Below are 53996 nucleotides of genomic sequence, written 5' to 3' on the forward strand. Positions count from 1 at the left end.
GATGATCTTCGCGGTCTCTTCAGCGGCCGCACCGTTGCGATCGACGCAAAACACCTGCGCGCCCTCGCGCGCAAAGGTGAACGCGGTGGCCTTGCCGTTGCCCCAGCCCGGCCCGATCGAGCCGGCGCCCACCACCATCGCAACCTTGCCCTTGAGCCGGTCCATCGCGTGTCTCCCTTATTTCTCTTGTTCTTCGCACATGCTCATCTTCGTGACGTTAGCACCGATCGGATGCCCGACAATCTCCGATAACGTCTGGCACTTACCGTCATGGCAAAGCCGCCATTCGCCAGCCGCGCCGGAATTGCCCAGCACGACCTCCGGCATCGGCGCGCGCGCAGGCCTCCACTGAAACCAGCCGTCGACGAGCCGCGCCTCGGGCGGCGGCTCCATGCCGGGTCCGGTGCCCTTCACCCGCGCCTGCACCAGTTCGAGCCCCGCCGGGGTGACGCGCCAGTCTTCCTGCCAATCGACCTTCGCGATCGAATGTGTCCACACCAGCGTGAAGGCGGACAGCGCCAGCGCCTTCACGCCTGAGGCTGTGGCGAAGCAGAGGCTCACATCGCCTCGACCGGCGCCGGCGGACGCTGCCGCCACTGCCACAGTACGATCGCCGCGGAGAGCAGGAAGCCCGCGGTATCACTGAACGGGAAGTCGCCGAGCAGGCAGAGCGCTGCACCGAGCGCGACCAAACGTTCGAGGAACGTCAGGCGCGTGAACAGGAAGCCGATCGCGACCATGCCGAACAGCGCGATCGCCACCAGCGCCTTGAAGGTCGCCAGCGCCACCGCGCCGTAGAAGCCGAGCCTGGCCGCCATGGGATCGCCGGCCTGCAGCATCAGCGCCGGCGAATAGACGAAGACGAACGGGATGACGTAGCCGGCGAGCGCGATGCGCATCGCCTCCCAGCCGATCTTGTCGGGATTCTCCTTCGCGATCGGTGCCGCGGCTAACGCCGCAAGCGCCACCGGCGGCGAGAGGTCGGCCATGATGCCGTAGTAGAACGCGAACATGTGGCTCGCGATCAGGGGAACGCCGAGTTTCGCCAGCGCGGGCGCCGCGAGCGCTGCCGTAATGATGTAGGTCGGGATGGTCGGGATGCCGGTGCCGAGCAGGATCGACAGCAGCATGGTCATGATCAGCGCCAGGAACAGGCTCTTCTCGCCGAGGCCGATCACCCAGCCGCCGAAGATGGTGCCGACGCCGGTCTGCGACATCATGCCGATGATGACGCCGACGATGGCGCAGGCCATGCCGACGGTGATGGCGGATTTCGCGCTTTCAGCCAGCGCATCGCGGCAGGCGCGCAGGGCGGAAAATCCGCCGCGCACGAACGCAGTGATCACGATCAACGCGACGACGACGCCTGCGACCGGCACGATCTGAAGGCCGTCACGCGACAGCGCGGCAACAACGAGCGCGAGCCCGATCCAGAAGATGCTGCGGATCGCCATCGAAGACGCGCCCGTCGTGATGGCGGTGCCAAGGATCAGCCCCACTGTGAGCGCAAGGCCCATGCTACCGGCATAGAGCGGCGTAAAGCCTTCGAACAGCATGTAGACGAGGGCTGCGAGCGGCAGCACGAGGTACCAACCCTTCACCAGCGCCTTCCAGGCGCTCGGGGTCTCCGATTTCTTCATGCCGGTGAGGCCGTGCTTGCCGGCTTCCAGATGCACCATCCAGAAGGCGGAGGCGAAATAGAGCATCGCGGGAATCGCCGCCGCTTTCACGATCTCCGAATATTGGACGCCGAGCGTCTCCGCCATGATGAAGGCGACCGCGCCCATTACCGGCGGCATGATCTGCCCGCCCATCGAGGCTGTCGCCTCGACGCCGGCCGCGAACGCGCGGCGATAGCCGAACCTGATCATCAGCGGAATCGTGAACTGGCCGACGGTGACGACGTTGGCGACGCCGGAGCCGGAGATCGTGCCCATCATGCCCGAGGCGAACACCGCGACCTTGGCAGGTCCCCCGCGGGTACGGCCGAACAGGCCGAGCGAGACGTCGGTGAAGAGCTGGATCATGCCGGCGCGCTCCAGGAACGAGCCGAACAGGATGAACAGGAAGATGTAGGTCGCCGAGACGTAGATCGGCACGCCGTAAAAACCTTCGGTGCCGAACGACAGATGCGTGACGATCTGGTCGAAATCATAGCCGCGATGGTTGAGCGGCGACGGCAGATATTGCCCGAAGAACCAATAGACGAGACAGGCGCCGCACATCAGCGGTAGCGCCGGCCCCATCAGGCGTCGCGTGCCCTCGAAAATCAGCACCGCAAGCAGCGTGCCGACGGCGAGATCGAGGCGGGTCGGATCGCCGTCGCGCGCAATCAAGTCCGCATAAAAAATCCACTGGTAGAGGCCGCAGAAGAAACCCGCGCCGCCGATCACCCAGCCGAGCGCGCGTCCGGCGGCGCTCTTCGCGGTGAAGTTTGCGATCAGGCCGAAGGTGAGAAGAACGAGGAAACCGACATGGACGCCGCGCACCACCTGGCTCGGGAGATAATTGAAGGCGGCGACATAGAGCTGGAACGTGGCGAACGCGATGCCGATCCAATAGGCGAGTGTGCCCCACCAGCCAGGGCCAAAGCCTTCCGGGAAACCGTGCTCGAAATTGTCGAACTCGACCTTGATGGGCGCCGCGGTGCCCTCTGCCTGCAACATCGATATGTCCCCGCCCCCGATCGGGCGTTCCTACAGCATTCGCGCTGCATCCTGAATACGTTATGCCCGGGCTTGTCCCGGGCATCCACGATCTTTCTCGCCTGGCCTTAGAACGTGGACGGCCGGGACATCTGCGCGAAGACGCGCTTCGCGCTTTGCCCCGGCCATGACGTCCGATAATGAGGGCCGACCTTACTTGATCAGCCCTTTTTCCTTGTAATAGCGGATCGCGCCGGGATGCAGCGGAACCGGGCTGCCGCTGGCCGCCGTCTCGAGCTTGATCTCCTTGCCGGCCGCATGCGCATTGGCGAGCTCGGGCAACGACTCGTAGACCAGTTTTGTCATCTGATAGGCGAGATCGTCCGACACCGCCGAGCTGGTGACGAGATAGTTGACCACGGCCGCGGTCGGCACGTCCTTGTCCTGCCCGGTGTAGGTGTTGGCGGGAATGGTCGCCGCGATGAAGGGCAGGCCGATCTTGTCGACGGTCTCCTTCGGCACCGACACCACCGTGATCGGGCTCGAGGTCGAGAGATCCTTCAGCGAGGCCACGCCGAGGCCGGCCGATTGCAGCGTCGCGCCGAGCTGGCGGTTCTTCATGAGATCGACGGATTCGGCAAACGGCAGATACTCGACCTTGCCGAGATCCTTGTAGCTCATGCCGGCCGCCGCCAGGATCGCGCGCGAATTGAGCTCCGTGCCCGATTTCGGCGCGCCAACCGACAGGCTCTTGCCCTTGAGGTCCGCCAGCGTCTTGATGCCGCTCTCGGCAGTCGCGACGATCTGGATGTAGTTCGGATAGATCGCGCCGATGGTCCTGAGCTTGTCGAGCTTGGTCTTGAAGCCCGCCTCCTCCTCGCCGTCCCAGGCGGCTTTCAGCGAGTCGCCGAGCGTGAACGCCAGCTCGCCGCGGCCCTGCTGGAGCAGGATCAGGTTCTCGACCGACGCCTTGGTGGCCTGCACCTGCGTCTTCACGTTCGGAATCTTGTCGCCGTAGATCTTCCCGATCGCAACCCCGAGCGGGTAGTAGACGCCGGAGGTACCCCCGGTCAGCACGTTGATGAAGGATTGCGCCTGCGCGCAAGGTGCCGACGCCGCCAGAGCAAGAGCCGCGGCCACGCCGAAAATCGTTCGTTTCATGATCTTTCCACTCCCCAAACCGGCCGGGAAGTTGGCCGGATGAGGGGAGCGGGTCAACCTATCCAAAAGTCAAAACAGGACTGCGGTAAATGGCTGTCCTGGCTTGATTTTTGGGGAACCGGGCAGGTGCGGCGAGGTGGCGCAGCCAGGCGCGCTTACGTGGGATCAATCACTCACGCAGCAGGCTCGGTGCAACCTCTCCCGCGTACGGGAGAGATCGGCGCGATGCGCCGGGTGAGGGCTTTCTCCTCTGGGACTATCCCATTGCGGATACACCCTCTCCCCAACCTCCCCCGCAAGCGGGGTCGCAAGCGGGGAGGGAGCGCACCGTCACTGGCAAGCCTTCACTGGCAAGCCCTTACTGGCAAACCCTCATTGGAAGGTCATGTCCAGGCACTTGGAGATGTCGGAGCCGAGGCCGGAGGAGATGATGATGCAGCCGCGGACCTTCTGCGCGCTGACGTCGGCAGCCCAGACCGAGTAGCCGCCGGGGCCGAAGAACGAATTGGTGTTCGGCGGCTCGGTCTCGGTCGCGTCGAAATCGTAATGGCCGTCGGTCTCGAAGACGCGCGGCTTCTTGGTGCAGCCGCCGTCGGTCTGGACGTTGATGACTTCCTTGTTGTCGCGGGTCAGCGCCAGCGAGACCTGGCAGCGGAAATATTCCGAGGTCTTGGTATTGAAGAGGTAGGTGTAGGACTTGCAGGTCGCAGTGTTGAGCTTGCCCGGGGCCAGGCCGCGGCTGCACGAAATCCGCTGGTTGTGGCTGAGCTGGTAGTCATCGGCCCGGGCGGCCGGCGCCAGCGCCGTCAGCAGCAGCGCGGCGGCCCAGCAGGCTTTAACGACATGGTGCATCCGAATCATCCCTACCCAATATTTTGTCGAATTGCGTTCTAGACGGAAAGCGGAACATAGTCGCGCGGGGACGATGGGAAAATCACAAACTGCTGGGCAAGACGTGATGCGCTGCGGCACTTACGCAGGTTGACCTGTAAATGCCGTTCGTGATTTGTTCAAGACGGGCAACCCCAATGGCGGGGAGGATGGATGATGATATTTTCAAAGAAGACATTTGCACTTGTTTCGGCTGCACTCGTAGCAGTGCTCGGTACGTTCGCGGCTCCCACATCGGCGCAGACCGCGGCCACGCCGTGGGAGCTGAAGCCCGACACGGGCTATGCTTATGACAAGGAAGGCAAGACCTTCTCCTACAAGATGGGCACCAGCAATGCCGGCGAACTTCTGAAGGGTGCCAAGAAGGTGCCGAAGGGCACGCTGTTCTTCATCGGCCACAACGGCCAGCTCTATATGCGCAGCGGCCCTTATCTGGAAGGCGACGGCAAGTTCAAGTTCGGGGCGGATCAGTAGGGGCGGCGCGTTACCTACTCGGTGTCGTCACCCGCGAAAGCGGGTGATCCAGTATTCCAGAGGCCGTGATGGGATACGGCGAAGCCGCGGCGTACTGGATGCCCCGGTCGAGCCGGGGCATGACATCGACCTGTTCTGACGCCAGCTAAAACGCCCCCGCCAGCTCCCGCGCGCCGGCATTGTTGCTGTTGCTGTCCATCCGCGTATCCGTCACCGCCAGCAGCTTCGCCACCGTGTTGTGGCGGATCGCGACCGGGTTGCGCTCGTAGCCGCCGCGCTGGAAGAAGTTCGAGGTCGGCACCTGCTCGCGCATCGCCTGCGGCATCGTCACCATGTCGAGGCCGGTGCCGTCGCCGGTGAGGTTCATCATCTCGAGCTCGGCGGCAGTGAGCGGACGGCTGTACCCCTTGGTGCGCGCGAACAGCACCGAGGTGAGCAGCTTGTGGGTCTGCAGCATCGGCCCGATATCGATGTCGAGCACCATGGCATGCATGGCCCAGCCTTGCGCGGTGTTGCCGATCTTCTCGTGCTCCGACCAGGAGTCGGGCACCGACTTGGCATGCGCCACCATTTTCTTCAGAACCGTGAGCTTGTGCTCGAGCGACTGGCGCGCCGGTCCCGAGGTCCGCGCTACCTTGTCGGAGAGCGCGCGGATGAGTTCATGGCCCTGCTCGGCCAGCAGCTCGACGCTGTTTGTGGTCAGCAACTGGTTGTATCCCATCGCGGTCGAGATCGCGCGCTTGCCGCCATGCTCGATGCCCGCCTGCACGTCGTAATTGCCGGTGCCGCCGGTTTCGAACGCATAGACCCGCACCGCCTGCTCGCGCGTCAGCCCCGAGGCCAGCGCGTAGCGTGCATAGACGCGCTTGAACTCGACTTCGCTGGACGGCCGTTGCGGCGTGAACTGGTAGAGCTCCTGCGCCGCGCGCAAGAGATCGGCGACCACGGGTATCGGCTTTCTGGTGGGACGGTCCGGGGTTTCCTCCGGCTCCGGATTCACCGGTCGCTTCGGCCCGTTATAGAGCGGCGGATGCTCCAGCACGTAGTCCTCTAGCGTGACCTGCTGTCCGCTGCGCCGCTTGGCGTTGCGGCCACGACGCTTCTCGGAGATCTGGCTCCAATAGGCGCCAGCCTCCTCATCGAAGGCGCCGCGTGCCGCCTGATATTCCTGCAGCTTGCGGCGATATTCGAGCACCGCCGGCGACGCTCCACCCTGCGCAAAGAACTGCGACAAGAGCTGGCCTCTGGCATTGCTGACGGCCGGCGGCAGCGCGTCGGATTCGCCACCGCGCGCGGCGGGCGCGAGCAGGACGAACGCGAGTGGAACCAGCCTCACGGCATTTCGAATCGATCGATGCATGCCGCCTTCTTAGCAGCTAGCCGGTAACCGTCACGTTAACGCGCCGTTTACCTCTTTTTTCGTCTCTTGCATCACTTCCAGGCGAATACCGGCTGTTCCAGCTCGGTGACGCGGGTGTGCCGTCCCGCCAGTACTTCGCGGAACTGGTAGATCAGCGCCGCCGTCGGTGCGTGGATCAGGCTCGTCTGATGATGGAAGCGGATTACACGGCGCGTGCTCTCGGGGATCGCGACGAAATCGAAGGCGTCGTCGCGCTCGATCGTCGCGAGAGCGATGCGGTGAACCGAAGCCACCTCGTCCGGATTTGGTTTGATCGCAGCACTGTCGGCGGCCCAGACCACGACGGGCGTGATCAAATAGCCGGAGCGGGTCGGATAATCGTCGAGCGTGCCGAGTACCTCTGCACTGGTGAGACGGAGGCCAAGCTCCTCGTCGAGTTCGCGTAGCGCCGCTTCGACCGGCGTCTCGCCGGCATCGCAGCGTCCGCCGGGCAAGGCCCATTGGCCGCGATGAGCGCGCAGATGCGATGCACGCAGCGTGAGCAGCAACGCCGTGTCATCGCTCTCGCTGGCCGCGGTCAGCGCAACCACCACTGCGGCACACTTCAACGCCGCCGGCGCTTCGTCCTCCGGCAGGCGCGTGAAGGCCGCGCAAGCGGCCGCGATATTCCGTCGTGTGGCATCGTCGAACGGTTTCATGATGCTTGACTACACCACGTTCGGCCCCGATGAAATGAGATCGCAAGGCCCGCGCAGGAATGGACGACGACATGACCAACAAGACGGCCGCAAGGCTCAAGTCAGACGGCTGGACCATCCTGGAAACCACGGGCTTCATGCACCTGATCGGTCCCCTGTGGGAGCGCAAGGTCGACGGCCAATACGAATTCGCACTTGCGACCGAGGACAAGCACCACAACCGCCGCGGCATGGTCCAGGGCGGCGTGATGATGACGTTCGCGGACCGCACCTGCGGCATGACCGCCCGCTACGTCTCCGGCAAGGAGTTCATGGCGACGGTACAACTCGACACCCTTTTCGTCGAAGCCGGCCAGATCGGCGACATCCTGATTTCCCGCCCACGCGTGGTGCGCTCGACGCGCAGCCTCGTCTTCATGAGCACCGAGGTGACGGTGGATAGCCGTTGCGTGGTGATGGCAAATGGCGTGTTCAAGATTTTGAAGGGGCCGGGGTAGATCGATTGATCAGGCCGCCACCGCTGCCCAACTTCGTCATTGCGAGCGCAGCGAAGCAATCCAGATTCTTTCTGCGGATGCATCTCTGGATTGCTTCGCTGCGCTCGCAATGACGGAGCTAGGTGGATATGCTGTTGGCCAATGAAGCACTGAGGAGCCAGCCCATGCAATACCGCCAGCTCGGCCGCAGCGGCCTCAAAGTGTCGCCGATCTGCCTGGGCACCATGATGTTCGGCGGGCCGACCGATGAAGCTGCCTCAAAGCGCATCATCGCGAAAGCACACGAGGCCGGGATCAATTTCATCGACACCGCGGACGCCTATTCGAAGGGTGCATCCGAAGAGGTCGTGGGGCGCGCGATCGGCAACAACCGCCATGCCTGGGTGCTTGCGACAAAGCTCGCCAACCCCATGGGCACCGATCCAAACCGTGTCGGCCTGTCGCGGCGCTGGGTGTTGCAGGCAGCTGATGAAAGCCTGAAGCGGCTCGGCACCGATCACATCGACATCTACTATCTGCACAAGGAAGACCATGCGACGCCGCTGGAAGAGACGGTGCGCGCGATGGGTGACCTGATCCGCGCAGGCAAGGTGCGCTATTTCGGCGTCTCGAACTACCGCGCCTGGCGTGTCGCCGAAATCTGCAACATCTGCGACCGGCTCGGCATCGACCGGCCCGCGGTGAGCCAGCCCTATTACAACGCCATGAACCGCATGCCAGAGGTCGAGCACTTCCCGGCCTGTTCCTATTACGGCCTCGGCATCGTGCCCTACAGCCCACTGGCGCGCGGCGTGCTGACCGGCAAATACAAGCCCGATGCAACTCCCGACAAGGAGACGCGCGCGGGCCGTAACGACACCCGCATGATGCAAACGGAATGGCGGCCGGAATCGCTTCAGCTCGCGCAGAAGATCAAGACCCATGCCGAGAAGAAGGGCATCACCGCCGGCCAGTTCGCGGTCGCCTGGGTGCTGAACTCCGCCTTCGTCTCCTCGATCGTCGCCGGCCCCCGCACCGAGGAGCAATGGGACGGGTACATCAGCGCGCTCGACTACCGCTTCACTGCGGATGATGAGGCGCTGATCGACCGTCTGGTGACGCCGGGCCATCCCTCGACGCCGGGCTACAACGACCCCGCCTATCCGATCGAGGGCCGCCGCGCGCGGACGGCTTGAATCGCGGAGACGACGATGGCGCTTGACGATCGCTACGGCCTGCCGCTCTCCACCACCTCGCATGAAGCGGCAAGCGCTTATCGCGAGGGCATCGATCTCATGCTGGCGGGCTGGACCGGCACGGCGGAAGCGCTGGAGCACGCGATTGCGGCCGATCCGGACTTCGCGCTTCCCCATATCGCCCGCGCCCGCGTCCATGCCTTCTACCAGCAGGGCGATCTCGCGCGAAGCCGGGCTGCGCTCGCGCGCGGGCTCGTTGCGAAACACGGCACGGAACGCGAGCGTTCGCATGTCGAGACGCTGGCGCTGGCAATCGAGGGCCGGCTGCCCGAGGCGATCGCGGCGACGATGAAGCACGTCGAGGCGTGGCCGCGCGACGCATTGGTGCTGTCGCTGCCGCTCGGCGCGTTCGGCCTGTTCGCGTTCTCCGGCATGGCCGATCACGACCGCGCGCGGCAAGAGCTGTGCGAGCGCGTCGCCCATCACTTTGGCGAGGACTGGTGGTTCCTCACGATGTACGGCTGGGCGATGACCGAGAACGGCGACATCGCGCGCGGCCGCGGCGTTACCGAGCGCGGCTTCGACCTGCGCCTGCAGAATGCCCATGCCGCGCACGCCGTGCTGCATGCGATGTTCGAGGACGGTTCGATCGCGGCGGCCGATCGGCTCGTCGACGACTGGCTCCCCTCTTACGACCGCGCCGGAATTTTGCACGGCCATATCCGCTGGCATCAGGCGCTCGGCGCGCTGGAGCATGGCGATGCCGCGCGGGCGCTTGCGATCTATGCCGATGTGCTGCAGCCGCAGGCCACACAGGCGCCGCCGCTCAACGTCGTCACCGACGCCGCGTCCCTGCTTTGGCGCCTGTCCGCTTACGGCCACGCGGTGCCGAGAGCGCTGTGGGTCGAAGGCGATGACAACGCGCAAAAACTATTTCCGAAATCGAGCCTGCCCTTCGCCGACATCCACATGGCGCTGTTCGCGGCTGCGACGCAAAATCGCGAGGCGCTCGCCGCGCGTCTTGCCGTGATCGAGGAGCGGCTCACTGAAGGCAAGCTGCCGGCGGGTCCCGTGGTGCCGGCGGTCTGCCGCGCCCTGGCAGCCTTCGCGGACGAGAATTACGCGGCATGCGTGCAAATGCTCGCGCCGGTTCTCAGCGAGGTCGTGCGCCTTGGCGGCAGCCATGCCCAGCGCGAGCTGATCGAGGACACCTTTATTGTCGCTCTGATGCGCAGCGGCGAGCTGCCCCGCGCCCGCGCCCTGCTCAATGCCCGCCTGCACCGCCGCCCATCCTTGCGCGATGCGCGCTGGCAGGCGGCGATGGTAGCCTTGCCACGAAAAAAACACCCGGCTGACGGAAAGTGCCAGCTGGGAATGGGTTGGCGACAGGGCAAATCGCCGTTGGGGTGACGCGGTGGTATTCCAGGCGGGTTCGGCAGAACAAACGGGATCGCAACCAATTTGCGGTTCGCTGGTTATTGGACGGAACTTTTCCGTGGTTCCCAGGCATGTGAGCCTTCCGATGCGCCTCTGCCGCCCAGTGCTCGCTGCCGCCCTTCTCGCCTTGGCAAGCCCTTGTCTTGCCGAATCTTTCGCGCCGATCGCCGTCAAGAACCCGCTCGGACAGCAGACCGCTTTTATCGACCTGTTGGCGCTGATGTCAGGCCACTGCAAGACGTTGAAGGTCGCCGGCCGCACCTTCGCCTGCAAGACGGTGGCCTACGCCCATGGCGGCAGCGGCCGGGTCAATTTCGCGGTCGCAGTCGACGATCCCTCCGATGGCAACCACGTCGTGTCGTTCTCCGGCGAGAACGGCAAGCGCGCCGACGACAATTCCTACGAGCTGCCGATCGACCGCATGCTGCTCAACTCCAAGGACCGTCCCAAGGTCGACGGGCTGCCGGTGCCGGCCGAGCAGACCTCCACCGGAGTTTGCCGGCAGACCGGAAATTTCGCCGCCAAGAAGGTGACAGACGTGACCTGCTCGGCCACCGACAGCGAAGGCCGTCGCTACGAACTGCTGTTCGTCTCCGACGGCACGCCGGTGAGCGTGCGTCGCATCAGGCAGTCGGCGCCGTCGATCCAGGATCCGTTCAAGTAGCGGCGCGCTCCGGCTTTCGTCAGGGCGATCCGCATCCGTGAGGATGTGGGCGCGTAGCCCGGATGGAGCATAACGCAGTCCGGGAAAGTCTCGTAGCGAGCAGCGGGCTCGGATTACGCTGCAGCGAAATCCAGGCTACGGATCTTCCGTCGCAAAACGAGGGAAGATCGACATTGCGCGTTGTCTTCTTCGCCTCGCATAGTCGGTGCAGCAAGCAAGTCCGAAAGCAATCCTGATGCCTCACCCCCTCCCCGCCCTCATCGTCGTCGACGTCCAGCGTGCGTTCGACGAATGGGAAGCAGCGGGCAAGCGGCGCAACAATCCGGATGCGGTGGGGCGCATTGCCGATCTCCTGAAGGCGTTCAGAACGGGCGGCGCGCCGATATTCCACATCCGTCATGAGGGCACCAGGCCGACATCGTCGTTTCTTCCCCAAAACTCCGGCTACGCCGTCAAGGACGAGGCGCGCGAGCAGCCGGGCGAGACGGTGATCGTCAAGCGCGTCAACAGCGCCTTCATCGGCACCGATCTGGAAAAGCGCTTGCGCGCAGGCGGCATCGGCACGCTCGTTATCTGCGGCGCCACCACCAATCATTGCGTCGAGACGACGACGCGGATGGCCGGCAATCTCGGCTTCGACGCGCATCTGGTGCGCGATGCGACCTGGACCTTCGAGCGGGTCGGGCCGGATGGCGACAAGCATTCCGCCGAGGAGATCCATGCGATGACGCTGTCGAATCTCAACGGCGAATTCGCACGCATCGTCACCACCGATGACGTGGTTGCGTCATTCGCGGCAGACTGATGGCAGAGTTGCGATCTACGCCGGTGATGCGACAATAAATCTCACGAAACGCACACAGTCGCGCGAATCATACATCCATGAACTGCGTCGATGAACTGCGTCGTTTCGACGCCCGCACTGGCTGGAACGCGCAGCCTGCCCATCTGTTGTCACACGACATTCAACTGGAGTGATGACATGAAGTATCTCTTTGTCGCGATGGCCGTCGGTGCCGCGGCGCTTGCCGGCGGGACGGCGGCAAACGCGGCCAACAATTCAAGTGCGAAGCAGAACGCGCAAGGCCAATCGACCGATATCAGCGCGCAGCACAGGCACCACTATGGCCATCGCCAGCATTGGCGTCCTCACCACTATCGTGGCTATCATCGTCCGCACTACCGCAGCTACGGCTATTACCCGCGGCATCACGGCTATTACGGCGGAGGACCGTACGGAGCTTACGGCCGCGGCGGTCCCGGCGTGACGTTCAGCTTCGGCGGCAGCCGCTGGTAAGACGCAGACCCGTAAGACGAAGGGCCCGCGGGATGCGGGCCTTTTTCTTGCTCGTCAGCTATCCCCGCAAGATCATACGCGCCGTCTCCAGACCGCTCGCCAGCGCCGCTTCGACTGTGCCCATATCGGCTCCGCGATAGAGCGCCTCGCCGGAGAACAGCACCGCGCTGTCAGCGCGCGCGAGGATTGTTTGCGCCTCGCGCGTTCGCGGCGTCGCCCAGGAATAGGCGCCGCAAGCGTAGGGATCGTGCGCCCAGTTGGTCGCAGCGGCCGCCACGAGCTCACGCGCAATCTCTCCGCGCGGCTGCTTGAAAATAGCCGCCAGCGAATCGAGCCCGGCATCGACCAGCGCTTGCGGGTCGGGGTGCGACAGCGCTGCCGTGCGCGGGCCGCCGAACCAGCCGGTAAGCACGGGATGCCCGTTCGGATATTGCGTCCACCACACCGGGATGGCCTGGTCGGACAAAAGGAAGGTCATGTTCGCGAGCTCCTGCTTGCGCTCGCGCCACCATGGCCGTGAGAAGCGCAGCAGGATTTTGATCACGTTGCCGAAGCCGATCTCGTCGGCAGCCGCGGCTTTCCCGCGTGCGCTCTCCGGAAGCGCGATGTCGCGCAACAACGGCAACGGAACAGTGAGGATCACACGATCGCAGCCCTGCACGTCGCCGCCGGCGCAGCGGACCGCCATCTTGCCGCCGGCCTCCTCGATCGCCAACACCACGCAACCGAAGCGAAAAATCACGCCAAGCCTGCGGCACTCCGCCGCCAGGAAGTCAATCAGCGCACCATAGCCGCCATCGATGCGCGCCTGCGGAGAGTGCCCGCCGTGCATCCACTCCTCGCGCAGCGCCAGCGTGGAGGCGCGCTCGGGGTCGGCCGCGTCGTAGCCTTCGACCATTCGCTCGATCGAATGGCGCAGCCGCGCGTAATCATCCCCGGCAAAATGCCGGCGCAGGAATTCGGCGACGGTGAGATCGTCCCTCAAGTCTCGCAGCACGGCTTGCAGCTCAGCCTCATGCGGATCGTGGCGATCCTCACGCATGATGTCTGCGCCGTCAAAGCTCCACCGCTCGCCTTCGATCTCCTGAAGGGATAGCCCGGCCTCACGCAGCAACGCGCGCGTGACCGGCGCCTCGCCGTGGACGAATTCGGCGCCGCCATCGGCGGGGTATTCGAACTCTGAAATCGACAGCGGATGGATGCGGCCGCCGCAGCGCTCGCGCGCCTCCAGGATCGTCACTGTCGTGCCCGCGCGGACAAGCTCACGCGCCGCCATCAGGCCGGCCGCGCCCGCGCCGACAATGACGATGTGCTCTGATTGTCCCGGCATGTAGCTGCTTTACGTGCCCGTCGCCTGTGGGTCGTTCTGGATGAGATAGCGCAGCAGCAGCACGCCGCCGCCGAGCGGCCGCGCGCTTTCCAGCGTCATCGCGGTCAGTGGCGCGCGCTGCTCGCTGTCCGCGTCGGTTGAATCGAACACGAAGGGTGCGCCCTTCGCGCCATCGATCGCAGGGCTCAGGATCAGATTGAATTCGTCGATAAGGCCGGCGCGCAGGAATGCGCCATTGGCGACGCCGCCGCCCTCGACCAGCAAGCGCTTCACGCCCAGCTCGCGATTGAGAAGGTCCAGCGTCAGCGCGAGGTCGATCTCGGACTTGCCGGCAAAGATATAGGACACGCCCTCGCCGCGGAGCCCGGCGAGATGGGAATCGGAGACGCTCTCGGTCAGCACCACGACGACCGGATCGCCGCCGATATCGGAGCGGCCCCAGCCGATCTTGCCCTGCGCATCGAGCACGACGCCATAGGTTTTCGCGTCCCGTCGCGCGAACCAGTTTTCGCGCGGAAGTTTCGCGTCCGTCGTCGTGGGATAGGGCTTGCCCTTGGCGAACTCCGAGCCGGTGACGCGGCCGATCACCCAGGCATCGCCGCCGAGCTCGTCATGGATCTTCTCGAACCAGTCTGTGCCCGCCCCCTTCGGGCGCCAGCGGCTTGGATGGGTGCGGCCGTCCAGACTCGAATGCATCAGACAGATGACGTAAGGCTTCATGCGTATCTCCGGGCCGCGCTCAGGCTGCCGGCTCATTGCCCTTCTCATTCCCTGTGGCCCGATCGTTCACGATCACCGCGAGGGATTGAGCTTTGGCGGCGCGACGAGTTTTAGTGTGTTGGTGTCGCGATGGTTGAACGGCGCGCCGCGCACGAACAACTCGGTCTGGATCAGATAGGTCCAGCTGCCGTCGCCGTTGAAGGTGATGTCGCAGCGGTAGGCATCAGTGCGGAACGCTTGTTCCAGAAAGTCGGTCGAGCAAATCCCGTAAGCGGTGTCGCCGCGCTTCGCTGTAACGGAGATCTCTTTGTCGTCCGGCCCGGCCTTGCCCGACGCCAGCAGCACCTGCCCGCGCGGGATCGCCAGCGTCTGCATGATCAGCCCGGTCGCGGGCTCCCACAACCAGTAGCCGACCTGGTGATGGAAGGTGATGTCTTCCTCGGGCGTGTTAATGTGGATGTGATAGCGCAGCCCGTAAAGCAGCTGCGGCCCGTTAGCCTGCGGATCGATCGGGTCCATCCGGATATGCTCGATGAAGGTCCGCCGCTCCGGCCCCTCCGCCTTCGGATTGATGTCGATACCCTTGTCAGCCTGCCAGACGCCGGCGAGACGGCGGAGCGGACCGAGATTGGCAAGACCGTCGGGCGAGACGTCCGCGGGCTCGGTGAAGATGTCGGCGGGAAGGGGCAGCATGGATGTCCTCGCGTCGTTGCGAGGCAGGAATAGCATGAGAGCGCGGGCGTGGCTCGTGCTCAAGCCTCACAATCGCGAATGGACACAAGCGCCACGCGCAGACGATACATGACGCGAAGCGGAGCCGAACCTCCTGAGTTCGGCTCCGCCGCCAGGACGTCTAGTAACGGTGGTCGCGGACCTCAGGTTGATTCCGGTGATCCCGGACGATGCCGACGCTTCCCAAGATTTTGTGTTCGGCGCGCCCGTTGCGCCGCCGGCAGCTGGTATTTGCGCGCCGGCGCTGACGCCACTGAAGTTTCCGGTGTGAACGCCCCCTCAAGCAGCTTCCGACGTTGATCTCGCACGCTGCTCGAGCACGCCGATCGTCGAGACCAAATTGTCGCGCCGGGCGCGAAGGTTCAGTGCGAGAAGCGGATATTCCGGCTGATGCACGTCGAACACGCGCGCTCGGGCTTCTTCCTCGAGAATGTCGGTGTTGATGAGTCGAACGCGCCACCACAAATCGGCGATCAACCCATCGAGCCGGAGTTCGCCGGCAGCACCAGAACGGGACACATCTTGCATCGCTTGCCTCAACTTGAAACGGCCTCTCTACCAAGGCCGGACTTTGGTCCTGACTGAGCAAGCAGAGTGCCAGCAATGGGCGGGCACGATCTGGTTCCGGAATTAAGCTCGGGGCTGCGCATGACGAACTGCTGAACGGACGCTCTTGTCGATCCTCAGCGTTGGCGGCGGAACGGTCGATGACCCTCGAAACGTCTCGGCTTAGCGTTTCGTCTTGGGAAGCACCATCCTGCCCTGTGTAGCAATGCCACCCCACTTGGCAGACCAGCTGACTTCCGGGGCGGAGGATTGCTTGATACCCTTCTGATCCCACGCCCCCTGCAGCGCAAACAGGGCGCCTTGGGGATCGACACATCGCACGATCCAGCAACCATCGGGCAACTCGATTGGTTCCTGGAGAACCCGACCCCCGCCAGCATTGATCCGCCGGGCCGCCGCGCCGACGTCCTCGACATTGAAGTAATGGAGCCAACACGCCTGCGATACGCTCGGAAGCTTGGTGAGCATGCCTCCGATCGTCTGCCCGGCCGCCGAAAACAACTCGTACACGCTTGCCGGGCCGGCGTCGGCGGAGGCCCGTTGCCAGCCGAGAAGCTCGCCGTAAAACGGAAAGACCTTGCTTCGGTCTTCGGCCAGCAACTCGTGCCAGCCGACGCGCCTGGGCTGGTCCGGCCCGCTCGGTTGCGATTGGCCATATGTCAGCCCGGTGACCAGCGCAAAGGTCGCTCCTTGCGGATCGGCGACCACTGCAATGCGGCCGATGTTGCTGTCGGTCGGCAATACCAGGATCGCGCCTCCAAGCCGGCGGATCTGCGCGGTCCTCGCATCCATGTCATCGACGGCGACGTAGCCGAGCCATCTCGGCGTAGCTCCCATTCGCACCCCCTCTTCGGGGAGATCCATAAGCCCGACGACCGGAGTTTCGCCCGCAGTCAGCAACGAGTAAGCCAATTCCGCGCTCGACGCATCTTTCACGGCCCAGCCGACGACCTCCGCGTAAAAAGCAGCCGCCGACGGCATGTCCGTCGTCAGAAGCTCGTACCAAACGAAGCGTCCGGGTAGATCGACCAAGCTAGCCTCCCCGTTCGAGCGGGCAGACCATTGCGCACTGCATCATGCGCCGCAGCCCGGTGTCATCGACAGGAACTTGCCGCGATGTCGTTCATGAAGATGAATGCGATCTGAACGAGCGCCACTACATTTCGTGTTCACGTGAATCTTGCCCGCATTGATTGCTCGGCGTAGCATCATTGCAGAAGATCGTTCTTCCAACCATGGAGGATGCGGCCATGCGACGAACGAAGCAAGCTTCGAAAAAGAGGCGAATGACCAAAGCCGCAGTCCCGGCGCTCGGATTCGCCGGACTGACTTTTTCGCTGGCGGGAAGCGCGATGGCGTCCGCGGTGCCGCCAAGCGAGCCTCAACAAAGACCGAACTTCGCGCCCGGCCAGTTCACCACGCTCAACGAGGAAGAACTCGCGGACGTCAACCTCGCCACCTTCCATCTCGCCACCGATGAGAGAAGCTTAAGCGGAGTGCTGCTCGCGCGCGGATGCGGTGGCTGTCGTGGCTGCGGCGGTTGCCGTGGCTGTGCGGCCAGAGGTTGCGGTGGCTGCAGAGGTTGCGCAGGCTGCAGAGCCTGTCGCTGCGGCGTCGGATGCGGTGGCTGCGGCGTTGGCGTGATCGGCGTACCAGTGGCATGCACAGGGTGCTGTGCGTCATGGGGCCGCTGCCGCTGGTGCTAGAAGGCAGCACTCCCTGACTGTGTGTCGACGGGTCGCGATTTCATTGGCCGGGCTCGCAAACGACCCGGCCAATTTGCTGTTTTTGTTACAGCGTTCGCTGCGCCCGGCTGGTCAGCTTGCCGATGGCGAGCGAGTGTGTTCCAACTTATCCGAAGAAGAAGGCCGGTGGTCGAGCTCGGTGCACAAGTCGGGCCAGGCCAAGCGTTCGTCGCGCGCCGGCAATCGGGATGACGGGAACAGGATCGGCGTGCTGACCCGATGACAGTCAAGCGAAAGAGCAGCGCTACGAAGCAAACCCGCAAGGACATCTTGCGATTCGCACCGAACTTCACCGCCTATCTGCTTCCTCCCAATGTGGTCTGTCTCTATTCCGAGAACCGCAAGTTCTTCCTGCACGGCGATCTGTATTGCGCCGTGGCGAGCGCGATTGGAAAAAACGGCAAGACTGCGCCGGAAATCATCCGCCTGCTTTCGAAGAGTTTTCCCGTTGCCGAGATCGAGGAAGCCATCAGGCGGCTGCTGGAGCGCAAGTCCGTCATCAGCGGAGCATCGCACGCATTTGCAGGCGCCGTTAATGGATATTGGGCAAGCCTCGGCCTGCCTCCCGAGGTCGCCGAAGAGAATCTGCGCAATTGGCCTGTGCGGGTGGAATCGATCGATGTCAAAGGCGCGAGCGAACTGAGCGCGGCGTTGAGCAAGCTCGGGGTTCGAATCGCCAAGCGGTCGCCCCGGCTTATCATCACGCTTGTGAACGATTACCTCGAGCGGCGGCTCGCCGAGTTGAACGGCGAACGCGTGACCGCCGGGACGCCCTGGCTGCTGGTCCAGCCGTCCGGCGTGTTTCCGCTGGTGGGACCTGTGTTCATGCCGGGCGAGAGCGCCTGCTGGACCTGCCTGCACGATCGCATGATCCGCAATCGCGAGATCAAGGGGTTTCTCGACCGCGGAGTGGCGCAAGCGGTCGCAATATCGCCCCTGGTCAGCGACACCGTAGGACAAACCGGGATCCACTTCGCTGCGGTTGAAATCGCGAAGGCGATCGCCTCCGGATTTCGCACTGATCTCAGCGATCATATCGCGAGCTTCGACCTGACCGGGGCTGCGATCGTCAAGCACTACGTCGCGAAACGCCCGCAATGCTCGACCTGCGGCAGCAAGAAGCTCAGGAATCCACGACGGGCAGCAGTGCCGATCGAGATTGCCGAGGGCAGAAAGCTCGTCATGACCAGCGGCGGATACCGCACCGTGACGTCGCGAGCCACCGTGGCGCGGTACCGCAAACACGTCAGTCCGCTGACCGGCGTGGTGTCGCGGCTCGAGCGGATCGAGGCCGATCTGCCGATGAACACCAATTTTTTCGCCCATCACAATTTCTCTGCGCCGGCCTGGAACGTCGACCAGCTCAGGTCCGGCCTGAGCGGCGGCAGCTTCGGCAAGGGCTCCACGGCCGAGCAGGGCGAGGCCAGCGCGCTGATGGAAGCGATCGAGCGCTACTCGGGCATTTTCCAGGGCGACGAGATCAGGACAAAGCGCCGCTTTGCCGATTTCGCTCCGGGTGACGCTCTTCTTCCCAACGACGTCCAGTTCTTCAGCGACATGCAGTTTCAAGACAGGCATGCCCCGCAGCCGGACGATTCACATCCGGTTCCAGAACCGTTCGATCCCTCGACCAGGACCGAATGGTCGCCGGTCTGGTCGTTACGCGACAAGCGTTTCAAATATCTTCCGACGGGCCTTTTGTATTTCTTCTATGGCGGCTTCCACACGGATTCCAACGGATGCGCGGCCGGCAACACCCGCGAGGAGGCCATCGTTCAAGGCTTCCTCGAACTGGTCGAACGCGATGCCTACGCGATCTGGTGGTACAACCGCGTCCGGCGCGCCGAAGTGGACCTTACGCAATTCGAGGATTCCTATGTGCGGGATCTCCAGAGCCAGTTTGCCGACGCGGGGCGACGGCTCTGGGTGCTCGACATCACCAGCGATCTCGGCATTCCCTCCTACGTTGCGATCATGCACTGGATGCAGAACGGACACGAGAATATCGAGTTCGGGTCGGGCTCGCATTTCGACCGCCGCATCGCCTTGCTGCGTTCGCTCACCGAGCTGACCCAGTTCATGTCGATTGGCATGATGAGCGGCGGAAGCGGCGAGAAACCGTCGCTTGACGGTGTCACGCCGCTGCGGCTGGACGATTATCCGTTCCTGATCCCGAGCGACAATCCGATCATCCCGCCGGCACCTGACCTCGAGGTTCACGCCAATACGCGCCACCAGGTCAATGCCTGCGTCGAGATTGCCGCCGGCGCAGGATACGATTTCCTCGTGCTCGACCAGACGCGACCCGACGTCGAGGTCCCCGTCGTCAGGGTGCTCGTTCCGGGCTTGCGGCATTTCTATCGCCGCTTCGGGTCCGGCCGGCTTTACGATGTCCCGGTGAAGCTTGGGCTGCTGGATCGCCCGCGACTGGAAAGCGAACTGACTCCGTTCCTGCCACACACCTGAAGGCTGGCCTCGTTGCACGTTCCCCGGAAAAAGCCGACGAGGAAGATCACACCGATCATCGCCGCCCGACTGAACGGCCGTTTCTCCCTTCAAATGCAGGCCGACGGAAGCATTGCCGCTGTCTCGGGCGATTATTCGGTCGGTCTGGGACAATTCAACGCCGCGGCGATCGCTCGCGCGGGGCATCTCGCCTCCGGCCTGCCGCTCGCCTCCCTTGCCGGCAAGAGCGTCCTCTCGGGACAAGTTCATGTTCTGGTGCGGCGACTGGCGCAGCATGGGCTGCTCGACTATCGCCTGTTCTCTCCCCGTGACGCGCAAGATTTGGTGGTCATCGAGCCACAGGTCGCCGAATACTGGCCGCAACGCGCGAAGCTATCGAGCAGCGATACGATCGTGTTGTCGCGCTTTGCCTATCTGCGCCGGCGCGGCAACGAGATGGTGCTGGAATCGCCGCGCGCCGGCGCGCTGTTCCGGATTTGCGATCCCGTCGTCGCCGCCACGCTGGCTGCCCTGTCGCAGCCGCAGAAGATCAGCAAGCTTCGCAAGCAGGTGCCTTCCCTGAACCTCGATCTGCTCGGACTGCTGCTCGACAGCGAGATGCTGATCAAGCTCGATACGAAGGACAGAGACGGCCTTCGAGCGAACGAAGGCAACCGCAATCTCGTTCTCTGGGACTTCCACGATCTCGTGTTTCACACGCGGAGCACGGAGGGCCGGCATACCGATCCGGTCGGCGGCGCGTACGCCCATGCGGGGATCGTTCCGCCGTTGCACGCGGTGCGCCCGCCCTGGCCCGGCAAGAAAATCTCCCTCGGCAAATTCGCCACGCCAGACCCGGCGTCTTCCTTTGCTAAGCTGTTGCGCGAGCGCCATTCAACACGGGATTTCGACGACCAGCATCCGATCACACTCACCGAGCTCGCGCAGTTTCTCGACACGACCGCCCGCGTGCTGTCGAAATGGAAGAGCGGCGCAGATGTCAACGGTGGCCTTGAGGTCGCCTACAGCTCAAGGCCGTATCCGGCGGCAGGCAGCGCCTACGAGCTGGAGTTGTACCTGACGGTCTCGAACTGCGAGGGGCTTGCGCGCGGACTTTATCACTACGACGCCGGTGGCCACGCACTGGTCGCGATCGACGCCTCCGCCCAGCAACTCCAGGCGCTTTCAATGGCCGCCGAGTTAGCCATGGGCGCATCCGGTCCGCCGCAAATCCTGATCACGATCGCCGCGCGGTTCGGGCGGATCTCCTGGAAATACAGCGCGATCGCGTATTCGCTGATCCTGAAGGACGTCGGCTGCATGATCCAGACGTTCTACCTGGCAGCAACCGATATGGGCCTCGGCGGCTGCGCCATCGGCACTGGCAATATCGATCTGTTTGCAAAGATGACGGGGCTCGAATTCCACGTCGAGGGCCCTGTCGGTCAGTTCGCGCTCGGACGCGGCAGGAAGCCAGCGAGCCTAGGCTAGAGGACGATATTTTTTGGATGTTGCCGTTTGGACCGTGCGCAAAAATGGTGCGCCATTCAGAACAAAACTACGAACTCATATATAATTGAAATTCAATTCTATTCGAAAGAGGCCGGACTGGAGGCTAGGTCCGCCGCGCATCTGCCAAGGCCTGCGGCTCGACTAGCAAACCTTGTCGTTCGTAACGGCGCCGGGTCGTGCTGAAGCGCACGACCACGGCATGTCGAGTGCTGTTCGCTTTCACGCGCCGCGTCAGCAAGGCATCGCCCGCCGGCAGAAACTCGAGATCGCCGAGGCCAACGCAGCGCAGGCACGCCGGGCCAGGATTCTCCATTATCAACAGATCGCCGGTGCCGCCGCACCGATGGCATCGCCACTCCGCGTTCAATGGCTGGACGACCACCAGTTCCGGCGCGCGGCTTGCCTTTTCCGCCAGGCGCTCACGCTTCTTCTCGGAAAGCTCCGGTGACACCCAATGTGTTCGGTATGACGCTTCGATCGCAGGATTTCCGCTTCGGCTGAAACGCAGCCTCTGGCGTCCCACCGTACGGGCAACATACACCGTCTCGCTGGCAGATAATCCCTTGGCCACCGCCCACGACCGGAATAGCCGCATAGCTTCCGAGATTCGCGGCGGATTGGTCCGGACAACCTCCTCCAGGCAGCCGATCTGGCCGCGGCGCCAGCGCTCCACCGCTTCTGGATCAAGCCAACCGATCTCAAGGAGAATGTCGATGCTGCTCACAACGAGCCGGGCGGCAAGCGCCGTTTCAGCCGCTCTGGCGACACGATCAGCAAGTGGAACCCGATTCTTCCGGCTCATTTTTTAAGTCGAACTCGCTATGCCCGGGTGCAAGGCAAACTTTATCCGTCCAGCGCCGACGCATGCGCCAGGTCCTCTCGTCGCTGCTTGGCACGCCGCTCGTAGCTGGCCTGGTTCTTGGTCGCGATCAGCGTGTGGGGGCTGCCGCGCCTTTCGGTCGTGAGGTCAAGGTCACACGCGTACTCCGAACGCTTTGCTCGACATGGGTCCTTCGATCCTGGATCGCCTTCAGGCGCCATTGCTGTTGATCCGGCGCGGCCAGGAACGCGCCCAGTCGACGGCACTCGTCACATGTGCATTTGAGCGGGTTGGTCCTGGTCCAGTCCGGTCGTGCCTCCAGCGGCAGGGCGATGCGCCTGCGCAAATGGTCGAGAGACGCCTCGCGGAGCCGCCGCACCGCCGGCCAAACCCTGCTCTCCACCAGCCTGGCAAACGCGCGAGCGGCGGGGACCAGCACGTCGTCTGGTTTGTATGTCTTCGGCCAAGCCAGCAGGTGCTCGATCGCTCGCGCCGCGAGCCCCGCGTCGATCCGGCTCGTCGCCGTCACAAGATCGACGACGAAGCCCGGCTTCACCGGCGTTGGCCGGGTCCAGGTGTCTACCCGCTCGCTCTTGGTCGGATCGCCCGGCAAGGCCTCTATCAAGGCTGCGCCGATCTGCTCCAGGTCGCCCGTCGCACCCGTCGGCGCCGCGACGCATCGCTGCAGCAGATCGCCGCAGGCACTGAGATGGGCCGAAGCGCTATGCCTGACGATCCGGACCAGCAGCTCCGTTGCGCGCGGGGCCGGAAGAAGCGCGGCGGCGCGCACGATGGCGGCGTTGTCGGGCGCAGCGTAATGGCCTTCGGCGGATCGCTCGGCGAGAAACGAATCGATGCGCGCCACGTTCCCCAGCCGGACCTGCAAATCGAGCATCCGGCCGGCTTCGGCGTCGTCGTCCGCCCGCCAGGACGAGCGCGACCAGGAGCGCAGCATGTGCCCCGAAAGCTCATCGGCCTCACGCCACAACGGCGACTGGATCGATGCGTTGCTCGTCTCCCAGCGCGCCGTCAGATCTTCGAGATACGGCAGCGTGGTGCGGAGGCCGGCCTGATTGAGCACCGCGAGCCTCCGCGCGATCGGCCACAACACGAAGCCGGCACGGCGATAGGTACGCTCGAAGGACGCGCCTTCGTTGCCTGTCGCTTCGTGAAAATGCTGCTCGTCCGGCGTCAGATCCTCAAAGGCATCGGGCGGGCAGAGCTCGTCGTCGGCAAATGGAAAATCGTCGAACCCGGCCTCGCCGCGATCCGGACGCCGCGACTCGGACAGGATCAGCGCCCGGTCAACGACCTCGGCGGCCTCAAATTCTTCTTCGTCATCCTCCTCCTCGTCGCGACTCCAGCGACGACGGCCGTAGTAGCCGGTATGTTCGGCGCTGCCGCTTTCCTCGATCGACACGAGAGCGAGGTGGAGATCGCAATCCGCCTCTGCGGCCGCTTTGGCCAGCACGGACGCAATACCCGCATCGGCACCCTTGAGTGCCCCGAACGACAGTTCCGTCGGCGTATAGGCGTGCTCCAAGGGCAGGATCAGCTTATCGGGCTCGTCCTCCGCGCTCGCCCAACTCCGCAGCAGCTCAACCACGCGCCCGTGCTCCGCGCGATAGTCGGGCGCCTTCAGCTGACGCCTCTTGTCGGCGAAATGCAAGTTATAGACGAGCGTCAGGCGACATCCCTTCTTCACGGGACGCACTTCATGCACGCAGTCGGCATAGAACGCCGCGAAGCCGATCTCCGACGGCTCCTCCGGACGTAGATCGAGCACCTCCCGGCCGAGATGCTTTATGACCAGCTCGCCGCCGCTGTGGGCCGAGGGCAGCACCAGCACCATCGTCGCGAACATGCCGGGCACCTTCTCGGTATCGCGGTGATCGACGAAGAAGCCGCCGGGGTCATAGACAAGAAGCTTATAGAAGTCCGCCGCAACCGGTTCGCTCACGCCAAGCCCAAGGGATATGTCGGCGACGAGTCCGGCCAGGGTCTTCTCCCAGTGACGCCCTCCAATCCGAACCTTGGCCGGATCGACCTGCCAAGTTCTCCGGACTTTGCGATCGACCACCGTCTCCTCGCCGCGCCCATGGGGAGCTTCCTCGGCGATCGCGACGAGCCGCTCGGCTTGTACGGGCAGAATCGGAAACGCGATCCTTCCCACGCCGTCGACGTCGATCGCCGGCATGAAGATCTCCCGAATTCCACCGATACAAAAGTCGCCCGGACGCTCGACGGAACGAAGACTGTTGAGCAACGCGGTACCGATCGGCGACATGGCAACTCCCTGCAAGCTGGACAGCGTTTCGTGAACGATCGACACGTCGACGCGCTGGGCCTTCAGGAAATTATACGCAGCGAACGCACGCGTGTGAAATCACGGTCATGCGTCACCAGGGCGGCCGCGTTGATCGCCAATGCGCTGGCCGCTTGAACAGCGTCTGCCAGCTTGAGGCGGAGCGACGCCCGCAGCCTCGCAGCACTTTCCGCAATGTCGATGTCAAGCGCGATCGGTTGCCACGATTCGAGGATCGCACGGTAACGCTGCGCGAGCGCGTCATCACGTGCCTGCAGGGGCCCGGTCAGCACCTCGGCGACGGCGATGGTCGTTACGGCGAAGCGCAGACGCCCAGCTCCATGGGCTTCGAAGAGCGGCTTGAAGCGCGGTCCGAATTTCGTGTGTCCCTCGAGAAAGTAGATGATGGGCGCCGAATCGACGAGAACGAGCGCATCCTCCGGCAGATCTCCAAAATCTAGCGGTTCCATTCGTCACGCAGCTTTCGAAGCGTACGGGTGCTATTCTTCCCCCATAGCCCATGTCCGGATCCTGCGACGGTCATCAGCGACTGCTGGCGAATGGCAGCGCCATACGCCTCGATCGGCACTAACGCTGCAACCGGACGGCCATGTCTGGTAATGACCGTCGAACGGCCCTTCTCGGCTGCTTCGAGAAGATCCGGGAGCTGATTGCGGGCTTCTTCCGCGCCTTTACGCAAGATGGGGTTCACTGCGCTTTTCTCCTAAAGAACCGTACAGCACCGTACAGATTCAGTCAACAACATCCGGCCGGCCGAGCCTCTCGGACCTTCGCTGGAATTTTCAATACCGCATTTTTTCGGCCGGGAGGACGACGACGAAGGGCGGCGCCATGGTCATCGGGGGTCGATTCACTGGCCCGCTACGGCCTTAACCAGACAAAATATCCCTGCATTACCAATACAGGGAGAGGTCAGTTAGCCGGAAAAAATCAATCGCCAACATGTGGGACGTGCAATTCGACGTGCTTAGGTCCAGGACCGCCAGTATCTGCGGCCGCACCTTATCGCGGCCGCTTCTGACAACAACTCTCCAACAACGAAGCATTAACCGGCCGGGCCTGCTCAGCTAAATTTCAGGTAGCATCAGTCATTGGGCCTGAAGCGTTGGTCAGCTGTTGGTTGCCTCCCCCAAGGTAGCCAAGCGGCGTTCGAATAGCAGCGTGCATCTAATCGGAGCTGTATGGGCGAGCGTGCGCCTCACGACTTGAGAATCGAAGAACATAATCTCAAAGCTCGAATCCAAGGTATCATTCAACTAGTCGGCCGATTGTCTTAGTATGCGGGTGATTGCAATCTGTGCAGCTGTCAGCTGGTGCGCGCAAACCATCACTTTATCAGGCGCTGCGAACAGGCCCATGCGTGGGCTTGCTGCCGCAAGGATCGTCACGAAAACGAGGATTGAATGAACCGCCGTCATTTCTTGATCTCGCTGACCGCCGCCGCCGTTCGGCCGGGCATTGCTGCCGCGCAGAGCAAAGTCTATCGGATCGGTTCGCTGAGCCCGGTAATGCCCTTCGTTCCGAAGAGCCCATTTGGGGCCCTTCTCTCCCGCGGCTTCACGGCAGCCGGTTACGCCATCGACGGGAGTCTGGTCTTGATTCCCCGTGGCAGCAATGGACAAAGCGAACTCCTACCGCGCTTGGCGCAAGAGCTCGCGGACGCCAAGGTCGATGCGATTCTCGCGACCGGTTATCCAGCAGCAGTTGCGGCAAAGCAGACCGGCTTGCCGACGGTGGTCACCCATGCTGTCGGAGATCCGGTGGCGACCGGGTTGATCGCCAGCCTCGCCCGGCCTGGCGGCAATGTCACCGGCATTTCGGACAATGCCACCGAGCTCCTTGCCAAACGACTGCAAATACTCAAGCAGGTGGCGCCAGGGATCAAGCGCGTTGCGATGCTGTGGAACAAGAACGATCGCGCCATGGTCTTGCGCTATGAAGCGTCGGCCAAGGCCGCCGATGTGCTCGGCGTTTCCATACAACCGCTCGGCGTCGGTGAGCCGGATGATTTCGGGGAGGCATTCAATGCGATGGAAAGCAGTATGCCGGATGCCATCTTGATGGTCGCCGATAGCCTCACTATTCTCAACCGGAAGCGCGTGTTCGATTTCGCCGCAGCTCGTCGGCTGCCGGCCATGTACGAATACGAAAATCTTGCGCGCGATGGCGGCCTGTTGTCGTACGGGCCCGATTTCGCCGAATGCTTCGCGCGTGCTGCCTCCTTGGCCGACCGCATCCTCAAAGGCGCCAACCCGGCCGATTTGCCCTTCGAGCAGCCCACGCGTTATCGGCTTGTGATCAACCTCAAGACTGCCAACGCGATGAGCCTCGAAATTCCGCCAACACTCGTCGCCAGCGCAGATGAAGTGATCGAATGACGCCTGTTAAGGCAGAGAAACAGGAGAAATCCATGAGAACGCGTTACGCGATAAGCTTGTCGCTCCTGTCGGGAATCGCACTCTAGGTGCGATCGCGGTCCAGACGCTGCATGCGAAGGCAAAGCCGCCTGCCTATGCCATTGTCGACAACGATGTCAGCGATCAGGTGGCTTATCTCAAGGAGTTCGCGCCAGTGGGCGGCAAAGCACTCGCCGCTGCCGGCGGCAAAATCCTGGCGCGCGGCGGTATGACCGTTTCGATCGAGGGCGAGCCGCCAAAGGGGCGCGCACTGGTCGCGATGTTCGAGTCACTGGAAAAGGCGCAAGCGGCCTTCGCAAGCCCCGCATACAGGGAGGCCAGAAAAATCGGGGACAAATACGCCAAGTTCCGCATTTGGGCAGTCGAAGGCGTGGATTGACCGTCCATTGCGCATCGGTCTGGCGGGCCATCTCGAATGCGCCATCGCCGGCGGGTGCCGCTGCTTCCAAGATCGAGGATCATGGGCGGACATCAAGTCCTCCGCCAACCGGCGCCTGGCTTTCGACGCGAAGGCCGTCGCCATCAACCTGCCCGAAGCGTCGGGCAGAATTCGGGCTCAGCGCACACGCCCACTACTTCATCACCGGCAGACCCCTGATCGGGCTGAGGCGCTTGACTATGCCAAAAAGACGAGTGCGCTCCCGATCGAGATCGATCCGATCGCCGTCGACCGCTTTACGCCTGTGGTTCGCAAATCTGTTTAGGAATGGTGCCCAGGGGCGGAATCGAACCACCGACACTGCGATTTTCAGTCGCATGCTCTACCAACTGAGCTACCTGGGCGTGCTCCAAAGAGGGGCCAAAGCCCATCGAGCGGGCGGTTTATAGTGGGCTGAAGGCTGCCTGTCCACCCACGCTTCGCCTTCGGCCGAGCGGGCGCGCGGCCTGGCTGTGCACAAGCTGGGGCGGCTTTGCCGCGGCTGGCTCGCGGTACATCGGTGAGAGAAGCAGGCAATTGATATTACTTGCTTATTCTTCACCATCCGTCTCATCGTCGCGGCCGGGGATGACGTAGGAGCCCTTCAGCCAGCGATTCAGATCGACGTCGCGGCAGCGCGGGGAGCAGAACGGACGGGTGGCCTCGGACTGCGGCTTGCCGCAGATCGGGCAGGTTTTGAGGGGGCTAGCGGGCTTTTTCACCTGGTCGTCCATAAGGTGCGCAGCTTACACGGGGTGAGGGAGTTCAAGAGCGTGTCGGCAAAGGGGTTCCTCCGGCCGAAGCGTAGGCAGGAGCGGCTGTTCGGCTTACACGGCGGTGGTGTTGAGCCAGCCGAAGCGGATCGGGAAACCTTCGCCGCCGAGCAGCGTGGTGGTCTCGTAGAGCGGCAGGCCGACCACGTTGGTGTAGGACCCCACCATTTTGACCACGAACGAGCCGGCGATGCCCTGCACGGCGTAGCCGCCGGCTTTGCCGCGCCATTCGCCGGAGCCGATATAGGCCTGGATGTCGTCCTCCGAGAGGCGCTTGAAGCGGACCCGGGTCTCCACCAGGCGCTGGCGGAAGGCCTCGCGCGGCGTCACCAGGGTGATCGCGGTGTAGACGCGGTGGTTGCGGCCCGACAGCAGCCGCAGGCACTGCGCGGCCTCGTCGACCAGATTGGCCTTGGGCAGGATGCGACGGCCGACCGCCACCACGGTGTCGGCGGAAAGGATGAAGGCGCCGCGCAGCTCGTCGTCGAGCTGCACCGATTTGAGCGCCGCATCGGCCTTGGCCCGCGCGAGCCGGTTGGCACAGGCGCGCGGCAGCTCGCCCCGCTTCGGCGTCTCGTCGACGTCGGCGGGCCGGAGTGCGTCCGGGTCGATGCCGGCCTGGTTGAGCAGCGACAGGCGCCGCGGCGAACCGGAGGCAAGAACGAATTTGGGGCGGCCAAGCATCAGGTGATTTGGGGATGAAGCAGGGGGTGAATTGCGCGCGGAACCTATCGGAAGGGGGCTGATTTCACAACCCGGGAACCCGGACTTTACTGATTCGACGGGCACAGGATGCGTGTGCCTGCGCTCTGTGACGCGGGTGTTACGGACGCGGAATGCTACCCGTTCGCCGCGCCCACCTTCGAAAACCGCCGGCGGATGCGCAGCATGAGCTGGTCGCAGACCTCACGGTAGGCAGCCAACTTCTGGTCGCGGCTGCCTTCGATGGTGGTGGGATCCTGCGTCGGCCAATACTCGACGTCGGCGGCGAGCGTGCGGGTCAGCTCCAGCGCCTTGTGGTGCGCCTCCGGCGACAGCGTGATGATGAGGTCGAAATTCAGCCCCTCCCAGTCCTCCAGCTCCTCGAAGGTCTGCGGCTTGTGGGTGGAGATGTCCTGGCCGAGCTCAGCCATCACCGACACCGCGAACGGATCGAGTTCGCCGCGCCTGGCGCCGGCCGACTTCACGTAGAGCCCTTGCGGAAACATGTGCCGCAGCAGGCTCTCGGCCATCGGCGAGCGCACGCTGTTCATCGCACAGGCGAACAGCACCGATTGCGGATCGCGTGCGCGTGGCGGACCCGCCATCGCGCCTAGCCCTTCCAGTGCAGAACAGTAATGAGCGTGAACAGCCGGCGCGAGGTTTCGAAATCGATCCGCACCTTGCCCTTCAAGCGCTCCTGCAGCGTACGCGATCCCTCGTCATGGATGCCGCGGCGGCCCATGTCGATGGCCTCGATCTTGTCCGGGGTCGCGGTGCGGATCGCCTGGTAGTAGCTGTCGCAAATCATGAAATAGTCCTTCACGATCCGGCGGAACGGCGTCAGCGACAACAGATGGGCGACCACGGGCGTGCCGTCCTCGCGGCGGATGTCGAACATCAACCGGCTGCCGGTGATGCCGATATGCAGCGTGAACGGCCCCTTCCCGTCGGCGCCCTCGGGGGCGAACAGGTTCTGCTCGATCAGATCGTAGATCGCGATCGCGCGCTCATGCTCGATGTCGGGCCCGGAACGGCCGATCGAGTCCTCGTCGAGCGTGACGCCGACGATGCGATTTTGCGAGTCGTCCTGTTCGGGCGGCTGGGTCATGACAAATTGAGGCGCAATCCGATCGAGCGCGAATGGGCATCTAGCCCTTCCGCCTTACCGAGAATCATCGCAGCCGGACCCAGCGCACGCAGCTGATCCGGGCCGCATTTCAGGATCGAAGTGCGCTTGAGGAAATCGTGCACCGAGAGGCCCGAAGAAAATCGCGCCGAGCGCGCCGTTGGCAGCACATGGTTGGAGCCGCCGACATAGTCGCCGATCGCCTCCGGCGTATGCGCGCCGAGGAACACTGCGCCGGCATTGCGGATCTTTGCTGCGAGCGCGTCGGGATCTTGCGTCATGATCTCGAGATGCTCGGCGGCAATGGCGTCCGCAAGCGGAATGGCGGCGTTGAGATTCTTCACCATGATGATGGCACCGAAATCGGCCCACGAGGCGCTGGCGATCGCGGCACGCGGCAGCGTCTTCAACTGCGCCTCGACCGCCTTCTCGACATCGGCGGCAAGACGCGCGGAATCGGTGATCAGGATCGACTGGGCGCTGGCATCGTGCTCGGCCTGTGCCAGCAGATCGGCAGCGATCCAGTCGGCATTGCCGGTGTCGTCGGCGATGACAAGCACCTCGGAGGGACCGGCGATCATATCGATGCCGACCTTGCCGAACACCAGCCGTTTTGCCGCGGCGACATAGGCGTTGCCGGGACCGACGATTTTTGCGACCGGCGCGATCGTCGCGGTGCCATGCGCGAGCGCGGCCACGGCCTGCGCGCCGCCGACGCGGTAGATCTCGCTGACGCCGCCGAGCTTTGCTGCCGCCAGCACCAGCGGATTGAGCTTGCCGTCGGGCGAGGGCACCACCATGACGAGACGCGCCACGCCGGCGACCTTTGCCGGCACCGCATTCATCAGCACTGAGGAGGGATAGGCCGCGGTGCCGCCGGGCACGTAGAGGCCGGCGGATTCGATCGCGGTGTAGCGCCAGCCGAGCTCGACGCCGAGCGGATCGGTGAAACGCTCGTCCTTCGGAAGCTGGCGACTGTGATAGGTCTCGATGCGGTCGCGCGCGAGCTTGAGCGCGTCCAGCGTCGCGGCATCGCAGGCTTTCACCGCGGCCTCGATCTCGGCGGCGGTGACGCGCAGGCCGGATGCATCCAGCGTCAGCCGGTCGAACTTCGCCGTCGCCTCGAGCAGGGCCGCGTCGCCACGCTTGGCCACGTCGTCGACGATGGCACGCGCGGCAGCCTCGACGTCGGCCGAGGCCTCGCGCTTTGCGGCGAGGAAGGCCACGAATCGCTGGTCAAAATCGGCGCTGCTGCGGTCGAGACGAACGGGCATCTTGGCTTCTAACTGGTTTTTGGGGGCGCGGTTTGGCTCACCGGGCCCCTGCTCAATGGCGCGGCGGGAAAGCTGCGTCAACCCTTGGCTCAACCCTTGGAAGGCGGCGTTCCGGCGCGGGCCTCAGAGGATTTGGCTGGTATACCGACCACCTCACCCCTCGCCGTCAACCTCCAGCCCCGTCCCTAGCTCATCCGCCCCCAGATCGGTCAGCTCGCATTCCAGGCATTCGACGTCGAGGCGGATGGCGCCGCCTTGGGCAAACAGGAGCAACGCGCTGCCGCCGGGGGCGTCCTGGCCGTGAAATTCGATGCCGATGAGGTCCAGAATCATGTCCGCCGCGGCGAGGTCGATGTTGCGCGACTTGCAGGCGAGCACGCGGTCGAAACGCAGGGCGGCGATCAGCCTGCGCGGCTCGGCCTCGCCGTCCAGCATCTGCTCCCAGTCCAACCGGCTCATGCCGACCACCAGCCGCTTTTCGCTTTGTCGCCAGATGATGTCCGAAGGCTGCACGCGGGCATCCTGGACGTGGGCCGAGATCACGGCGAGGTCGTCGGCGTCGAGCGCGATCAATTTGAGCTGGGGAGACATCGCCGGCGCTTTCTCCTTCGGGCGGACAGGGCTCAACGCGCGCGGGCGCCAAAATTTCCCTGGAACTAACGCTCCACCGGACTAGAGGCTATTGATATCCTCCATCTCCAGCACCTTGCGCGGATACCCCTCCCGGGCAACCCGGATCATGGCGCGGCCCATCTGCTCGGTCGAGGTGACGAGCCGCGGCGAGAGCCGGCGCAGCACCGACCAGAGTGGCCAGGTTACGGTATACACCGCCTGCACCCACGCGGTCTTGGAGCGGGCACCGTGCAGGGGCTGGATCGCGCCGGGCCGGAACATGTAGGCCGCCTTGAACGGCAGCTTGAGCAGATCGTTCTCGGTCTTGCCCTTGATACGCGCCCACATTCGCGAACCCTGCTCGGTGGAATCGGTGCCGGCGCCTGTGACGTAAGTGAAAATCATCTGCGGATTGAGCTGTGCCAGCGTCGTCGCCGCCGCGAGCGTGAGGTCGTAGGTGAGATGACGATAGCGCTCCTCGCTCATGCCGATCGAAGAGACTCCGAGGCAGAAGAAGCAGGCGTCGAAGCCGGTCAGTTGCGTTTCGATCGCCGAATAATCCGTGAAATCGCCGTGTGTGATCTCGGTGAGCTTGGCATTGTGCACGCCGGTCGGGCTACGGCCGATCGCAACCACGCGGTCGATGCCGGCATCGACCAGGCATTCGCGCAAAACGCCCTGCCCGACCATGCCGGTCGCGCCGAAGATGATGATCTGCATCGGGACGTTTCCTACAGCGTCGCGGCTCATGCGGCGGCTACGATCTCGTCGAAGGATATATTGGCCAACGTCGCCGAGACATCCCACAGCATGGCTGCCGAGGCAAAATCCTTTGCCTGCGGCATGATCTTCGCCGGCCTGGGTGGTCCCTTCAATTCGTAGAACCAGTTCGGACCGTAATAGCCGCCCGGCTCAGCTGCCGGCGAGGTCGCGGCCAACAAGGTCGGCAGCGCGCCTTCCGCGGCAGACTGGCTGATGAAGGGCTGCAGCCACCGGCTCACACGCGACTGGAACGTGTTCGCACTCGGCCCGTTCGGAATGAGATCGGTCCGCGCGTAGCCGGGATGTGCGGCAAGGCTCGTCAGGCCCCAGCCGGCGGCGAGGCTGCGGCGCTGCAACTCCAGCGAAAACATCAGCATCGCCAGCTTGGACTGGCAATAGGCCCGCCACGGACGATAGGAGTGCCTGCTTTGCAGATCGTCAAAATTGATCGCGCCGGAGCGGTGCGCAAGGCTCGAGAGATTGACGACGCGCGCCGCCTTCGCCCGGCGAAGCTGCGGCAACAGCCGCGCCGTCAGCGCGTAATGGCCGAGATAGTTGGTGCCGAGCTGCATCTCGAAACCATCCGCCGTCTGCTGCCGCTTCGGCAGCGCCATCACACCGGCATTGTTGACGAGAAGGTCGAGCTGCTCGTTGCTGGCGGCGAAGCGCCTGGTAAAATCGGCCACGGACGCGAGGCTGGCGAGGTCGAGATGCTCGTAGGCGATCAGCGCATTGGGAAAGCGCTCGCAAATGCCCTCGATCGCGCGCAGGCCCTTTGCGTCGTTGCGCCCGGTGAGTATGACAATAGCACCGGCGCCCGCCAGCGCCAGCGCCGTCTCGTAGCCGAGGCCGCCCGTCGCCCCGGTCACGACGGCGGTCTTGCCGCTGAGAGAGGGGATGTCTGCCGTGGTCCAGTCGGTCATGCCATAGCTCCGTCGGGGCTGGGAAAAGGCCCGCGATGGGTCTAAATGTGCACTGGGTGCAAGTTTGCAAGAGGTGAAATGATTTGAAGATTTCGAAGGTCGCCAGGAAATCAGCCGACAAGCGCGCCAAGCCGCTGCCGGCAGGGGTAAAATCCCCCGATGGCCCCGGCCTGCGCGAGCGCAAGCTGCAGGCGACCCGCGAGCGGTTGGCCCGCGCGGCCATGGCGCTGTTCCTGGAGCGCGGCTTCGAGGCCACGACCATCGACGACATCGCGGCCGCGGCGGATGTGTCGCGACGCAGCTTCTTCCATTATTTCGCCTCGAAGGAGGACGTGGTGACCGCCTGGCAGGAGGGCGCAGCCGCTGCGCTGGTCGCGGAGGTCGTCGCGCGGCCTGCGGGCGAATCCATGCTGACCGCGGCGGAGAACGCGATCGCGGCGGCGCTCAAGCGGATCGACCCGGCCGAAGCGGCGGCAATGTCGCGGCTCAAGCGCGACAACCCCGCGCTTCGGGCACGCGACCAGCTCAAATACGAGAAGCTCGAGCACGCCCTGGCCGAGGGGCTTTCACAGCGCGCCAGAACCAAATCGGATAAGCTGAAGGCGCGGCTCGTCGCCATGATTGCCACCGGCGCGATGCGCGTCGGCGGTGAGAGCTGGATCGGCGAAGGTGCGCGGGAGAAGCCGGAAGCTTTCGTCAAGCGCACATTCGACGCGATCAGGGCGATATTGGAGTGAGGCCGCTCACCCCTTGAAGAACGCCAGCAGGTCCGCGTTGATGGTCTCGGCGTGCGTGGTCGGCATGCCGTGCGGAAAACCCTTGTAGGTCTTCAGCGTGCCGTTCTTCAACAGCTTGGCCGACAGCGGCGCGGAATCGGCGTAAGGCACAATCTGGTCGTCGTCGCCGTGCATCACCAGCACCGGCACGTTGATCTTCTTCAGATCCTCGGTGAAGTCGGTCTGCGAGAACGCGACGATCCCGTCGTAATGCGCCTTCGCGCCGCCCATCATGCCCTGGCGCCACCAGTTATGGATCACCGCTTCCGACGGTTTTGCGCCGGGACGATTGTAGCCGTAGAATGGGCCGGCGGGGAGATCGCGATAGAATTGCGTGCGGCTGGCGGCGAGTTGCGCCTGGAGACCGTCGAATACGCTCTTCGGCAGGCCGCCGGGATTGGCCGCGGTCTGCACCATCAACGGCGGCACGGCGGAGAGGATTGCAGCCTTCGCCACCCGGCTCTCGCCGTGGCGCGCGATGTAATGCACGACTTCGCCGCCGCCGGTGGAGTGGCCGACGTGGATCGCATTCTTCAGGTCGAGATGCGCCGTCACCGCCGCGAGATCGTCGGCATAGTGATCCATGTCGTGGCCGTCGGAGACCTGCGACGAACGGCCGTGGCCGCGGCGGTCATGGGCGATGACGCGGTAGCCGCGCGCGACGAAGAACAACATTTGCGTGTCCCAATCGTCGGCCGACAGCGGCCAGCCATGGCTGAACACGATCGGCTGGCCACTTCCCCAATCCTTGTAGAAGATATCGACGCCGTCCTTGGTGGTGATGGTAGGCATTGCTAGGCTCCTTGAACGATCAGACGAACGCCATCGGCTTGTAGCGGCGCCAGGCGCCGACGGTGAGCACCACGAAGAACACCAGCACGATGCCCTGCACCACGGCGAACACGGGGCCTCCCGGCGGCGCCGGCGGCACTGCGGGCGCGAGCGCGGCAAGCGCCGGCACCTTGAGGAACGACTGGATCACCAGCACGAAGACATTGAAATACAGCGAGATCATCGCGGTCACGATGTAGACCGGACGCCAGACGCCAGCGAGCTTCATGCCGTACAGTGCGATGCAGGCGATCGCGAGCAGCACCAGCGAAATGATGCCGATGATGTGCGACGGCAGCAGCTCCTTGAACGGAAACAGGAAGCCGGTGGCGCTGGTGAGGATCGTGAACAGCAGGAAGATCGCGGTGAGGCCCGGCATCGGCTTCGAGCCGAGCAGGCCGAACATCACGACGAGGCCGGCTGCGATGCCGATCAGGCTGATGATGACATGCACCATCGTGAAGGCGGGCAAGCTCAACCCAAGAATCATGACATCTCTCCTACTCGTCTCGCATTGAGATCGGAAAGATAGTATTACGGTCCTCATCGAATTGCCACCTGCGCCGGTGTCACATATGCGCGTGCGGCCATGCACCGTCGTGCGAATCGACAAACGCATGCTTTAATTTTTTGCAGCGTTGTCACAAACGACGGCAGGTTTTCGAGGAAAGTTGAATCGAACGTCGCAACATCGGCCCGCCATCGGCGGGCCGATGCAAGACGAACTCACACTTCCTTGGTGTCGAAGATCAGCAGATCGGCGCCGCCGCTGGCGAATTTCGGCACGTCAGCGCCGGTCGCCTTGCCTTCCGGGCTGCCGAATGCCGCCTGGATGTCGGCCGCGCTGTCGAAGGTGAGAATGGCGACCAGATGGATTCCGGACGGTCCGGCGGGGGAGCCGACCGGCCCCTTGCTGATGGCGTACTTCTTCAGGCCTGGAAGTTTCTTGGCCAGCGGAATGTGGGTCTCGGCATAATACTTGTCGAAGGCCGCAGGATCCGTGGGCGTTTTGTACAGCACGACGATTTCAGCCATTTAGTTCCTCCCGTTAAGCGTTTTGTTTGTAGATCCTCTCCATGGTGAGGAGCGTGCGAAGCACACGTCTCGAACCATGCAGGCCCGGCTTTGGCAGCCGGGCCTCGATCCTTCGAGACGCCGCTGTCGCGGCTCCTCAGGATGAGGGGATAGTCACGTATGACACGGCACAATGGCAAGTCACATTCGCCTTGCCATCTGCTTGTCTTCTACTTGGCTCATTGTTTGAGCACGATCTTTTCGGAAAACCGCTGCACACTTTTCCGGTTCGTGCTCTAAAGCGCCGGCTTTGCGGCGTCACCGAGGAAGCCGTGCAGGGAGGCCACGACTTGCGCGCCCTCGCCGATGGCGCCGCCGACGCGCTTGACAGAGCCGGAGCGAACGTCGCCGACGGCATAGACGCCGGGCACGGAGGTTTCCAGCGGCGCCACCAGCCGGCCCTGATTCTGCTCGGACTGCGCGCCTGTCACGACGAAGCCGCCGCGATCGAGCGTCACGCCGCAGCCGTCGAGCCAGTTGGTGGCGGGATCGGCGCCGACGAACAAAAACAGATTGCGGACGTCCGCAAAATCCTCGTCGGTCGAGAGCCGGCTCTTCCAGCGGATGCGCCGCAGCAGCGAGGCCTCGTCGCCTTCAAGCGCCGTGATCTCGGTGTTGAACATTAATTCAATGTTCGGCGTCGCTTCGATGCGCTCGATGAGATAGCGCGACATGCTGGCGCCCAGGCCGCCGCCGCGGATGATCATCAGCACGCGCTTCGCGTGCCCCGACAGGAACACGGCCGCCTGCCCCGCCGAGTTGCCGGCGCCGACCAGCGCCACTTCCTCGCCGGCGCACAGCTTCGCCTCGACCGGCGACGCCCAATACCAGACGCCGCGGCCTTCGAACTTGTCGAGGTTCTCGATCTCGGGCCGGCGATAGCGCGCACCGCTTGCGACCACCACCGCACGCGAATGCAGGGGATCGCAGCCGTCAAGCGCCACCGAAAACGCGCCATCCTTGCGCGTGCAGTCGAGCGACTTCACCGTCACCGGGATCATGATCTCCGCGCCGAACTTTTGCGCCTGGTTGAAGGCGCGCGCGGTCAGGGCCATGCCGGAAATTCCGGTCGGAAAGCCGAGATAGTTTTCAATGCGCGCGCTGGCGCCGGCCTGGCCGCCGAAGGCGCGGGTGTCGAGCACGGCGACCGAGAGGCCTTCGGACGCGGCATACACCGCGGTAGCGAGCCCGGCCGGACCGGAGCCGACGATCGCGACGTCGTAGATGCGGTCGTTGCGCGGGCCGCCGATCATGCCGATCGCGCGCGCAAGCTCGGTTTCGCCGGGGTTGCGCAGCACCGCACCATCGGGGGTGACGACCAGCGGCCAATCTTCCGGCTTGGGCGAATAACGCGCGATGACGTCGGCGGCGTCGCGATCGCGCTCGGGATCGAGCAGATGATGCGGCTGGCCGTTGCGGGTGAGGAAACCCTGCAACCGCACCACGCCTGACGAATGCGAGGGACCGATCAGCACGACACCGCCGACACCGCCCTGAAGCAGATTGACCCGGCGCAGGATCAGGGCGCGCATGATGCGCTCGCCGAGCTCGGCCTCTGCGACCAGCAGCGCGCGCAGCCGCTCCGGCGGCAACAGCAGCGTCTCGACATCGCCTTCGGCGCGGCCGTCGACCAGCGCCGGCCGCCCCGAGAGCTGGCTGAGCTCGGCCAAAAATTGCCCCGGCCCCTGGTCGATCAACGGGGTGACGTGACCAAGGCCGTCGCGCTGGGTGATGGCGACGTGGCCCTTCAGCACGACGAACATGCCCGGCCCGGGCTTGCCGGTCTCGAACAGGAATTCCCCATCGGCATAGTTGCGGACCTCGCCGAAATGCCTGACACGCTCGATCTCGGCTGATGTCAGCGTCGGAAAGGTCTGTTCAGGGCGGGTGAACCGCGACATCTGCGCGTCACCGTCGGGTCGTTGCGATTCGTCCTGCCCCATTGCCACGTCCATGCACTCCAAAAAATTCCAGCCGCCGGATTCTAGCCGCCGGTCTTGCCAGCGGTCTTGCCGGCGGCCCCCTCATTTAGGGAACCATCCTCGTTCTGCGAGGGGTCGGCACTTGCGGCGCGTTCGCGCGCCTGCACCTTCCGCCGCTTCAAATTTTCGCGCAGCGCCGATTTCAGCCGGTCGTCGCGGGACGACGTCGCCTGTCTCGAGTCCTGCTTCGTGCTCTTGTCGTTCTCGTCAGCCATCGGGTCCATTACAGCGATCGGCGATAACATGCCCGAGGAATAAGGCAGCTCAAGAGGCCCGCGCGATCCGATCGTGCGAAAATCGAAATGGATCGAATCCGGCACATCGGGCAACTGGCCAGTTGGGTGGGGCTATCGGAACCCAATCCGCGGAAAGGCGGCCGCTTCGAGCCAAAACAAGCATTTTGGCCCCGATATCGACCCGATTTTATCGCTTTGGCGGAGCCTGCAAGCTTGCACAGGCGGGGGGCTTGTGGCAGATATCGGCCCGCTTGGTAGGCCCCTCGTGGCGGCCGATTCTTGATCCCAGCACATGCTGCCGTAGCTCAGTGGTAGAGCACTCCATTGGTAATGGAGAGGTCGACAGTTCAATCCTGTCTGGCAGCACCATTCCCTGTGTCAAATCACGCATGAAGCGGCCCTCTCGCGGCATGAGATGCCCGAGTTTTGCTGTTTTCCGTAGCCCTCCTCTATGAAGAGAGCGCAGGGAAGGCCGGGTGCCGGCTGGCACCCGCGGTCCGCTGCGCGAAAGCACACGCAGGAAGAACCGCACAGCAGCATACAGGTGTAGCCAATCACTCGGCCTTCCCTGCGCAGTGGCTTGACGGCTTATGCCGCGCTCTCCCCGGCGACGAGTTCCTTTTTGTCACCGTCGCCTTGCGAATTGGCGATGCCTCAAGACCCGGTAGAGCCCCGATCCATCTCCGCAAGGCTTGACCGTAGCAACGACGGCCAGGACCACACGATTTTGCCGTACGCATCGGCGCCGTTCGTCCGCACGGAGCAGGACCTCACGAGGTTCATCTCGCCCTGGTCCCGCCTTCCCATGCCCGACGCTGCCGCGTCCACCGCACCCCGATCCACGCTTCGTTACGACGGACGACCGCCCCTCTCCCTGGACCGGGATGGAGGATTGATACTGCCATTCCGAATTTCGGTAAAGTGGAATATTTTTTCCGACGGGAATTGACGGGTTTTTGGTGGGGTGGGTGTGTTGCCCGACGGGTCAAATGGACGCTGGCGATGTCAAGCTTTCGGCCTGGAAGCGACCTCGCGGACTTGATCTGTCCGGCGCTACCAATGTCCTGCATCCTGCTAATTCGTCAATGCTTCTTAGCGAAGTCTTATAGGATTCATCTCTAGGTGGCGGGCTCTTCAGTGGCGGGAGTGACCACGATGGCGTTCGGCAAACGTCAATCCGGAGTTGGTGCCACGGCACAAGCTCTCAATGTCGACATCGCCGCGGCGCAAAGCCAGGCTGTCACCGAGACTGCCCAGCCGACAGGCAGCCCGATTCGTTGGCTCATCGTGATGGTCGCTTGTGGCGCGATGCTCTACGGACTGTTTGTGAGCTACGGTCCGGAAATTCTGCGCGACCATCGCTTGGCCGGAACCTGGCAGCCGGCATATGATTTGGAAGCGATGGATGGGAAGTGCGAACGAACAAACTTCGTGATTACCTTCTGCAGCGCCAAGATCAAATCGGTCGCCAGGCCTGATCAAGCGCCGACAACTCATAAATTCTTCATGCTTTTTTCGGGCGGTGGCGGAGAGGCTCTTGTGCCGGTGCGCTCAACAACCGACCGCGCGGCGGTCTCGATCTTCTACACAGCGGAAACGAAGCTTTGGAACCGTACGCTGTCGTTTATTCTCTCGGCCGGCATAATCGCCCTGTTTGGGTTCGGCGCGCTGCTTGTTTTCTGGCGAGCGGTCAATTCCTGATGACCGACCTCCTGGCCGAGAATGTCACCCTCGCTGATCTGAGACGATAGACCGTGTCACGGCTCACAATTCCCGGCGGCGCCTGCGGCATCCTGCTCGTTTGGTCCATTTTCCAAATGCCTTCCGGCTCCGGAGATGTGGCATCCCGGCAGACCTTGTCGATCAACGAAGAGCCGGACCGCATCGTGCTGGGTTGGAGCGGGCCGGTGCAGGAGCCGATGAGCGAGCGTGTCACGGCCGCCTTCGATCGTTACAAGGCGGATCCACGCCGGCTCGTCCTCATCCTAAACTCGCCGGGCGGCTCGATCGAACACGGGCGAAAAGTCGTCGCAGCGATCCGAGCGCGCAATCGAGCTATCGATACGCTCGTCCAGAAAGCCGGCGTCTGCGCCTCAATGTGCGTTTCGATTTTTCTCGCCGGCAGCAAGCGCATGGCCGATCCCGACGCCTTCTTCATGTTTCACCAGGCCAGCTTGAACAGTAACGCCAGGGAAAACATGAAGCGGCGGGAGTTCGGCGACTTGGAGAACGCCCTCTTCTCGCAAGCCGTAAAGACAATCGAGACGCTAGCCACCGACGAGTTCTTCCGTAACGACATCGGCATCCGCGGCGTCAACAGAGTCTGGCTAGTTGGCATGCGCAAGAAAATCTCAGACCGCGATATTTGGATGAGCGGTCAACAGCTCGTTGATGAGGGCTCCGGCATCGTTGACCGTCTTGTTCCCACCCCTGCCGGCTAGCAGCGAGCTCGCAGGATGAGTAGAGCGAAGCGAAACCCATCGAGCCATTGCTCGGTGAGGAAGCATGATGGGTTTCGCGGGTGCTCTACCCATCCTACGGGCTACGCACGATCAATTGTTGTCACCCACCTGATGTCCGGTGAACCGATCGTCGGAACGGCGCAGCCGTCGGCAAAGCTCGCGATTGATGTTCTGCAGGACGATCACATAGGCGTGGATATCGGCCTTGTAGCAGGCGTAGAGATTTTGGGCGGTCAACTCGTACAGCACCGCCGGACTTTCCGCGGCGACCGTGGCGGAGCGATTTTGCATTTCAATAAGCGTCATTTCACCGAAGAAATCGCCGGGCTCCAGAACCGAAATCGGGATGACGCTCCCCGAACTCGCCCGTTTGCTCACCGCCAGCCGACCGGATTTGACGATGAACATCGAGCGTCCCGGCTCGCCTTCCACCACGACGGTCGCGCCGGCATCGAAGCGGCACTCGACCAACATCGAACTCAGGAGATCGAGACTTGGGTCCGGGAGACCACCGAAGAACGGCGTCGCGAGCAGGAACGCTTTCAGGTCGGGAGCACAGACGGTCATCGCGCAAGGATACCTCCCGTCGCCGTCAGCGGCAATCAGCCGGTGGGATGGGTAGAGCGGAAGCGAGACCCATCGAGTCCTCGGTCGAGGACGAAAGATGATGGGTTTCGCAAGTGCTCTACCCATCCACCGCGCTCTCGCCGCGCAACGCCCGCTTTCTCCAGAGGTCAGCGATGACCTTGATGGTCGCTGCGAGGACGAGCGCGCAAAGCGCCGCCTTCGAGATCGTCTCCATCGTCCCCTCGATCAGCAGGCAATGGGCCACGCTGGCTGCGACGATGACGATCGCGAGGGGAATATGGACGATGCGCCAGGTTCGCAGCCGCAGGCGCAATCGCCGGCGTAGCAGCGCCAGCAGCGCGACGGTGAAGATGGCCCACATCGCGGTCACGCCGAAGGGGGAGAACGGCGTCGGTGATGTATAGGTCAGGGCGTCGATCATATCGGGCGGACTGGTGATCCAGAGGCCGGCGACGTGGATCACCACCGCCAGGGCAAGCGCGCCGCCGATCCAGTGATGGGCGCGCCGGCCGCGATAGGCTGACAGTCCCGGCAAATATCCGCCGATCAGCAGAGGCTGAACGAGTACGAGAGCAAGCGCGATGATCCCCGCGAAGCCGGCGAGGATGTAGACCGGGCCGCGCCATGCGAGCTGCTCGCTTCCCGCAGCGAGCGCGATCGGCACGCCAATCGCCAAAGCCAGGGCGATCCAGATCAGGGTCACCTTCGCCGATCTCCACCCCTTCATTCGCAACTTGGTCAGGCCGGCTGAAGCACGAAGTGCGCCTCCAGGCTGGTTTCCTTTGCACTGCGCATCACCGGCCGCAGAAAGACGGTTTTGAATTCGCCGCTGTCATAGGCGAGGTGACCATGCGGCTGGCCGAAGATGGGAATGATCTGCGGCATCTCGAGCCGGAACTTGCCGTCCTTGTCGGTGAGCGTGGCGCCATGACTCTGCGGCTCGTGCTCCTGCCCTTCGGTCGTGTGCGCCCAGATCTGGATGCGCTGCCCGGCAAGCGGAGCTCCGTCGCCGGCGCGGCGCACCGTGCCGCTCATCCAGAAGCCACCCTTGCCGATCCGGTCCACGATCGCCGCGCCCTTGCGGTAATTGTTCGCCCCGCCCGACATCGAATCGGTCGGTGCGAGGCCTTCGGCGCGGGCCGGCAGCAGGAGGCCGGAAACGCCAGTTGCCAAAACTGCGGTTGCAAGGACGGAGCCGCCGGCGGCGAGGAGGTTGCGGCGATTGAGTACGACGATGGTCATGTCGGTTCCTCCTGGCGAGTGCAGTGGCTCCACCGAGAGTACAACAACAGGAGAGAGCCGCCCAGTTACCGCGAACGGCGCACCAGGCCGCAATAACGGTGTTGTGAACGGGAGTGCAGGTCACTCGAACAGCTTCGTAGGATGGGTAGAGCGGCAGCGAAACCCATCGCCCTTATGCCCTGACAAAACATGATGAGTTTCGCAAGTGCTCTACCCATCCTACACGCTGACACTACATGTGACGTGCCAGATGCGCAGATCCTTCACTCCGGACCCCACTCATGATCCCCTTCTCCGTGCTCGACCTCGCGCCCATCCGCCAGGGCGGCGATGCGTCGCAGGCGTTTCGCAATTCGCTCGATCTCGCCCAGCATGCCGAAGGCTGGGGCTACAAACGGTTCTGGCTGGCCGAGCATCACAACATGACGGGGATCGCGAGCGCGGCGACGTCGGTGGTGATCGGGCATGTCGCGGGCGGGACCAGGACGATCCGGGTCGGCTCCGGCGGGATCATGCTGCCGAACCATTCGCCGCTGATCATTGCCGAGCAGTTCGGCACGCTGGCCTCGCTCTATCCGGGACGGATCGATCTCGGGCTCGGGCGCGCGCCGGGCACCGACCAGCTCACGGCGCGGGCGCTGCGGCGCGACCTCGCGACGAGCTCCGAGAATTTTCCGCATGACGTGCTGGAATTGCAGGCGCTGCTCGGCGACATCAAGCCGAACCAGACCATCCGGGCCGTGCCCGGCATGGGAACTAACGTGCCGCTCTGGATCCTGGGATCGAGCACCTTTGGCGCGCAGCTCGCAGGCATGCTCGGCCTGCCGTTCGCGTTCGCCTCGCACTTTGCGCCGCAAATGATGATGCCGGCGCTGCGGGAGTATCGCGCGCGCTTCGAACCCTCGGCGCAGCTCGACAAGCCCCATGCGATGGTCGGCGTCAATGTGTTCGCCGCCGACAGCGACGTTGAGGCGCAGCGCATGTTCACCTCGCTGCAGCAGCAGTTCATCAATCTTAGGCGCGGCACGCCCGGCCCGCTGCCGCCGCCGGTCGAAGACATGGACGCGCTGTGGTCGCCGGCCGAGAAGGCCATGGTCGCTCAGTCGCTATCGTGCTCGGCGGTCGGCTCGCCTGACGTGGTCGAAGAGAAGCTGAAGGCGCTGATTGCGGAAACCGGCGCGGACGAGCTGATGACGACGGGACAGATCTACGATCACGCCGCCCGGCTGCGCTCGTTCGAGATCGCGGCCGAGGTGCGTGACGGGCTGGCCGGGCAGCCAGCGGCGTGATCACCAGGACTGAGCGCGTGGCCTCCATGGTTCGAGACGCCCGCCTTTGGCGGGCTCCTCACCATGAGGGTCTAACATTCTCGCCGCGAAACCAGACCTCATCCTGAGGAGCCCGCATAGCGGGCGTCTCGAAGGATGGCCACCGGCAACAGTCAGGCCTGCATCGTTCGAGACGCGCTTCGCGCTCATCACCATGAGGGTTGCGGACTAATCCGCAAATCCGAACAGCTTCGCCGGATTGTGCACCAAAATCTTCTCCAGCTCCGCCTGGTCGGGCGCGTAGCGGTACATCAGCTCCAGCAGATCGGCGTCGTTGGGCGGCTGCTTCACCGACACCGGATGCGGCCAGTCGCTGGCCCAGACGCAGCGCTCGACTGCAGCCTCGATGTAGGCGCGCGCGATCGGGATCACGTCGTCGTAAGGCGGGCCGGCCTTCGAGGTCTTCTCGCCGAGCGACAGCATCACCCAGAAATTTCCCTTGGCGAGCAGCTCGAGCATCTTGCGCAGGTTCGGATCGTCCTTGCCGGCCTCGGGATCGGGCCGCGCCATATGGTCGATCAGCACGGGCACGTCGAGATTTTCGTACTTGGCGACGCTGGAGACGATGCCGTCTTTCTCGGGCTGGATTTTGACGTACCAGCCGAGCTCGCGGATACGCGCGATGGCGCGAGCGAAGTCGGCGTCCGACAGCACCGCGCCAAGCTCCTGGCGGAAGCTGAAGCGCGCGCCGCGGACGCCTGCATCATGCAGCTTGGCGAGATAGGAGTCGTTCGCCTCGGCGAACACCAGCGCGTTGGCGCAGCCGCGATAGTTCGGACCCATCGCGGCGAGACCGTCGAGCACCACGGCATGATCGGCGCCGTACGTCGTGGTCTGCACGATGATGCCGCGCTCGATGCCGAGCGTCTTGTGGACGCGCAGCGCCGCTTCCCAGGTCGCGGTCGGCATCCGATAGGCCGCGCCTGGACGCTCCGGATATTTATCCACGGGACCGAGCACGTGAAACTGGCTGTCGACGGTCTTGGGCGGCGGCGCCTTGACCGGGCGGCGCGGGTTCGGGTCGAACGGCAGATAGGTCGGCATGCGCGAAACTCCCTCAGTCGATCATTGCGGTGAAGTCGCACTGCACCAGCGCGCCGCCATCCATGTTGTCCATCGGCAGCGCGTGGCGCGCCGGACGCGAATGCTCGTCCGGAAACATCTTGAGCCACTCGACATTGACCGGGCCGCGCTGCGCACGGTCCTTCAACCACACCGTCATCTTGATGATGTCGTCCGTCGAGCCGCCGGCGGCCTCTACCGTCGCCTTCATGTGCGCGAACATATTGGCGCACTGCGCGTCCAGGCTCTCGGGCATCGCGCCTGCCGCATCGCGGCCGAGGATGACGCCCGACATCACGAGATTGCCGATGCGGCAGGCGTTCGGGATCGGATTGGCATGTTTGAAGCCGCCGATATGGATGCTCTTGCGACGCGTGTGACCGGTCATGGTACGCTCCTGTTTATTGCTTGCTCAGACGAACTGGCACGATACCGAGCCGAACGTGCCATAGTCGGCATGAAAGGTGTCGCCGCGGCGGATGTCCACGGGCCGCGTGAACGATCCCGCCAGCACCACTTCCCCGGCGGCGAGATGTTCGTCATGCGGCGCGAGGCGGTTGGCGAGCCAGGCGATGCCATTGGCGGGATGATTGAGCACGCCGGCCGCAAGCCCGGTCTCCTCGACCTCGCCGTTGCGGAACAACAGCGCGCCGATCCAGCGCATGTCCGCATCCATCGGGCGGAACGGCCGGCCGCCGAGCACCAGCGCGGCATTCGCCGCGTTGTCCGAGATCGTGTCCAAGACTTTTCGGGTCTTGCCGGTCTCGGGATCGACGCGGTGCATGCGCGTCTCCAGAATCTCGAGCGCGGGCGTGACGTAGTCGGTGGCGTTGAGCACGTCGAAGATGGTGCAATCGGGACCGCGTAGCGGCGCCTTGAGCACGAAGGCGAGCTCGACCTCGATCCGCGGCGCGTGAAAGCGGTCGAACGGAATCGGCGTGGCGTCGGCATAGAACATGTCGGCGAACAGCACGCCGTAATCCGGCTCAGAGATGCCGACCGCGTTCTGCATCGCCTTCGAGGTCAGGCCGATCTTGTGCCCCTTGATGACGCGGCCGCTGCCGAGCTGGAGTTTGGTCCAGGCGCGCTGGACGGCGTAGGCATCCTCGATCGCGAAATCGGGATATTCCTTCGAGAACATCGGGATCAGCGTCTTGGTGCGCTCGGCTTCATCGAGGCGCGCGGCAAGGCGTTCGATGGTGGCGGTATCCAGCATGGCTTAACTCTCCGCCGCGACGGTGTTGCGCAGCATGCCGATGCGGCTGGATTCGACCTCGACGACGTCGCCGACTTTAAGCCAGCGCGGCGGGTCGAAACGGGCGCCGGCGCCGGTCGGCGTGCCCGTCACGATCATGTCGCCGGGCTTGAGGGTCGCGAACGTGGAGAGATAGGAGATCAGAAAGTCGAACGGGAACATCAGCCGTTCTGTCGTGTCCTGCTGCCGTACCTCGCCGTTGACGCGCGTGATGATGTCATGGGGCCCGCGCGGGTCGAGTTCGTCCGCGGTGACGATCCACGGTCCGATGCTGCCGGAGCGGTCGAAATTCTTGCCCTGCGTGACATTGAACTTGCCGTGGCGCAGCCAGTCGCGGATCGTGCCCTCGTTGCACAGCGTCATGCCGAAGATGTGCGCCCAGGCTTTTTCGCGCGGAATGTGACGGCCGCCCTGGCCGATCACGATGACGAGCTCGCCTTCGTAATCGAGCTGGTCCGAAACCTTGGGCTTCTCCAGCGGCTGACCGGAGCCTGTCATCGAGGACATGCTGCGCACGAACAGGCTGGGATATTTGGGCAGGTCCGAGCTGTCCTTGTACTCGGCGTTGCGCTCGGCGTAATTGACACCGATGCACCACAGCTTCTCCGGCGCCAGCACCGGCGGAAGCAGCACGAGATCGTCGAGTGCGTGGTCCGGCTTTTGTCCGGCGATGGCTTCCTGCGCGTCGGCCAGCGCATTGGCCGCAATCAGCGCCCTCACGTCGGAGAAGTCGCGGCCGATCCGCCTGGTCAGATCGACGACACCGCCTTCAACGGCGGCACCGTAGCGCGGCTCTTCGTCCAGAAGATAGCTCACGAGTCGCATTGTCGTTCTCCAATGGTCTTGACGGCGCGGCCCAAGGCTGCGCGCTTACTCGGGCGATTTGGAAGTCTGGAACACGCCGCGCAGCGTCACGATCTCGCCGAGCCGGGCGTAGCGTGGCCCGCCGATGCGCGCGATCGGGTCGAGCGCCGCGGTCTCGACCTTGCCGTCGTTCACGAGGCCGTCGCGAATGTGGAACATCACGACCTCGCCGACGATCAGCCGGCTGCGGGCGTCGCCGAATTCGAGGCATTGCCGGAAACGGCATTCCATCGCGACGGGTGCAACGCTAAGCCGCGGCACCTTGATGCGCTCGCTCGGATGCGTCTCCAGGCCAAGCTCCGCGACCTCGCTGATCTCAGGCGGATGCTCGACGGAGCTGTCGTGCACCGCCTGCATCAGCGGGGTATCCGCGATGTGGATGACGTATTCCTCGGTGTCGAGGATGTTGTGCGCGGTGTCCTTGTAGTCCGCGCCCTTGCGGCCGACGCTGATGGCCAGCATCGGCGGCTTCTGCGAGACGAAGGTGAAGGCGCTGAACGGTGCGAGGTTGAGCACGCCTGAGCGCGACAGGCTCGTCACCCAGGCGATCGGACGCGGCACCACGATGCCGGTCATCAGCCGGTAGATGCGCTCGGCGCCGAGCTCAGCGGGGTCGATCCGCATCGATCAATCCGCCTTGATGTTGGCCTTGCGCACGATCGGAATCCATTTGGCGTCCTCACGTTCGAGATAGGCCTTGAACTCGTCCGGCGTCATCGCGACGGCTTCTCCGCCGAGCTTCTCGAACCTGTCGACCACGGCCGGGTCTTTCAGGATCGCGGTCAGCGCCTCGTGCAGCTTGTCGATAACAGGCGCCGGCGTGCCTGCCGGTGCGAACAAGCCGGTGAAGGTCTGGCCGTCAAAGTCCTTGTAGCCGAGTTCAGTGAAGGTCGGCACGTCAGGCAGCGATTTCAGGCGGTGCGGGCTGGTGACGGCCAGCGCCCGGAACAGGCCGGCCTTGATGTGCTGCAGGCTGACCGTGAGCTGGTCGAACGCGAACTGCACCTGGCCGCCGAGCAGGTCGTTGACCGCAGGCGCATTGCCGCGGTAGTGCGCGGTGACCCATTGCAGATCGAGGCTGGACTGCATCAGCTCGCTGAGCAAATGGTTGGTGGTGCCGGGACCGGGCGAGGCCATGGTCAGCTTGCCGGGCTCGCGCTTGGCGAGGTCGATGAATTCCTTGAATGTGGTCGCCTGCACGGAGGGATGAACCTCGAGCACCAGCGGCGTCATCGAGATCGTCGTGATCGGAAGGAAGTCCTTCTTCCAGTTGTAGGCGTCGCGCTTGTTGATCTCGGTTGCGAACAGCACCGGGCCGTTGGCGCCGACGAACAGCGTGTAGCCGTCGGGCGCCGATTTCGCAAACGCCTCGCCCGCGATCATGCCGCCGGCGCCGGCCTTGTTCTCGATGATGAAGGGCTGGCCAAGCTTTTCCTGAAGCTTGTCGGCGATGATGCGCGCCGCGCTGTCGACATTGCCGCCGGCCGGATAGGGCACGATCAGCTTGACGTTGCGCGCCGGCCATTGCTGGCCCGACGCCGGTCCCGCCAGCATCGTCGCTGCTGCAGCCATGGCAATCCAGATTAATCTCATGTTAACCTCCCGGCAGCGCTTGCAATTCCAAGTCGCTTGCAATTCCAAGTCGCTTCCAATTCCAAGTCTTCGAATTCGACGTCGAATGCCCAGACGTTGCTCATGGCATCTCGATCGGAGCGCAATCTCCGAATGCGCGCTTTACCTGTCGAGTGAATTGTGGCGTTCTTGTCCATATTATGGACAGGACGACTTCCGCAAAATCCGCCCGCCGCATGACGGAACCGCGACAAGGCGCGCAGGCGATCCGGCGCGCGCTCGCGGTGCTGCGTATTCTTGCCGCAGGCCGCGAAGACGGCGTGCCGCTGGCCGAGGTGGTGCGGGCGACCGGCCTCACCCGTCCGACCGTGCATCGCATCGTCCATGCGCTGATCGAGGAAGGCATCATCGAACGGCACGACAAATCCGGCCGCTACGCGATCGGCAATCAGGTGCCGGAGCTCGCGCTCGCACGGGCCCGACCGTCGCGGCTGCTGATCGCCGCCAATCCGTCGCTGCAACGTGCGTCGACCGAGATCGGCGACACGCTGTTCCTGACGGTGCGGACCGGCAACGACACGCTGTGCGTCGATCGCAGGATCGGCGTCTATCCGATCCAGGTGCTCTCGATCGAGGTCGGCGCGCGCCGGCCGCTCGGCGTCTCCAGCGCAGGCGTCGCCATCCTCGCCGCGATGCCGGCGCAGGACGCGCGAAAAATCGTCGCAGCCAACGAGAAGAGATTCGAGGCCTACCGGACCGACGTTGCGACGGTGCTGGGCGAGGTCACTGCCGCGAGGCGGCTGGGATACGGCATGAGGGAGATCGGCCTGGTGCAGGGTACGAAATCGATCTCGACCTGGATCAAGACGCCGGACGGCCGCCCCGCTGCCGCGATGACCGTCTCCGCCGTTCGGACGAGGCTCGGCCCCCGCCGCGAGCAGGAGGTCGCGGAGATTCTGCTGCGGGAGGCGCGCGCGATCGAGCAGGCGATCCGGGGCGGTGTTGCCCAGGACGTGTACTCATAACGTCGGCTTGCCAACGCAAACCGGAAGTTTCCCACCTCGGGCGTGATCTGCGGCTTGTGGACCCATAGGCGACTTTGGGGGCCGCCCATGGATGCCGTCTCATTTTCCCCAGCGGGCCCATTCATCGTAGTACACCATAATTGATCGCGGCGCTGTGACAGTGCATTCGTGGCTTGTTGTCGGCCTCGACGGATTATCCGGAACGCCAATCCAGGTAAGCATTTTCTTGCGCTCATCCCACAGCAGATCAAATTGACCAGAACGACCAGCGACTCCGAACCTAATGAAGCCATCGTCAGCCCCCGTGATGTTGCCCGACATGATCTCGGCCGCGGATTGGGTCTCTAGAACTACTGTTTTTGTAGAGCGATCCAAAGTGACGAAATATGGACCATATTGGCCTGGGCAGGTGAGCGAAAAGGCATCGACCGGGTCGCGACGTTTCGGATCAAATTGCTCCGGCTGCCAGAATGCGGAAAGCATTGTTCTGCCGGTAACTTCCGCGCAGGCGTGTCGCAGCAAAGGTCTTCCCAGTTCTTCTGCGGGCATTCCCGGCCACGTCATCACGTTGCGCTGGCGGTTGAAGGAGAAAAGGATGCGTCCTCCCGTGGCCCTGAGGCTGAAGTCGAGTTGCGCGTCGGTTGCTGCGATGATCTCGCCCGTCACAATGTTCCCACCGGCGCGCTCAAATACAAAATGGTTTGTCTTGAGGTCGTAGGTTACGAAGTAAGGTTGCTGCTGCTGATAGTATTTGCCGTCGCACCGAACGGATGTTGGTTCGGCTTCTGCCTGCAGGGCGCAAGCGAAGACCATGAACAGTGATAGTATGAGATGTCGCATCGATCACCAGCCTAGGTTGCTACCTCCTTATGATGCCTCAGCGTTTATGCTCCGATAACGCGAAGCGCGGCTTTTACACCATTTCGACATTTCGGGTTCGATCAGAATACAGGAATGGACCGAGACGAGCGCGACTTCTGGATCTGGCCCATCTGCGACCTCGGAGGCCATCCGCTCTTCGGCCGATGTTGGCGGTAAACCGGACATCAAGCGGCCAGCCGCTTGGTGGGTGCAGGGCCTAGCGGATGGTCCACTCCCCCGCATGCGAGGAGAAAGGAGCGCCCTGCCGTTGCAGCCACGGGCTCGCATCACACTCTCGTTGCGAGCCGCCGCGCGCCGTAGTCAATGGGCTGACGCAGCGCGCGGTTTGTGGCACAAGAGCCGCCTCTGCCGACCGACCAACGAGGCCACGCATGCCCGCGCCCAAACCGCCCGCCTTCGAGACCCTGAGCCTGCATGCGGGCCAGCATCCGGATCCCGCGACCGGCGCCCGCGCGGTGCCGATCTACCAGACCACGTCCTACGTGTTCCAGGATTCCGATCACGCCGCCGCGCTGTTCAATCTCGAACGCGCCGGCCACATCTATACGCGCATCTCCAATCCCACCACCGGCGTGCTGGAGGAGCGGCTCGCAGCACTGGAGGGCGGCGTCGGCGCGATCTGCACCGCGAGCGGCATGGCGGCGCTGCATCTCGCCATCGCCACGCTTCTGAACGCCGGCGACCACATCGTGGCGTCGAGCTCGCTCTATGGCGGCACCATCAATCTGCTGGCGCACACGCTGCCGCGCTTCGGCATCACCACGACGTTTGTGAAGCCACGCGACCTCGAGGCATTCCGCGCGGCGATCAAGCCGAACACAAAGCTGGTGATCGGCGAGACCATCGGCAATCCCGGGCTTGAAGTGCTTGATATTCCGAAGGTCGCGGCGATCGCGCATGACGCGAAGATCCCGCTGCTGATCGACAACACCTTTGCCACGCCCTATCTCAGCCGTCCGATCGAACTCGGCGCCGACCTCGTCATGCATTCGGCGACCAAATGGATCGGCGGCCACGGCATCGCGATCGGCGGCGCCATTATCGACGGCGGCCGGTTTGATTGGCGTTCATCCGGAAAATTCGGCGTGCTGACCGAACCCTATGGCGGCTATCACGGCATCGTCTTCGACGAGCAGTTCGGCACGGCTGCCTTCATCATGCGCGCGCGCACCGAAGGCCTGCGCGATTTCGGTGCTTGCCTGTCGCCGACCAACGCGTTCCAGCTCCTGCAGGGCGTGGAGACGCTCGGCGTGCGCATGGACCGCCACATCCAAAACACGCACCTCGTGCTGGAAGCATTGAAGGCCAACAAGGCCGTGGATTGGGTGCTGCATCCCTCGCTCGAGGACCACGCGGATTACCAGCTGGCAAAACAATTGCTGCCGCGCGGCGCCGGCTCGATCGTCTCCTTCGGCATCAAGGGCGGGCGGCCCGCGGGGCGCAAGTTCATCGAATCGCTGCGCATGATCAGCCATCTCGCCAATGTCGGCGACGCCAAGACGCTGGTGATCCACCCCGCCTCGACCACACATCAGCAGATGGACGCCGCGCAACTCAAGGCGTCCGGCATCGGCGAGGAATTGGTGCGACTGTCGGTCGGCATCGAGGCGGCAAGCGACATCCTCGACGATCTTGCGCAGGCGCTGCGCATCTCGCAAAAGGTCTGACACCATGAAGCTTTCCGTCAACGGCGCCGAAATGTTTGTCGCAACCGGCGGCCGCGACTTCGACAAGTCCCTGCCTGCGGTCGTCTTCCTCCATGGCGCCGGCTTCGATCGTTCGACCTGGGCACTGCACACGCGCTGGTTCGCCCATCACGGTTTTGCCGTGCTGGCGCCTGATATGCCCGGTCACGGCCGCTCGTCCGGGCCTTCGCTTGGCAGCATCGCCGAGATGGCCGACTGGACGGCCGCGCTGCTCGATGCGGCCGGAGTTACGAAGGCGCATCTGATCGGCCATTCCATGGGATCACTGATCTCGCTGGAGACGGCGGCACGGCATCCCGAAAAAGTATCCGCACTGAGCCTGATCGGCACGGCCGCGACCATGACGGTCGGCCCGGATCTGCTGAAGGCAGCCGAGGCCAACGACCAGGACGCGCTCGACATGGTCTCGATCTGGGGCCTCGGCTTCAACGCCGAACTCGGCGGCAGCCTCGCACCGGGCCTGTGGATGCATGGCGGCGCGCAGGCCGTGCTCAAGACTTGCGAGCCGGGCGTGCTGTTCAGGGATTTGTCCGCCTGCAATGCTTACGCGAATGCGCTCACCGCTGCCGCGAGCGTGAAGGTGCCAGTCACACTCATCCTCGGCGAGCGAGACATGATGACACCAGTGAAGGCCGGCAAGGCACTCGCGGCCGCGATCCCGCATGCGAAGACAATCGTGGTACCGGGCGCGGGCCACATGATCATGGCCGAACGCCCGGATGAACTGCTGGCTGCGCTCAGGAACTGAAAGGATCAATCGTCCATCTTGCGCGTTGCGGTCAGACATCCCTGTGAAATCCAGAGGGAACTGAACCTATGCCAAGACAGGAAGTCATCCGCAAAGCCAGACAAGACAAGCGTGCCGGCAAATCGGCAAGCACGCAGGCCGGCGAATTCGTCAAGGACGAGATCGACAAGATCCGCAAGGGCAAGCATGGTGCGCGCTCGACGCGGCAGGCTGTCGCCATCGGTCTGTCCGAGGCACGCCGCGCCGGCGTCGATCTCCCGCCGCCGCGAAAGGGACGCGTCAAGAAGACGACGCGCCGCAGCGCCAAATATGCCTACGAGGTCGGCCAGGGCAAGCGCACTCCGAAGCGCCGGCCGCGCGTGTCGCGGGCCGTCGAGGAGGTTTTGAAAAAGGAGCCGCGCTCGACCGCATCGCGCAGTGCATTGTCGAAGCAGGGCAAGCGCGCCGCGGGCCGGCGAACGGCTGCGTCGCGTTCGGCCGCGGCCCGCAAGGCGAGCCGCACCAAGGGCGCCAACGTCCGCTCCGCCGCCGCAAAGAAGGCGGCACGCACCAGGGCGCGCCGCCGGAGTTGAGTCTCGTTTCGCTCAGGAACCCGGCGTCCACTTCCAGACGATGTCGGACACGTTGACCGGCTTCGGAATCAGGCCAAGCTTTGCAAAACGGTCGGCGACCGCCTGCTGGCTCTTGGTCACCTCGGCGTCGAGCGGCACCACGCGATAGGTGGAGCGATTGACGAAGCGGCGGACCGCTTCGATGTCGACGCCGGTCGCCTCGGCCTGTGCCTTTGCGACCTCCTCGTGATGCGACTCCGCCCACACGCCTTCAGACGCAAAGGCCGTATTGAGCTTTGCGACCAACGA

Annotated in this window: 61 protein-coding genes, 2 tRNA genes and 1 pseudogene (2 of these 64 cut by a window edge); 23 read left to right on the forward strand and 41 right to left on the reverse strand. The window is 63.8% G+C overall.

What is annotated here, in order from left to right:
* The 5 genes from IVB27_RS21525 to IVB27_RS21545 all read right to left on the reverse strand — a co-directional run.
* A protein-coding gene (locus IVB27_RS21525; protein WP_247445234.1) for an SDR family NAD(P)-dependent oxidoreductase crosses the window boundary here: on the reverse strand, positions 1-165 show its start. 642 nt of this gene lie to the left of the window's left edge; 165 of the gene's 807 nt are visible here — the first part of the coding sequence; its start codon is at positions 163-165; the stop codon falls past the left edge of the window.
* A 12-nt stretch (positions 166-177) separates the two neighbouring features.
* Positions 178-597 carry a DUF1850 domain-containing protein gene (locus IVB27_RS21530; protein ID WP_247445235.1) on the reverse strand — a complete coding sequence of 140 codons (420 nt, stop codon included), beginning with the start codon at positions 595-597 and terminating at the stop codon, positions 178-180.
* Positions 558-2666: a TRAP transporter permease gene (locus IVB27_RS21535; protein WP_247445236.1), complete on the reverse strand. Its 2109-nt coding sequence runs from the start codon at positions 2664-2666 to the stop codon at positions 558-560. Before IVB27_RS21535 ends, IVB27_RS21530 begins: the two co-directional genes overlap by 40 nt.
* A 192-nt stretch (positions 2667-2858) precedes the next feature.
* Entirely contained in the window at positions 2859-3806 is a 948-nt protein-coding gene (locus tag IVB27_RS21540; protein ID WP_247351256.1) for a TAXI family TRAP transporter solute-binding subunit, read from the reverse strand.
* Positions 3807-4178: 372 nt separating this feature from the next.
* Positions 4179-4658, reverse strand: a complete 480-nt coding sequence (locus IVB27_RS21545) for a hypothetical protein (RefSeq protein WP_247445237.1) — start codon at positions 4656-4658, stop codon at positions 4179-4181.
* A 195-nt stretch (positions 4659-4853) separates the two neighbouring features.
* On the opposite strand from IVB27_RS21545, the gene IVB27_RS21550 reads away from it, so the two are divergent.
* Positions 4854-5171 carry a hypothetical protein gene (locus tag IVB27_RS21550; RefSeq protein ID WP_247445462.1) on the forward strand — a complete coding sequence of 106 codons (318 nt, stop codon included), beginning with the start codon at positions 4854-4856 and terminating at the stop codon, positions 5169-5171.
* 145 nt (positions 5172-5316) lie between these two features.
* On the opposite strand, the gene IVB27_RS21555 is transcribed toward IVB27_RS21550, so the two are convergent.
* Positions 5317-6531 carry a hypothetical protein gene (locus tag IVB27_RS21555; protein WP_247445238.1) on the reverse strand — a complete coding sequence of 405 codons (1215 nt, stop codon included), beginning with the start codon at positions 6529-6531 and terminating at the stop codon, positions 5317-5319.
* A gap of 71 nt (positions 6532-6602) precedes the next feature.
* Positions 6603-7229: an NUDIX hydrolase gene (locus IVB27_RS21560; RefSeq protein ID WP_247445239.1), complete on the reverse strand. Its 627-nt coding sequence runs from the start codon at positions 7227-7229 to the stop codon at positions 6603-6605.
* Between the two features lie 71 nt (positions 7230-7300).
* Here IVB27_RS21560 and IVB27_RS21565 point away from each other — a divergent pair, with 71 nt between their 5' ends.
* From IVB27_RS21565 to IVB27_RS21590, 6 genes are all read left to right on the forward strand, one after another.
* Complete coding sequence (locus IVB27_RS21565; RefSeq protein ID WP_247445240.1) at positions 7301-7726, forward strand: PaaI family thioesterase; 426 nt, start codon at positions 7301-7303, stop codon at positions 7724-7726.
* Between the two features lie 164 nt (positions 7727-7890).
* The gene (locus tag IVB27_RS21570) at positions 7891-8901 is read left to right on the forward strand and encodes an aldo/keto reductase (protein WP_247445241.1); all 1011 of its coding nucleotides are present in this window, start codon (positions 7891-7893) and stop codon (positions 8899-8901) included.
* Between the two features lie 15 nt (positions 8902-8916).
* Positions 8917-10311, forward strand: a complete 1395-nt coding sequence (locus IVB27_RS21575) for a tetratricopeptide repeat protein (protein WP_247445242.1) — start codon at positions 8917-8919, stop codon at positions 10309-10311.
* A 112-nt stretch (positions 10312-10423) separates the two neighbouring features.
* Positions 10424-11002, forward strand: coding sequence for a hypothetical protein (locus IVB27_RS21580; protein ID WP_247351271.1), 579 nt, complete (start codon positions 10424-10426; stop codon positions 11000-11002).
* A gap of 235 nt (positions 11003-11237) precedes the next feature.
* Positions 11238-11807 (forward strand): cysteine hydrolase family protein, encoded by a 570-nt coding sequence (locus IVB27_RS21585; protein WP_247445243.1) that lies wholly within the window; start codon positions 11238-11240, stop codon positions 11805-11807.
* A gap of 177 nt (positions 11808-11984) precedes the next feature.
* A complete protein-coding gene (locus tag IVB27_RS21590) occupies positions 11985-12299 on the forward strand; it encodes a hypothetical protein (RefSeq protein WP_247445244.1) in 315 nt (104 codons plus the stop codon).
* Between the two features lie 58 nt (positions 12300-12357).
* Here the strand turns inward: IVB27_RS21590 and IVB27_RS21595 are convergent, their stop codons facing one another.
* From IVB27_RS21595 to IVB27_RS21605, 3 genes and pseudogenes are all read right to left on the reverse strand, one after another.
* The gene (locus IVB27_RS21595; RefSeq protein ID WP_247445245.1) at positions 12358-13629 is read right to left on the reverse strand and encodes a flavin monoamine oxidase family protein; all 1272 of its coding nucleotides are present in this window, start codon (positions 13627-13629) and stop codon (positions 12358-12360) included.
* 9 nt (positions 13630-13638) lie between these two features.
* Positions 13639-14349, reverse strand: coding sequence for a RibD family protein (locus IVB27_RS21600; protein ID WP_247445246.1), 711 nt, complete (start codon positions 14347-14349; stop codon positions 13639-13641).
* A gap of 19 nt (positions 14350-14368) precedes the next feature.
* Positions 14369-15042: pseudogene (locus IVB27_RS21605) on the reverse strand (FABP family protein).
* Between the two features lie 187 nt (positions 15043-15229).
* On the opposite strand from IVB27_RS21605, the gene IVB27_RS43015 reads away from it, so the two are divergent.
* Positions 15230-15352, forward strand: a complete 123-nt coding sequence (locus IVB27_RS43015; RefSeq protein WP_256468458.1) for a hypothetical protein — start codon at positions 15230-15232, stop codon at positions 15350-15352.
* An 8-nt stretch (positions 15353-15360) separates the two neighbouring features.
* On the opposite strand, the gene IVB27_RS21610 is transcribed toward IVB27_RS43015, so the two are convergent.
* Both IVB27_RS21610 and IVB27_RS21615 read right to left on the reverse strand, forming a co-directional pair.
* A complete protein-coding gene (locus IVB27_RS21610; protein WP_247445247.1) occupies positions 15361-15609 on the reverse strand; it encodes a hypothetical protein in 249 nt (82 codons plus the stop codon).
* A 201-nt stretch (positions 15610-15810) separates the two neighbouring features.
* Positions 15811-16680: a VOC family protein gene (locus IVB27_RS21615; protein WP_247445248.1), complete on the reverse strand. Its 870-nt coding sequence runs from the start codon at positions 16678-16680 to the stop codon at positions 15811-15813.
* A 717-nt stretch (positions 16681-17397) separates the two neighbouring features.
* On the opposite strand from IVB27_RS21615, the gene IVB27_RS21620 reads away from it, so the two are divergent.
* The 3 genes from IVB27_RS21620 (at position 17398) to IVB27_RS21630 (ending at position 21329) form a co-directional block, all read left to right on the forward strand.
* Positions 17398-17616, forward strand: coding sequence for a hypothetical protein (locus IVB27_RS21620; protein WP_247351285.1), 219 nt, complete (start codon positions 17398-17400; stop codon positions 17614-17616).
* Positions 17613-19859: a TOMM precursor leader peptide-binding protein gene (locus tag IVB27_RS21625; RefSeq protein ID WP_247445250.1), complete on the forward strand. Its 2247-nt coding sequence runs from the start codon at positions 17613-17615 to the stop codon at positions 19857-19859. The genes IVB27_RS21620 and IVB27_RS21625 overlap by 4 nt, the downstream gene beginning before the upstream one ends.
* A 93-nt stretch (positions 19860-19952) precedes the next feature.
* On the forward strand, positions 19953-21329 hold the full coding sequence (locus IVB27_RS21630; protein ID WP_247445463.1) for a SagB/ThcOx family dehydrogenase: 1377 nt from the start codon (positions 19953-19955) through the stop codon (positions 21327-21329).
* Between the two features lie 124 nt (positions 21330-21453).
* Here IVB27_RS21630 and IVB27_RS21635 read toward each other — a convergent pair whose 3' ends face one another.
* From IVB27_RS21635 to IVB27_RS21650, 4 genes are all read right to left on the reverse strand, one after another.
* Positions 21454-22152, reverse strand: coding sequence for a hypothetical protein (locus tag IVB27_RS21635; protein WP_247445251.1), 699 nt, complete (start codon positions 22150-22152; stop codon positions 21454-21456).
* A 127-nt stretch (positions 22153-22279) separates the two neighbouring features.
* Positions 22280-24367 (reverse strand): 2OG-Fe(II) oxygenase, encoded by a 2088-nt coding sequence (locus IVB27_RS21640; RefSeq protein ID WP_247445252.1) that lies wholly within the window; start codon positions 24365-24367, stop codon positions 22280-22282.
* A gap of 152 nt (positions 24368-24519) precedes the next feature.
* Entirely contained in the window at positions 24520-24945 is a 426-nt protein-coding gene (locus IVB27_RS21645) for a type II toxin-antitoxin system VapC family toxin (protein WP_247445253.1), read from the reverse strand.
* Entirely contained in the window at positions 24933-25187 is a 255-nt protein-coding gene (locus IVB27_RS21650; RefSeq protein WP_247351293.1) for a type II toxin-antitoxin system Phd/YefM family antitoxin, read from the reverse strand. The genes IVB27_RS21645 and IVB27_RS21650 overlap by 13 nt, the downstream gene beginning before the upstream one ends.
* 730 nt (positions 25188-25917) lie before the next feature.
* Here IVB27_RS21650 and IVB27_RS21655 point away from each other — a divergent pair.
* The 3 genes from IVB27_RS21655 to IVB27_RS21665 all read left to right on the forward strand — a co-directional run bounded on the left by IVB27_RS21655 (position 25918) and on the right by IVB27_RS21665 (position 27617).
* Positions 25918-26874, forward strand: a complete 957-nt coding sequence (locus IVB27_RS21655) for an ABC transporter substrate-binding protein (RefSeq protein ID WP_247445254.1) — start codon at positions 25918-25920, stop codon at positions 26872-26874.
* A 139-nt stretch (positions 26875-27013) separates the two neighbouring features.
* Positions 27014-27292, forward strand: coding sequence for a DUF1330 domain-containing protein (locus IVB27_RS21660; RefSeq protein ID WP_345946906.1), 279 nt, complete (start codon positions 27014-27016; stop codon positions 27290-27292).
* A gap of 7 nt (positions 27293-27299) precedes the next feature.
* Positions 27300-27617, forward strand: a complete 318-nt coding sequence (locus IVB27_RS21665; protein WP_247445256.1) for a hypothetical protein — start codon at positions 27300-27302, stop codon at positions 27615-27617.
* A gap of 3 nt (positions 27618-27620) precedes the next feature.
* On the opposite strand, the gene IVB27_RS21670 is transcribed toward IVB27_RS21665, so the two are convergent.
* The 9 genes from IVB27_RS21670 to IVB27_RS21710 form a co-directional block, all read right to left on the reverse strand.
* Positions 27621-27696, reverse strand: a tRNA-Phe gene (locus IVB27_RS21670).
* 186 nt (positions 27697-27882) lie between these two features.
* A complete protein-coding gene (yacG, locus tag IVB27_RS21675) occupies positions 27883-28065 on the reverse strand; it encodes a DNA gyrase inhibitor YacG (RefSeq protein WP_247445257.1) in 183 nt (60 codons plus the stop codon).
* Positions 28066-28158: 93 nt separating this feature from the next.
* Complete coding sequence (locus tag IVB27_RS21680) at positions 28159-28788, reverse strand: Maf-like protein (RefSeq protein ID WP_247445258.1); 630 nt, start codon at positions 28786-28788, stop codon at positions 28159-28161.
* A 155-nt stretch (positions 28789-28943) separates the two neighbouring features.
* The gene (locus tag IVB27_RS21685) at positions 28944-29411 is read right to left on the reverse strand and encodes an arsenate-mycothiol transferase ArsC (protein ID WP_247351297.1); all 468 of its coding nucleotides are present in this window, start codon (positions 29409-29411) and stop codon (positions 28944-28946) included.
* 5 nt (positions 29412-29416) lie between these two features.
* Complete coding sequence (locus IVB27_RS21690) at positions 29417-29914, reverse strand: UPF0262 family protein (protein WP_247351299.1); 498 nt, start codon at positions 29912-29914, stop codon at positions 29417-29419.
* Positions 29911-31206: a histidinol dehydrogenase gene (gene hisD / locus IVB27_RS21695; protein WP_247445259.1), complete on the reverse strand. Its 1296-nt coding sequence runs from the start codon at positions 31204-31206 to the stop codon at positions 29911-29913. Before hisD ends, IVB27_RS21690 begins: the two co-directional genes overlap by 4 nt.
* A 153-nt stretch (positions 31207-31359) precedes the next feature.
* Positions 31360-31797 carry a DUF2948 family protein gene (locus IVB27_RS21700; protein ID WP_247351301.1) on the reverse strand — a complete coding sequence of 146 codons (438 nt, stop codon included), beginning with the start codon at positions 31795-31797 and terminating at the stop codon, positions 31360-31362.
* Positions 31798-31878: 81 nt separating this feature from the next.
* On the reverse strand, positions 31879-32538 hold the full coding sequence (locus IVB27_RS21705) for an NAD(P)H-binding protein (protein WP_247445260.1): 660 nt from the start codon (positions 32536-32538) through the stop codon (positions 31879-31881).
* A gap of 26 nt (positions 32539-32564) precedes the next feature.
* A complete protein-coding gene (locus tag IVB27_RS21710) occupies positions 32565-33503 on the reverse strand; it encodes an SDR family oxidoreductase (RefSeq protein WP_247445261.1) in 939 nt (312 codons plus the stop codon).
* Positions 33504-33586: 83 nt separating this feature from the next.
* Between IVB27_RS21710 and IVB27_RS21715 the strand changes: the two genes are divergently transcribed.
* Positions 33587-34240 carry a TetR/AcrR family transcriptional regulator gene (locus tag IVB27_RS21715; RefSeq protein WP_247445262.1) on the forward strand — a complete coding sequence of 218 codons (654 nt, stop codon included), beginning with the start codon at positions 33587-33589 and terminating at the stop codon, positions 34238-34240.
* Positions 34241-34246: 6 nt separating this feature from the next.
* Here IVB27_RS21715 and IVB27_RS21720 read toward each other — a convergent pair whose 3' ends face one another.
* The 5 genes from IVB27_RS21720 to IVB27_RS21740 form a co-directional block, all read right to left on the reverse strand.
* Positions 34247-35071, reverse strand: a complete 825-nt coding sequence (locus IVB27_RS21720; protein ID WP_247445263.1) for an alpha/beta fold hydrolase — start codon at positions 35069-35071, stop codon at positions 34247-34249.
* 19 nt (positions 35072-35090) lie between these two features.
* Positions 35091-35600, reverse strand: coding sequence for a hypothetical protein (locus IVB27_RS21725; protein ID WP_247351307.1), 510 nt, complete (start codon positions 35598-35600; stop codon positions 35091-35093).
* A gap of 236 nt (positions 35601-35836) precedes the next feature.
* Positions 35837-36145, reverse strand: a complete 309-nt coding sequence (locus IVB27_RS21730) for an EthD family reductase (RefSeq protein ID WP_247351310.1) — start codon at positions 36143-36145, stop codon at positions 35837-35839.
* Positions 36146-36420: 275 nt separating this feature from the next.
* Complete coding sequence (locus tag IVB27_RS21735; RefSeq protein ID WP_247445264.1) at positions 36421-38127, reverse strand: FAD-dependent oxidoreductase; 1707 nt, start codon at positions 38125-38127, stop codon at positions 36421-36423.
* Positions 38128-38168: 41 nt separating this feature from the next.
* A complete protein-coding gene (locus IVB27_RS21740) occupies positions 38169-38381 on the reverse strand; it encodes a hypothetical protein (protein ID WP_247445265.1) in 213 nt (70 codons plus the stop codon).
* A gap of 315 nt (positions 38382-38696) precedes the next feature.
* Between IVB27_RS21740 and IVB27_RS21745 the strand changes: the two genes are divergently transcribed.
* From IVB27_RS21745 to IVB27_RS21755, 3 genes are all read left to right on the forward strand, one after another.
* A tRNA-Thr gene (locus IVB27_RS21745) sits at positions 38697-38771 on the forward strand.
* Between the two features lie 786 nt (positions 38772-39557).
* Positions 39558-40103, forward strand: a complete 546-nt coding sequence (locus IVB27_RS21750; RefSeq protein ID WP_247445266.1) for a hypothetical protein — start codon at positions 39558-39560, stop codon at positions 40101-40103.
* A 53-nt stretch (positions 40104-40156) separates the two neighbouring features.
* Entirely contained in the window at positions 40157-40843 is a 687-nt protein-coding gene (locus IVB27_RS21755) for an ATP-dependent Clp protease proteolytic subunit (RefSeq protein WP_247445267.1), read from the forward strand.
* A gap of 111 nt (positions 40844-40954) precedes the next feature.
* On the opposite strand, the gene IVB27_RS21760 is transcribed toward IVB27_RS21755, so the two are convergent.
* The 3 genes from IVB27_RS21760 to IVB27_RS21770 form a co-directional block, all read right to left on the reverse strand.
* Complete coding sequence (locus IVB27_RS21760) at positions 40955-41431, reverse strand: Crp/Fnr family transcriptional regulator (RefSeq protein ID WP_247445268.1); 477 nt, start codon at positions 41429-41431, stop codon at positions 40955-40957.
* A 118-nt stretch (positions 41432-41549) separates the two neighbouring features.
* A complete protein-coding gene (locus IVB27_RS21765; protein ID WP_247445269.1) occupies positions 41550-42179 on the reverse strand; it encodes a ferric reductase-like transmembrane domain-containing protein in 630 nt (209 codons plus the stop codon).
* An 11-nt stretch (positions 42180-42190) separates the two neighbouring features.
* Positions 42191-42694: a peptidase associated/transthyretin-like domain-containing protein gene (locus tag IVB27_RS21770; RefSeq protein WP_247445270.1), complete on the reverse strand. Its 504-nt coding sequence runs from the start codon at positions 42692-42694 to the stop codon at positions 42191-42193.
* A gap of 281 nt (positions 42695-42975) precedes the next feature.
* On the opposite strand from IVB27_RS21770, the gene IVB27_RS21775 reads away from it, so the two are divergent.
* Positions 42976-43983, forward strand: coding sequence for an LLM class flavin-dependent oxidoreductase (locus IVB27_RS21775; RefSeq protein ID WP_247445271.1), 1008 nt, complete (start codon positions 42976-42978; stop codon positions 43981-43983).
* 207 nt (positions 43984-44190) lie between these two features.
* Here the strand turns inward: IVB27_RS21775 and IVB27_RS21780 are convergent, their stop codons facing one another.
* The 6 genes from IVB27_RS21780 to IVB27_RS21805 are packed head-to-tail and all read right to left on the reverse strand — an operon-like array spanning position 44191 to position 48796.
* Complete coding sequence (locus tag IVB27_RS21780) at positions 44191-45066, reverse strand: amidohydrolase family protein (RefSeq protein WP_247445272.1); 876 nt, start codon at positions 45064-45066, stop codon at positions 44191-44193.
* Between the two features lie 13 nt (positions 45067-45079).
* The gene (locus IVB27_RS21785; protein WP_247445273.1) at positions 45080-45472 is read right to left on the reverse strand and encodes a RidA family protein; all 393 of its coding nucleotides are present in this window, start codon (positions 45470-45472) and stop codon (positions 45080-45082) included.
* Between the two features lie 24 nt (positions 45473-45496).
* Positions 45497-46300 carry a 2-oxo-hept-4-ene-1,7-dioate hydratase gene (gene hpaH / locus IVB27_RS21790; protein WP_247445274.1) on the reverse strand — a complete coding sequence of 268 codons (804 nt, stop codon included), beginning with the start codon at positions 46298-46300 and terminating at the stop codon, positions 45497-45499.
* A gap of 3 nt (positions 46301-46303) precedes the next feature.
* The gene (locus tag IVB27_RS21795; RefSeq protein WP_247445275.1) at positions 46304-47164 is read right to left on the reverse strand and encodes a fumarylacetoacetate hydrolase family protein; all 861 of its coding nucleotides are present in this window, start codon (positions 47162-47164) and stop codon (positions 46304-46306) included.
* Positions 47165-47209: 45 nt separating this feature from the next.
* Positions 47210-47827, reverse strand: a complete 618-nt coding sequence (locus tag IVB27_RS21800) for a flavin reductase family protein (protein ID WP_247445276.1) — start codon at positions 47825-47827, stop codon at positions 47210-47212.
* Positions 47828-47830: 3 nt separating this feature from the next.
* On the reverse strand, positions 47831-48796 hold the full coding sequence (locus tag IVB27_RS21805) for a Bug family tripartite tricarboxylate transporter substrate binding protein (protein ID WP_247445277.1): 966 nt from the start codon (positions 48794-48796) through the stop codon (positions 47831-47833).
* Between the two features lie 179 nt (positions 48797-48975).
* Between IVB27_RS21805 and IVB27_RS21810 the strand changes: the two genes are divergently transcribed.
* Positions 48976-49800: an IclR family transcriptional regulator gene (locus IVB27_RS21810; protein ID WP_247445279.1), complete on the forward strand. Its 825-nt coding sequence runs from the start codon at positions 48976-48978 to the stop codon at positions 49798-49800.
* A 99-nt stretch (positions 49801-49899) separates the two neighbouring features.
* Here the strand turns inward: IVB27_RS21810 and IVB27_RS21815 are convergent, their stop codons facing one another.
* Complete coding sequence (locus IVB27_RS21815; protein ID WP_247445280.1) at positions 49900-50640, reverse strand: hypothetical protein; 741 nt, start codon at positions 50638-50640, stop codon at positions 49900-49902.
* 413 nt (positions 50641-51053) lie between these two features.
* On the opposite strand from IVB27_RS21815, the gene IVB27_RS21820 reads away from it, so the two are divergent.
* From IVB27_RS21820 to IVB27_RS21830, 3 genes are all read left to right on the forward strand, one after another.
* Positions 51054-52349 carry an O-acetylhomoserine aminocarboxypropyltransferase gene (locus IVB27_RS21820; RefSeq protein ID WP_247445281.1) on the forward strand — a complete coding sequence of 432 codons (1296 nt, stop codon included), beginning with the start codon at positions 51054-51056 and terminating at the stop codon, positions 52347-52349.
* Positions 52350-52353: 4 nt separating this feature from the next.
* Complete coding sequence (locus IVB27_RS21825) at positions 52354-53136, forward strand: alpha/beta fold hydrolase (RefSeq protein WP_247445282.1); 783 nt, start codon at positions 52354-52356, stop codon at positions 53134-53136.
* 68 nt (positions 53137-53204) lie between these two features.
* Positions 53205-53708 carry a DUF6496 domain-containing protein gene (locus IVB27_RS21830; protein WP_247351340.1) on the forward strand — a complete coding sequence of 168 codons (504 nt, stop codon included), beginning with the start codon at positions 53205-53207 and terminating at the stop codon, positions 53706-53708.
* 12 nt (positions 53709-53720) lie between these two features.
* Here IVB27_RS21830 and IVB27_RS21835 read toward each other — a convergent pair whose 3' ends face one another.
* Positions 53721-53996, reverse strand: partial view of an aliphatic sulfonate ABC transporter substrate-binding protein gene (locus tag IVB27_RS21835; protein WP_247445283.1) — the 3' end only. It continues 678 nt past the right edge of the window; 276 of the gene's 954 nt are visible here — the last part of the coding sequence; its start codon lies off the right edge, out of view; the stop codon is at positions 53721-53723.

This window comes from Bradyrhizobium sp. 197 (genome assembly GCF_023073375.1).
Taxonomy (GTDB): domain Bacteria; phylum Pseudomonadota; class Alphaproteobacteria; order Rhizobiales; family Xanthobacteraceae; genus Bradyrhizobium.

Bases quoted from the DNA above. Each gene is read 5' to 3' on its own strand.
- IVB27_RS21595 (WP_247445245.1), bottom strand. From the start codon at position 13,629: ATGCCGGGACAATCAGAGCACATCGTCATTGTCGGCGCGGGCGCGGCC.
- IVB27_RS21680 (WP_247445258.1), bottom strand. From the start codon at position 28,788: ATGCTTGGCCGCCCCAAATTCGTTCTTGCCTCCGGTTCGCCGCGGCGC.
- IVB27_RS21555 (WP_247445238.1), bottom strand. From the start codon at position 6,531: ATGCATCGATCGATTCGAAATGCCGTGAGGCTGGTTCCACTCGCGTTC.
- IVB27_RS21580 (WP_247351271.1), top strand. From the start codon at position 10,424: ATGCGCCTCTGCCGCCCAGTGCTCGCTGCCGCCCTTCTCGCCTTGGCA.
- IVB27_RS21700 (WP_247351301.1), bottom strand. From the start codon at position 31,797: ATGTCTCCCCAGCTCAAATTGATCGCGCTCGACGCCGACGACCTCGCC.
- IVB27_RS21795 (WP_247445275.1), bottom strand. From the start codon at position 47,164: ATGCGACTCGTGAGCTATCTTCTGGACGAAGAGCCGCGCTACGGTGCC.
- IVB27_RS21725 (WP_247351307.1), bottom strand. From the start codon at position 35,600: ATGATTCTTGGGTTGAGCTTGCCCGCCTTCACGATGGTGCATGTCATC.
- IVB27_RS21775 (WP_247445271.1), top strand. From the start codon at position 42,976: ATGATCCCCTTCTCCGTGCTCGACCTCGCGCCCATCCGCCAGGGCGGC.
- IVB27_RS21640 (WP_247445252.1), bottom strand. From the start codon at position 24,367: ATGCCGGCGATCGACGTCGACGGCGTGGGAAGGATCGCGTTTCCGATT.
- IVB27_RS21570 (WP_247445241.1), top strand. From the start codon at position 7,891: ATGCAATACCGCCAGCTCGGCCGCAGCGGCCTCAAAGTGTCGCCGATC.
- IVB27_RS21735 (WP_247445264.1), bottom strand. From the start codon at position 38,127: ATGGGGCAGGACGAATCGCAACGACCCGACGGTGACGCGCAGATGTCG.
- IVB27_RS21780 (WP_247445272.1), bottom strand. From the start codon at position 45,066: ATGCCGACCTATCTGCCGTTCGACCCGAACCCGCGCCGCCCGGTCAAG.
- IVB27_RS21760 (WP_247445268.1), bottom strand. From the start codon at position 41,431: ATGACCGTCTGTGCTCCCGACCTGAAAGCGTTCCTGCTCGCGACGCCG.
- IVB27_RS21610 (WP_247445247.1), bottom strand. From the start codon at position 15,609: ATGCAAGATGTGTCCCGTTCTGGTGCTGCCGGCGAACTCCGGCTCGAT.
- IVB27_RS21820 (WP_247445281.1), top strand. From the start codon at position 51,054: ATGCCCGCGCCCAAACCGCCCGCCTTCGAGACCCTGAGCCTGCATGCG.
- IVB27_RS21825 (WP_247445282.1), top strand. From the start codon at position 52,354: ATGAAGCTTTCCGTCAACGGCGCCGAAATGTTTGTCGCAACCGGCGGC.
- IVB27_RS21685 (WP_247351297.1), bottom strand. From the start codon at position 29,411: ATGGCGGGTCCGCCACGCGCACGCGATCCGCAATCGGTGCTGTTCGCC.
- IVB27_RS21785 (WP_247445273.1), bottom strand. From the start codon at position 45,472: ATGACCGGTCACACGCGTCGCAAGAGCATCCATATCGGCGGCTTCAAA.
- IVB27_RS21815 (WP_247445280.1), bottom strand. From the start codon at position 50,640: ATGCGACATCTCATACTATCACTGTTCATGGTCTTCGCTTGCGCCCTG.
- IVB27_RS21600 (WP_247445246.1), bottom strand. From the start codon at position 14,349: ATGAAGCCTTACGTCATCTGTCTGATGCATTCGAGTCTGGACGGCCGC.
- IVB27_RS21575 (WP_247445242.1), top strand. From the start codon at position 8,917: ATGGCGCTTGACGATCGCTACGGCCTGCCGCTCTCCACCACCTCGCAT.
- IVB27_RS21810 (WP_247445279.1), top strand. From the start codon at position 48,976: ATGGACAGGACGACTTCCGCAAAATCCGCCCGCCGCATGACGGAACCG.
- IVB27_RS21590 (WP_247445244.1), top strand. From the start codon at position 11,985: ATGAAGTATCTCTTTGTCGCGATGGCCGTCGGTGCCGCGGCGCTTGCC.
- IVB27_RS21800 (WP_247445276.1), bottom strand. From the start codon at position 47,827: ATGCGGATCGACCCCGCTGAGCTCGGCGCCGAGCGCATCTACCGGCTG.
- hisD (WP_247445259.1), bottom strand. From the start codon at position 31,206: ATGCCCGTTCGTCTCGACCGCAGCAGCGCCGATTTTGACCAGCGATTC.
- IVB27_RS21560 (WP_247445239.1), bottom strand. From the start codon at position 7,229: ATGAAACCGTTCGACGATGCCACACGACGGAATATCGCGGCCGCTTGC.
- IVB27_RS21585 (WP_247445243.1), top strand. From the start codon at position 11,238: ATGCCTCACCCCCTCCCCGCCCTCATCGTCGTCGACGTCCAGCGTGCG.
- IVB27_RS21645 (WP_247445253.1), bottom strand. From the start codon at position 24,945: ATGGAACCGCTAGATTTTGGAGATCTGCCGGAGGATGCGCTCGTTCTC.
- IVB27_RS21740 (WP_247445265.1), bottom strand. From the start codon at position 38,381: ATGGCTGACGAGAACGACAAGAGCACGAAGCAGGACTCGAGACAGGCG.
- IVB27_RS21750 (WP_247445266.1), top strand. From the start codon at position 39,558: ATGGCGTTCGGCAAACGTCAATCCGGAGTTGGTGCCACGGCACAAGCT.
- hpaH (WP_247445274.1), bottom strand. From the start codon at position 46,300: ATGCTGGATACCGCCACCATCGAACGCCTTGCCGCGCGCCTCGATGAA.
- IVB27_RS21540 (WP_247351256.1), bottom strand. From the start codon at position 3,806: ATGAAACGAACGATTTTCGGCGTGGCCGCGGCTCTTGCTCTGGCGGCG.
- IVB27_RS21545 (WP_247445237.1), bottom strand. From the start codon at position 4,658: ATGCACCATGTCGTTAAAGCCTGCTGGGCCGCCGCGCTGCTGCTGACG.
- IVB27_RS21770 (WP_247445270.1), bottom strand. From the start codon at position 42,694: ATGACCATCGTCGTACTCAATCGCCGCAACCTCCTCGCCGCCGGCGGC.
- IVB27_RS21550 (WP_247445462.1), top strand. From the start codon at position 4,854: ATGATATTTTCAAAGAAGACATTTGCACTTGTTTCGGCTGCACTCGTA.
- IVB27_RS21625 (WP_247445250.1), top strand. From the start codon at position 17,613: ATGACAGTCAAGCGAAAGAGCAGCGCTACGAAGCAAACCCGCAAGGAC.
- IVB27_RS21535 (WP_247445236.1), bottom strand. From the start codon at position 2,666: ATGTTGCAGGCAGAGGGCACCGCGGCGCCCATCAAGGTCGAGTTCGAC.
- IVB27_RS21565 (WP_247445240.1), top strand. From the start codon at position 7,301: ATGACCAACAAGACGGCCGCAAGGCTCAAGTCAGACGGCTGGACCATC.
- IVB27_RS21710 (WP_247445261.1), bottom strand. From the start codon at position 33,503: ATGACCGACTGGACCACGGCAGACATCCCCTCTCTCAGCGGCAAGACC.
- IVB27_RS21730 (WP_247351310.1), bottom strand. From the start codon at position 36,145: ATGGCTGAAATCGTCGTGCTGTACAAAACGCCCACGGATCCTGCGGCC.
- yacG (WP_247445257.1), bottom strand. From the start codon at position 28,065: ATGGACGACCAGGTGAAAAAGCCCGCTAGCCCCCTCAAAACCTGCCCG.
- IVB27_RS21765 (WP_247445269.1), bottom strand. From the start codon at position 42,179: ATGAAGGGGTGGAGATCGGCGAAGGTGACCCTGATCTGGATCGCCCTG.
- IVB27_RS21720 (WP_247445263.1), bottom strand. From the start codon at position 35,071: ATGCCTACCATCACCACCAAGGACGGCGTCGATATCTTCTACAAGGAT.
- IVB27_RS21690 (WP_247351299.1), bottom strand. From the start codon at position 29,914: ATGACCCAGCCGCCCGAACAGGACGACTCGCAAAATCGCATCGTCGGC.
- IVB27_RS21705 (WP_247445260.1), bottom strand. From the start codon at position 32,538: ATGCAGATCATCATCTTCGGCGCGACCGGCATGGTCGGGCAGGGCGTT.
- IVB27_RS21630 (WP_247445463.1), top strand. From the start codon at position 19,953: ATGCAGGCCGACGGAAGCATTGCCGCTGTCTCGGGCGATTATTCGGTC.
- IVB27_RS21830 (WP_247351340.1), top strand. From the start codon at position 53,205: ATGCCAAGACAGGAAGTCATCCGCAAAGCCAGACAAGACAAGCGTGCC.
- IVB27_RS21635 (WP_247445251.1), bottom strand. From the start codon at position 22,152: ATGAGCCGGAAGAATCGGGTTCCACTTGCTGATCGTGTCGCCAGAGCG.
- IVB27_RS21805 (WP_247445277.1), bottom strand. From the start codon at position 48,796: ATGAGATTAATCTGGATTGCCATGGCTGCAGCAGCGACGATGCTGGCG.